This is a genomic window from Actinomadura rayongensis (genome assembly GCF_009831215.1).
GTDB lineage: Bacteria > Actinomycetota > Actinomycetes > Streptosporangiales > Streptosporangiaceae > Spirillospora > Spirillospora rayongensis.
This window is the reverse complement of record NZ_WUTW01000002.1, coordinates 1,266,397-1,323,011: the sequence shown is the minus strand read 5'-3', so window position 1 is coordinate 1,323,011 and position 56,615 is coordinate 1,266,397. Positions and strand designations below refer to the sequence as shown.

At 71.8% G+C, this 56,615-nt stretch carries 50 protein-coding genes, 1 tRNA gene and 2 pseudogenes (2 of these 53 only partly in view); 26 read left to right on the top strand and 27 right to left on the bottom strand.

Annotation, left to right across the window (positions count from 1 at the left end; all coding sequences use genetic code 11):
* Both GQ466_RS15515 and GQ466_RS15510 read left to right on the top strand, forming a co-directional pair.
* On the top strand, positions 1-754 hold the 3' portion of the coding sequence (locus tag GQ466_RS15515; RefSeq protein WP_161103538.1) for an HNH endonuclease signature motif containing protein. The gene continues 419 nt to the left of window position 1, outside the view; the window shows 754 of its 1,173 coding nt (coding positions 420-1,173); its start codon lies off the left edge, out of view; the stop codon is at positions 752-754.
* 121 nt (positions 755-875) lie between these two features.
* On the top strand, positions 876-1,664 hold the full coding sequence (locus GQ466_RS15510; RefSeq protein WP_161103537.1) for an alpha/beta fold hydrolase: 789 nt from the start codon (positions 876-878) through the stop codon (positions 1,662-1,664).
* A gap of 99 nt (positions 1,665-1,763) precedes the next feature.
* Here GQ466_RS15510 and GQ466_RS15505 read toward each other — a convergent pair.
* The 6 genes from GQ466_RS15505 to recF all read right to left on the bottom strand — a co-directional run bounded on the left by GQ466_RS15505 (position 1,764) and on the right by recF (position 9,939).
* A tRNA-Ile gene (locus GQ466_RS15505) sits at positions 1,764-1,840 on the bottom strand.
* 169 nt (positions 1,841-2,009) lie between these two features.
* A complete protein-coding gene (locus GQ466_RS32795; protein WP_337193481.1) occupies positions 2,010-3,014 on the bottom strand; it encodes a DUF3566 domain-containing protein in 1,005 nt (334 codons plus the stop codon).
* Positions 3,015-3,035: 21 nt separating this feature from the next.
* The gene (gene gyrA / locus GQ466_RS15495) at positions 3,036-5,546 is read right to left on the bottom strand and encodes a DNA gyrase subunit A (RefSeq protein WP_161103536.1); all 2,511 of its coding nucleotides are present in this window, start codon (positions 5,544-5,546) and stop codon (positions 3,036-3,038) included.
* A gap of 46 nt (positions 5,547-5,592) precedes the next feature.
* Positions 5,593-7,554 (bottom strand): DNA topoisomerase (ATP-hydrolyzing) subunit B, encoded by a 1,962-nt coding sequence (gyrB, locus tag GQ466_RS15490; RefSeq protein WP_446678601.1) that lies wholly within the window; start codon positions 7,552-7,554, stop codon positions 5,593-5,595.
* Between the two features lie 364 nt (positions 7,555-7,918).
* The gene (locus GQ466_RS15485; RefSeq protein WP_237417880.1) at positions 7,919-8,347 is read right to left on the bottom strand and encodes a DciA family protein; all 429 of its coding nucleotides are present in this window, start codon (positions 8,345-8,347) and stop codon (positions 7,919-7,921) included.
* Between the two features lie 467 nt (positions 8,348-8,814).
* The gene (gene recF / locus GQ466_RS15480) at positions 8,815-9,939 is read right to left on the bottom strand and encodes a DNA replication/repair protein RecF (protein ID WP_161103533.1); all 1,125 of its coding nucleotides are present in this window, start codon (positions 9,937-9,939) and stop codon (positions 8,815-8,817) included.
* Positions 9,940-10,048: 109 nt separating this feature from the next.
* On the opposite strand from recF, the gene GQ466_RS15475 reads away from it, so the two are divergent.
* Positions 10,049-10,573: a GlcG/HbpS family heme-binding protein gene (locus GQ466_RS15475; RefSeq protein ID WP_161103532.1), complete on the top strand. Its 525-nt coding sequence runs from the start codon at positions 10,049-10,051 to the stop codon at positions 10,571-10,573.
* A 40-nt stretch (positions 10,574-10,613) separates the two neighbouring features.
* Here GQ466_RS15475 and gnd read toward each other — a convergent pair whose 3' ends face one another.
* From gnd to GQ466_RS32785, 4 genes and pseudogenes are all read right to left on the bottom strand, one after another.
* The gene (gnd, locus tag GQ466_RS15470) at positions 10,614-11,585 is read right to left on the bottom strand and encodes a phosphogluconate dehydrogenase (NAD(+)-dependent, decarboxylating) (protein ID WP_161103531.1); all 972 of its coding nucleotides are present in this window, start codon (positions 11,583-11,585) and stop codon (positions 10,614-10,616) included.
* Positions 11,586-11,618: 33 nt separating this feature from the next.
* Positions 11,619-12,749, bottom strand: coding sequence for a DNA polymerase III subunit beta (gene dnaN / locus GQ466_RS15465; RefSeq protein ID WP_161103530.1), 1,131 nt, complete (start codon positions 12,747-12,749; stop codon positions 11,619-11,621).
* A 525-nt stretch (positions 12,750-13,274) separates the two neighbouring features.
* Positions 13,275-14,621: pseudogene (dnaA, locus tag GQ466_RS32790) on the bottom strand (chromosomal replication initiator protein DnaA); the annotation flags it as partial.
* A 1,200-nt stretch (positions 14,622-15,821) separates the two neighbouring features.
* A pseudogene (locus GQ466_RS32785) lies at positions 15,822-16,016 on the bottom strand (DnaA N-terminal domain-containing protein); the annotation flags it as partial.
* 2,472 nt (positions 16,017-18,488) lie between these two features.
* Here GQ466_RS32785 and rpmH point away from each other — a divergent pair.
* The 5 genes from rpmH to GQ466_RS15430 are packed head-to-tail and all read left to right on the top strand — an operon-like array spanning position 18,489 to position 20,817.
* Positions 18,489-18,626: a 50S ribosomal protein L34 gene (gene rpmH / locus GQ466_RS15450; RefSeq protein WP_103561264.1), complete on the top strand. Its 138-nt coding sequence runs from the start codon at positions 18,489-18,491 to the stop codon at positions 18,624-18,626.
* A 31-nt stretch (positions 18,627-18,657) separates the two neighbouring features.
* On the top strand, positions 18,658-19,032 hold the full coding sequence (rnpA, locus tag GQ466_RS15445; protein WP_161103529.1) for a ribonuclease P protein component: 375 nt from the start codon (positions 18,658-18,660) through the stop codon (positions 19,030-19,032).
* Entirely contained in the window at positions 19,029-19,355 is a 327-nt protein-coding gene (gene yidD, locus GQ466_RS15440; protein ID WP_161103528.1) for a membrane protein insertion efficiency factor YidD, read from the top strand. The genes rnpA and yidD overlap by 4 nt, the downstream gene beginning before the upstream one ends.
* Complete coding sequence (yidC, locus tag GQ466_RS15435) at positions 19,348-20,295, top strand: membrane protein insertase YidC (protein ID WP_161103527.1); 948 nt, start codon at positions 19,348-19,350, stop codon at positions 20,293-20,295. The genes yidD and yidC overlap by 8 nt, the downstream gene beginning before the upstream one ends.
* 36 nt (positions 20,296-20,331) lie before the next feature.
* Positions 20,332-20,817, top strand: a complete 486-nt coding sequence (locus tag GQ466_RS15430; protein ID WP_161103526.1) for a Jag family protein — start codon at positions 20,332-20,334, stop codon at positions 20,815-20,817.
* 82 nt (positions 20,818-20,899) lie between these two features.
* Here GQ466_RS15430 and GQ466_RS15425 read toward each other — a convergent pair whose 3' ends face one another.
* Positions 20,900-21,301, bottom strand: a complete 402-nt coding sequence (locus GQ466_RS15425; RefSeq protein ID WP_161103525.1) for a DUF6458 family protein — start codon at positions 21,299-21,301, stop codon at positions 20,900-20,902.
* Between the two features lie 129 nt (positions 21,302-21,430).
* Between GQ466_RS15425 and rsmG the strand changes: the two genes are divergently transcribed.
* From rsmG to GQ466_RS15400, 5 genes are all read left to right on the top strand, one after another.
* The gene (rsmG, locus tag GQ466_RS15420) at positions 21,431-22,081 is read left to right on the top strand and encodes a 16S rRNA (guanine(527)-N(7))-methyltransferase RsmG (protein ID WP_161103524.1); all 651 of its coding nucleotides are present in this window, start codon (positions 21,431-21,433) and stop codon (positions 22,079-22,081) included.
* Between the two features lie 236 nt (positions 22,082-22,317).
* Positions 22,318-23,202 carry a ParA family protein gene (locus GQ466_RS15415; protein WP_337193480.1) on the top strand — a complete coding sequence of 295 codons (885 nt, stop codon included), beginning with the start codon at positions 22,318-22,320 and terminating at the stop codon, positions 23,200-23,202.
* A complete protein-coding gene (locus GQ466_RS15410) occupies positions 23,199-24,164 on the top strand; it encodes a ParB/RepB/Spo0J family partition protein (protein ID WP_161103523.1) in 966 nt (321 codons plus the stop codon). The genes GQ466_RS15415 and GQ466_RS15410 overlap by 4 nt, the downstream gene beginning before the upstream one ends.
* Positions 24,161-25,093: a pentapeptide repeat-containing protein gene (locus tag GQ466_RS15405; protein WP_161103522.1), complete on the top strand. Its 933-nt coding sequence runs from the start codon at positions 24,161-24,163 to the stop codon at positions 25,091-25,093. The genes GQ466_RS15410 and GQ466_RS15405 overlap by 4 nt, the downstream gene beginning before the upstream one ends.
* Before the next feature lie 131 nt (positions 25,094-25,224).
* A complete protein-coding gene (locus tag GQ466_RS15400; RefSeq protein ID WP_161103521.1) occupies positions 25,225-25,764 on the top strand; it encodes an AAA family ATPase in 540 nt (179 codons plus the stop codon).
* Positions 25,765-25,779: 15 nt separating this feature from the next.
* Here the strand turns inward: GQ466_RS15400 and GQ466_RS15395 are convergent, their stop codons facing one another.
* Both GQ466_RS15395 and GQ466_RS15390 read right to left on the bottom strand, forming a co-directional pair.
* Positions 25,780-26,730, bottom strand: a complete 951-nt coding sequence (locus GQ466_RS15395) for a D-alanine--D-alanine ligase (RefSeq protein ID WP_161103520.1) — start codon at positions 26,728-26,730, stop codon at positions 25,780-25,782.
* Positions 26,731-26,801: 71 nt separating this feature from the next.
* Positions 26,802-28,037 (bottom strand): aminotransferase-like domain-containing protein, encoded by a 1,236-nt coding sequence (locus tag GQ466_RS15390; protein ID WP_202420661.1) that lies wholly within the window; start codon positions 28,035-28,037, stop codon positions 26,802-26,804.
* A 308-nt stretch (positions 28,038-28,345) separates the two neighbouring features.
* On the opposite strand from GQ466_RS15390, the gene GQ466_RS15385 reads away from it, so the two are divergent.
* On the top strand, positions 28,346-28,948 hold the full coding sequence (locus GQ466_RS15385) for a GNAT family N-acetyltransferase (protein ID WP_446678600.1): 603 nt from the start codon (positions 28,346-28,348) through the stop codon (positions 28,946-28,948).
* A gap of 583 nt (positions 28,949-29,531) precedes the next feature.
* Here GQ466_RS15385 and trxA read toward each other — a convergent pair.
* Both trxA and trxB read right to left on the bottom strand, forming a co-directional pair.
* Positions 29,532-29,849 carry a thioredoxin gene (gene trxA, locus GQ466_RS15380; RefSeq protein ID WP_161103517.1) on the bottom strand — a complete coding sequence of 106 codons (318 nt, stop codon included), beginning with the start codon at positions 29,847-29,849 and terminating at the stop codon, positions 29,532-29,534.
* A gap of 55 nt (positions 29,850-29,904) precedes the next feature.
* Entirely contained in the window at positions 29,905-30,888 is a 984-nt protein-coding gene (gene trxB, locus GQ466_RS15375) for a thioredoxin-disulfide reductase (RefSeq protein WP_161103516.1), read from the bottom strand.
* Between the two features lie 110 nt (positions 30,889-30,998).
* Here trxB and GQ466_RS15370 point away from each other — a divergent pair, with 110 nt between their 5' ends.
* Positions 30,999-31,568 (top strand): dienelactone hydrolase family protein, encoded by a 570-nt coding sequence (locus GQ466_RS15370; RefSeq protein ID WP_161103515.1) that lies wholly within the window; start codon positions 30,999-31,001, stop codon positions 31,566-31,568.
* A 33-nt stretch (positions 31,569-31,601) separates the two neighbouring features.
* Here GQ466_RS15370 and GQ466_RS15365 read toward each other — a convergent pair whose 3' ends face one another.
* From GQ466_RS15365 to GQ466_RS15345, 5 genes are all read right to left on the bottom strand, one after another.
* Entirely contained in the window at positions 31,602-32,345 is a 744-nt protein-coding gene (locus GQ466_RS15365) for an anti-sigma factor family protein (protein WP_161103514.1), read from the bottom strand.
* On the bottom strand, positions 32,342-32,965 hold the full coding sequence (gene sigM, locus GQ466_RS15360; RefSeq protein ID WP_161103513.1) for an RNA polymerase sigma factor SigM: 624 nt from the start codon (positions 32,963-32,965) through the stop codon (positions 32,342-32,344). The genes GQ466_RS15365 and sigM overlap by 4 nt, the downstream gene beginning before the upstream one ends.
* Positions 32,966-33,124: 159 nt before the next feature.
* Positions 33,125-34,645 carry a protein kinase family protein gene (locus tag GQ466_RS15355; RefSeq protein ID WP_161103512.1) on the bottom strand — a complete coding sequence of 507 codons (1,521 nt, stop codon included), beginning with the start codon at positions 34,643-34,645 and terminating at the stop codon, positions 33,125-33,127.
* 184 nt (positions 34,646-34,829) lie between these two features.
* A complete protein-coding gene (gene murJ, locus GQ466_RS15350) occupies positions 34,830-36,596 on the bottom strand; it encodes a murein biosynthesis integral membrane protein MurJ (RefSeq protein WP_161103511.1) in 1,767 nt (588 codons plus the stop codon).
* Complete coding sequence (locus GQ466_RS15345; protein ID WP_202420443.1) at positions 36,502-38,661, bottom strand: DUF6049 family protein; 2,160 nt, start codon at positions 38,659-38,661, stop codon at positions 36,502-36,504. The genes murJ and GQ466_RS15345 overlap by 95 nt, the downstream gene beginning before the upstream one ends.
* A 256-nt stretch (positions 38,662-38,917) precedes the next feature.
* Between GQ466_RS15345 and GQ466_RS15340 the strand changes: the two genes are divergently transcribed.
* Complete coding sequence (locus GQ466_RS15340; protein WP_161103510.1) at positions 38,918-40,351, top strand: CCA tRNA nucleotidyltransferase; 1,434 nt, start codon at positions 38,918-38,920, stop codon at positions 40,349-40,351.
* Positions 40,348-41,661 carry an adenosylmethionine--8-amino-7-oxononanoate transaminase gene (locus GQ466_RS15335; protein ID WP_161103509.1) on the top strand — a complete coding sequence of 438 codons (1,314 nt, stop codon included), beginning with the start codon at positions 40,348-40,350 and terminating at the stop codon, positions 41,659-41,661. Before GQ466_RS15340 ends, GQ466_RS15335 begins: the two co-directional genes overlap by 4 nt.
* Here GQ466_RS15335 and GQ466_RS15330 read toward each other — a convergent pair.
* On the bottom strand, positions 41,658-42,884 hold the full coding sequence (locus GQ466_RS15330; protein ID WP_161103508.1) for an FAD-dependent monooxygenase: 1,227 nt from the start codon (positions 42,882-42,884) through the stop codon (positions 41,658-41,660). The genes GQ466_RS15335 and GQ466_RS15330 overlap by 4 nt on opposite strands.
* 57 nt (positions 42,885-42,941) lie before the next feature.
* Positions 42,942-44,486: an MDR family MFS transporter gene (locus GQ466_RS15325; protein WP_161103507.1), complete on the bottom strand. Its 1,545-nt coding sequence runs from the start codon at positions 44,484-44,486 to the stop codon at positions 42,942-42,944.
* Between the two features lie 158 nt (positions 44,487-44,644).
* Here GQ466_RS15325 and GQ466_RS15320 point away from each other — a divergent pair, with 158 nt between their 5' ends.
* The 4 genes from GQ466_RS15320 (at position 44,645) to GQ466_RS15305 (ending at position 48,408) form a co-directional block, all read left to right on the top strand.
* Positions 44,645-45,241 carry a TetR/AcrR family transcriptional regulator gene (locus GQ466_RS15320; protein ID WP_161103506.1) on the top strand — a complete coding sequence of 199 codons (597 nt, stop codon included), beginning with the start codon at positions 44,645-44,647 and terminating at the stop codon, positions 45,239-45,241.
* A 433-nt stretch (positions 45,242-45,674) separates the two neighbouring features.
* Positions 45,675-46,304 (top strand): sigma-70 family RNA polymerase sigma factor, encoded by a 630-nt coding sequence (locus tag GQ466_RS15315; protein ID WP_161103505.1) that lies wholly within the window; start codon positions 45,675-45,677, stop codon positions 46,302-46,304.
* Entirely contained in the window at positions 46,301-47,164 is an 864-nt protein-coding gene (locus GQ466_RS15310) for a hypothetical protein (RefSeq protein ID WP_161103504.1), read from the top strand. Before GQ466_RS15315 ends, GQ466_RS15310 begins: the two co-directional genes overlap by 4 nt.
* 245 nt (positions 47,165-47,409) lie before the next feature.
* Positions 47,410-48,408, top strand: coding sequence for a trypsin-like serine peptidase (locus GQ466_RS15305; protein ID WP_161103503.1), 999 nt, complete (start codon positions 47,410-47,412; stop codon positions 48,406-48,408).
* Positions 48,409-48,534: 126 nt separating this feature from the next.
* Here the strand turns inward: GQ466_RS15305 and GQ466_RS15300 are convergent, their stop codons facing one another.
* Positions 48,535-49,650 carry an alpha/beta hydrolase-fold protein gene (locus GQ466_RS15300; RefSeq protein WP_161103502.1) on the bottom strand — a complete coding sequence of 372 codons (1,116 nt, stop codon included), beginning with the start codon at positions 49,648-49,650 and terminating at the stop codon, positions 48,535-48,537.
* 123 nt (positions 49,651-49,773) lie between these two features.
* On the opposite strand from GQ466_RS15300, the gene GQ466_RS15295 reads away from it, so the two are divergent.
* A complete protein-coding gene (locus tag GQ466_RS15295) occupies positions 49,774-50,379 on the top strand; it encodes a TetR family transcriptional regulator (protein WP_161103501.1) in 606 nt (201 codons plus the stop codon).
* On the opposite strand, the gene map is transcribed toward GQ466_RS15295, so the two are convergent.
* Positions 50,376-51,140: a type I methionyl aminopeptidase gene (map, locus tag GQ466_RS15290; RefSeq protein WP_161103500.1), complete on the bottom strand. Its 765-nt coding sequence runs from the start codon at positions 51,138-51,140 to the stop codon at positions 50,376-50,378. The genes GQ466_RS15295 and map overlap by 4 nt on opposite strands.
* An 85-nt stretch (positions 51,141-51,225) precedes the next feature.
* Between map and GQ466_RS15285 the strand changes: the two genes are divergently transcribed.
* Entirely contained in the window at positions 51,226-51,495 is a 270-nt protein-coding gene (locus tag GQ466_RS15285; protein ID WP_161103499.1) for a helix-turn-helix transcriptional regulator, read from the top strand.
* Here the strand turns inward: GQ466_RS15285 and GQ466_RS15280 are convergent.
* From GQ466_RS15280 to GQ466_RS15270, 3 genes are read right to left on the bottom strand one after another with little or no spacing between them, the layout of a single operon-like run.
* The gene (locus GQ466_RS15280; RefSeq protein WP_161103498.1) at positions 51,492-52,748 is read right to left on the bottom strand and encodes an MFS transporter; all 1,257 of its coding nucleotides are present in this window, start codon (positions 52,746-52,748) and stop codon (positions 51,492-51,494) included. The two genes, GQ466_RS15285 and GQ466_RS15280, sit on opposite strands and share 4 nt — an antisense overlap.
* A gap of 9 nt (positions 52,749-52,757) precedes the next feature.
* A complete protein-coding gene (locus tag GQ466_RS15275; protein WP_161103497.1) occupies positions 52,758-53,603 on the bottom strand; it encodes an MBL fold metallo-hydrolase in 846 nt (281 codons plus the stop codon).
* A 47-nt stretch (positions 53,604-53,650) separates the two neighbouring features.
* Positions 53,651-54,100, bottom strand: coding sequence for a winged helix-turn-helix transcriptional regulator (locus GQ466_RS15270; RefSeq protein ID WP_161103496.1), 450 nt, complete (start codon positions 54,098-54,100; stop codon positions 53,651-53,653).
* 69 nt (positions 54,101-54,169) lie between these two features.
* Here GQ466_RS15270 and GQ466_RS15265 point away from each other — a divergent pair, with 69 nt between their 5' ends.
* From GQ466_RS15265 to GQ466_RS15255, 3 genes are all read left to right on the top strand, one after another.
* Positions 54,170-54,697, top strand: a complete 528-nt coding sequence (locus GQ466_RS15265; protein ID WP_161103495.1) for a pyridoxamine 5'-phosphate oxidase family protein — start codon at positions 54,170-54,172, stop codon at positions 54,695-54,697.
* 155 nt (positions 54,698-54,852) lie between these two features.
* Positions 54,853-56,277, top strand: a complete 1,425-nt coding sequence (locus GQ466_RS15260) for a hypothetical protein (protein ID WP_161103494.1) — start codon at positions 54,853-54,855, stop codon at positions 56,275-56,277.
* An 82-nt stretch (positions 56,278-56,359) separates the two neighbouring features.
* A protein-coding gene (locus GQ466_RS15255) for an SAM-dependent methyltransferase (protein WP_161103493.1) crosses the window boundary here: on the top strand, positions 56,360-56,615 show its start. Its footprint extends 542 nt past the window's final position; 256 of the gene's 798 nt are visible here — the first part of the coding sequence; the start codon lies at positions 56,360-56,362; its stop codon lies off the right edge, out of view.

Here is a 56,615-nt window from a genome sequence, read left to right as displayed (position 1 = left end):
GCAGGAGGCGCGTCCCGAGCTGCGGGCGCTGCTCGGTGAGTACGGACGGCAGGCGTCGCGGGCACAGCCCGAATACCCGCTGCTCGCCCTCGCGCGGACGGACCTCTGGGAAATCACCGGCTATGAAGGCACCGTGCCCCCTGCACACGGAGAGCCGGGTCCGTGGATGGACGAGCAGAACCCGCTCAACGGGTTGGCCGTATGGGTTTACGAACTCGTCACGTCCTCGCCCGAGGCCCGTACGGCCGTCCTCGACGCGGTGGCCGACCGGTTCTTCGACGGTTCTCCGCCCGACGGCCTGCTGTACGACGTGGGGTTGCCGCGGGTATCCCTGCCGGGTCCACAGCAGGACGACGGCGCTGTGGAAAAGTACCTGCGGATGTGCCTGCGCATCGAGGACGCGGAGGCGCGCGGCGACCACGACCAGACGGTGCGGACGGCGCGTGAGCAGCCCGTCCGGTCGCGCAGTGCCCGGGACGCAGTCCTGCTCAGAAGCGGCGGACGATGCGAGAACCCCCGCTGCACCGGTCAGCCGCAGGATGTGACGGCCGCCGGTGAACCGCTCCTGGAGGTCGACCACGTCGAGGAGCGGGCGGGCGGCGGACGCGACCACCCCGTCCAGATGATCGCACTGTGCCCGAACTGCCATGCCGTCAAGACGCGCGGCCGGACGCGGGAGGTATTGCGGGTCGTCCTGGCGTACGAGGCGCGCGAGCGGCATCTGAGCTGGACGAACCGCGCCGCCAACACGTGATCGCAGACGTTTCGTGCCTGGTCAGGCGGGGGATCGGCGATTCTGTCAGGGGTGCGTGCCAGAGTGCGATCGCGGGGACCGCCCCCGGTCCGCGTTCGGCTATGACCGGAGGAGCAAGGCCATGAGCACGGTGACATCGGCGGACGGCACGCTGATCGACTACGACCGGCACGGCGACGGGCCGGCCGTCGTCTTCATCGGCGGCGCGACGCAGTTCCGCGCCATCGACCCGCGCACGGCGGAGGCGGTGAAGCGGCTCGGCGACGAGGGGTTCACGGCCGTCAACTACGACCGGCGGGGGCGCGGGGCGTCCGGGGACACGGCGCCCTGGTCGCTGGACCGCGAGGTCGAGGACGTCGCGGCGCTGATCGAGGCCGTCGGCGGCGCGGCGACGCTGTATTCCAGCTCGTCCGGCGCGACGGTGGCATTGGCGGCGGCGTCCGCCGGGGTCGGCGTGACCGCGCTCGCGCTCTACGAGCCGCCGTTCTTCGCCGGGGTCGACCACGCCCACCACATCGACGTCCTGCGCGGCCTGCTGGCCGAGGGCCGCAACGAGGACGCGATGCGCTACAACATGGGCACCGTGATCGGCGTCCCGGCCGAGGTCGTGGACGGCATGGCCGCCGAGCCGTGGTGGCCGACGATGATCTCGGTGGCGCCGACGCTGGTGTACGACCTGTCCGCCGTCCGCGAGATCAGCACCGACCCGGACTGGCGAACGCGCTGGGCCGACGTGACCGTCCCGACGATCGTGTACTCGGGCGACCAGACGTTCCCCGGCATGCCCGAGGCCGCCGACGCCGTGGCCGCCGCGCTCCCGAACGCCGCCCGCCGCGTCCTGCCCGGCCAGGACCACGGCCCGAGCCCGGACGCGCTGGTCCCCGTCCTGGTGGCGTTCCTGCGCGGATGACCAAAGGCCGACGGAAGGATCCGCCGGCCTGAAAGCAAAGAACCCGGGGGTGATCCCTCGGGTCAACGCTCTACGGGAAGCCGCCTTGAGCAGCGAACATGGTGGGCCTAGGTGGACTTGAACCACCGGCCTCATCCTTATCAGGGATGCGCTCTAACCGACTGAGCTATAGGCCCGGATGCCGCGCCGCTCTCCGGCGGCGCAACGAGAGATTACCCCATCCGGCGAGGTAACCGGTAATCCGTTACGGGGGGCGTTGGGCCTCGTCGCGGCGGAGGGAGGAGGGAGGTGGCGGGGGGCGGCGGCCGGGAGCGGGCCGCGCCGGTGATCAGGTGCGCCGGGGGGTTATTCGGCTTCCTTGAGGGTGACCTCGACGCCCCCGACGATGTCGGCGGCGAGGTTGTAGATGACCGAGCCGACCGTCGACAGGGCCGTGATGAGCAGGACGTTCAGCGCGCCGACGAGGACGGTGTAGCCGAAGATGCGGGAGAAGGAGAACCAGTTCCCCGCGTCCACGCCCCCGTTGTCACCGGGGTTCTTGGTGACGCTGTTGACGGTGTCGCCGATCGCGTCGAACACGCCGAGCCCGGCGAGGATCGCGTACAGGACGACCACCGCCACGATCAGCACCACGAAGCAGACCAGCGACATCATGAAGCTGAACTTCATGACCGACCACGGTTCGAGCCGCGCCAGCTGGAGCTGCGCCTTGCGCGCGGGCTTCCCGCCGGCCCCGGCGGACCCGCCGGACCCCGGCCGGGACGGGTCGGACGGACGCGACGGCGACCCCATGAACCGGTCCCGCAGCGACGCCCCGAACCCCGGCACCCGGTTCTGCCCGGACGTCCGCGGACCGGCGGACGCCCCGGACGGCGGCAGCGGCCCGCCGAACGCCGAGGGGGACGACGAGGGCGGCGGATCGTCCGCGCGCACCGCGGGCTGCGGCCCCGTCCGCGCCGCCGACACCGACCCGCCGGGCTCCTTGGGCTGCGCCCAGGCGGGCGCGTCCGTGCTCCGCGACGACGAGCCGACCGGCACCGGCTCGGGATCGGAGGCCGGGGCCGGGGGGTCGGAGCGAACGGGGAGGTCGGTCGCCGTCTCCTCGGCGGCGGGCGGCGGCGTGGGCTTCCCGCCGGGGCGCCCCCCGTTCCGGGACGCCCCCGACCCGTTGCGGGAGCGTCCCCCCGAGCCCGACGACCCCGAGCCGGAGCCAGAGCCAGAGCCGTTCCGCTTGGCCGAACCCGGCCGTCCACCGGACGGGTTCCCGCCCGTCTTGCGCGGCGTCCCGGACGGTTTCGGCCTACCGCCGGAGGGCTTGGCGGGTTCGTCGCCGCCAGGCTGGCTGGTCACATGTCCTCCTGCTCAGCGGACTCATTCACCTTCGGTCGCCTCGACCTCGGCATCGTCCGCGTCCACCTCGGACTCTACGTTCCTCGCGATGGCGACGATGCTGCCGCCTTCGCCGAGGCTCATGAGCCGAACGCCCATCGTCTGCCGCCCGGACTGCTTGATCTCGGCGGCCCGGGTGCGGATGACGCCGCCGCTCGCGGTCATCGCGAACACCTCGTCGTCCGGCCCGGCCATCAGGGCGCCCACCAGCCTCCCGCGGGTCTGGACGATCTTAGCGGTGAGCACGCCCTTGCCCCCGCGCCCCTGCCGCGGGTACTGGTCGATCGGGGTGCGCTTGGCGTAGCCGCCCTCGGTGGCGACGAGGACGTCCTGCCCGTTGTCCTGGACGACGAGCATGTTGAGCACCTCGTGCTCGGGGTCGAACCGCATCCCGATGACGCCGCTGGTGGCGCGGCCCATCGGACGCAGCTCGTCGTCGTCGGCCGGGAACCGGATGGCCTGCGCGCCGGTCGAGACCATGATCAGGTCGTCGGTGCCGGAGACGAGCCGGGCAGCGATGACCTCGTCGTCGTCCAGCAGGTTGATCGCGATGATGCCGCCGGTGCGCGGGGAGTCGAAGTCGCGCAGAGCGGTCTTCTTGACCCGGCCGCGCTTGGTCGCGAGGACGAGGTAGGGCGCGACGTCGTAGTCCCGCAGGTCCATGACCTGGGCGATGTGCTCGTCCGGCTGGAAGGCGAGCAGGTTCGCGACGTGCTGGCCCCGCGAGTCCCGCCCGGAGTCGGGCAGTTCGTATGCCTTCGCCCGGTACACCCGGCCTTTGTTGGTGAAGAACAGGATCCAGTGGTGCGTCGTGGTCACGAAGAAGTGGTCCACGATGTCGTCCTGCTTGAGCTGCGCCCCGCGCACGCCCTTCCCGCCGCGCCGCTGCGCGCGGTAGTGGTCGGTGCGGGTGCGCTTGGCGTAGCCGCCGCGGGTGATCGTGACGACGACGTCCTCTTCGGCGATGAGGTCCTCGTAGGACACGTCGCCGTCGAACGGGATGATCTCGGTGCGCCGCTCGTCGCCGAACTTCTCCACGATCGGGGTCAGCTCGTCGCCGATGATCGCCCGCTGCCGCTCCGGCGACGCGAGGATGTCGTTGTAGTCGGTGATCTCGGCCATGAGCCGGTCGTGCTCGTCGGTGATCGCCTGGCGCTCCAGGGCGGCGAGCTTGCGCAGCTGCATGTCCAGGATGGCCTGCGCCTGGATCTCGTCGATCTCCAGCAGCCCCATCAGACCCTGCTGCGCCTCCTGCGCGGACGGCGACCGGCGGATCAGCGCGATGACCTCGTCGATCCGGTCCAGCGCCTTGAGCAGCGCGCGCAGGATGTGGGCGCGCTCCTCGGCCTTGCGCAGCAGGTACCGGGTGCGCCGGACGATGACCTCGATCTGGTGGTCCACCCAGTGCCGGATGAACTGGTCGAGGCGCAGCGTGCGCGGCACGCCGTCCACCAGCGCGAGCATGTTCGCGCCGAACGTCTCCTGGAGCTGCGTGTGCTTGTAGAGGTTGTTGAGGACGACCTTGGCGACCGCGTCCCGCTTGAGGACGATCACCAGCCGCTGCCCGGTGCGCCCGGACGTCTCGTCGCGGACGTCGGCGACCCCGTCGAGCTTGCCCTCCTTGACCAGCTCGGCGATCTTCAGCGCGAGATTGTCCGGGTTGACCTGGTACGGCAGCTCGGTGACGACGAGGCACGTCCGGTTCTGGATCTCCTCGACCTCGACCACCGCGCGCATGGTGATCGAGCCGCGCCCGGTGCGGTACGCCTCCTCGATGCCCTTGCGGCCGACGATCAGCCCGGCGGTGGGGAAGTCCGGCCCCTTGATCCGCTCGATGAGCGCCTCGAGCAGCTCCTCGTCGGTCGCGCCGTAGTTCTCCAGGAACCACTGGACGCCCTCGGCGACCTCGCGCAGGTTGTGCGGCGGGATGTTCGTCGCCATCCCGACCGCGATGCCCGCCGACCCGTTGACCAGCAGGTTCGGGTACCGCGACGGCAGGACGTCCGGCTCGGCGGACCGCCCGTCGTAGTTGGGGGAGAAGTCGACGGTCTCCTTGTCGATGTCGCGCAGCAGCTCCATCGACAGCGGCGCCATGCGGCACTCGGTGTACCGCATCGCGGCGGCGGGGTCGTTGCCGCGCGAACCGAAGTTGCCGTTCCCGTCGACCAGCGGGTACCGCAGCGCCCACGGCTGCGCGAGCCGGACGAGCGCGTCGTAGATCGGGGAGTCGCCGTGGGGGTGGTAGTTCCCCATGACGTCGCCGACGACGCGGGCGCACTTGAAGTAGCCGCGGTCGGGGCGGTAGCCGCCGTCGTACATCGCGTACATGACGCGGCGGTGGACCGGCTTCAGGCCGTCCCGGACATCGGGGAGCGCACGCGACACGATGACCGACATCGCGTAGTCCAGGTAGCTCTTCTGCATCGAGACCTGGAGGTCGACCGGCTCGATCCGCTCGCCGGGCGCTCCGCCCTCGGTGGTCACGTCCGTCACTTGCAAGACCTCGTTCTACGTGGTGGGAAGAGAGTTCGGCGGGCGCTCAGATGTCCAGGAACCGGACGTCCTTGGCGTTGCGCTGGATGAAGTCGCGCCGGGGCTCGACCTCCTCGCCCATGAGGACGCTGAACAGTTCGTCGGCCTGCGCGGCGTCGTCGAGCTGGACCTGCAGCAGGACGCGCTTCTCCGGGTCCATCGTGGTGTCCCACAGCTCGTTGGCGTTCATCTCGCCGAGGCCCTTGAACCGCTGCACCTGGTCGCGGGGCCGGGGGTCGCGGCGGCCCGCCGCGATGCCGGCCTCGATGATCGCGTCGCGCTCGGCGTCGGAGTAGGCGTAGTCGGCGTCGGTGCCGCGCGAGTCCCACTTGATCTTGTAGAGCGGCGGCTGGGACAGGTAGACGTGCCCGGCCTCGATCAGCGGCTTCATGAAGCGGAACAGCAGCGTGAGCAGCAGGGTGTTGATGTGGTGGCCGTCCACGTCGGCGTCCGACATCAGGATGATCTTGTGGTAGCGGAGCTTCTCGATGTCGAACTCGTCGTGGATGCCGGTGCCGAGCGCCGTGATGATCGCCTGGACCTCGTTGTTCTTGAGGATCCGGTCGATCCGCGCCTTCTCCACGTTGAGGATCTTGCCGCGGATGGGCAGGATCGCCTGGAAGTGCGGGTTCCGGCCGCCCTTGGCCGAGCCGCCGGCCGAGTCGCCCTCGACGATGTACAGCTCGGACTCGGACGGGTCGGTGGACTGGCAGTCCGACAGCTTGCCGGGCAGCGACGTCGACTCCAGCAGGCTCTTGCGCCGGGTGAGGTCGCGCGCCTGCCGGGCCGCGACGCGGGCGCGCGCCGCCTGCGTCGCCTTGTTGATGATCTCCTTGGCCTCGCCCGGGTTCTCCTCGAACCAGTCGCGCAGGTGCTCGTTGCACGCCTTCTGGACGAACGACTTGGCCTCGGTGTTGCCGAGCTTGGTCTTGGTCTGGCCCTCGAACTGCGGGTCGGCCAGCTTGATCGAGATGATCGCGGTGAGGCCCTCGCGGACGTCCTCGCCGGTCAGGTTGTCGTCCTTGTCGCGCAGCAGGCCCTTGTCGCGCGCGTACCGGTTGACGATCGTGGTCAGCGCCGCGCGGAACCCCTCCTCGTGGGTGCCGCCCTCCGCCGTGTTGATCGTGTTCGCGAACGTGTGGACGGACTCGGAGTACGACGAGTTCCACTGCATCGCGATCTCGACGGACATGCCGTCGGTGTCGTCGTTGAAGTAGATGACCGACTCGTGGACGGCTTCCTTCCGGTTGTTGATGTACCGGACGAAGTCCTCGATGCCGCCGCTGTAGTGGTAGACGACCTCGCGCGCCTTCGGGGCCTCGCCGTCGGGCTCGGGGGCCGAGCCGTCCTCGACGTCGGCGGCGACGTGGTCGCGGCGCTCGTCCCGCAGCGTGATCGACAGGCCGCGGTTGAGGAACGCCATCTCCTGCATGCGGCGCGACAGCGTCTCGAAGTTCCATTCGAGCGTCTCGAAGATGTCACCGTCGGGCCAGAACGAGATGGTCGTGCCGGTCTCGTCGGTCGGCTCGCCCTGGGTGAGCGCGGTCTCCGGGCCCTGCCAGGTGTAGCTCTGCCGCCAGTGGTACCCGTCGACCTTGACGACGGCCTCCAGCCGCGTCGACAGGGCGTTCACGACGGCCGAGCCGACGCCGTGCAGACCGCCGGAGACGGCGTAGGACTTGCCGTCGAACTTGCCCCCGGCGTGCAGCGTCGTCAGCACCAGCTCGATGGCGGGCCGCTTCTCCACCGGGTGCTCGCCGACCGGGATCCCGCGGCCGTTGTCGGTGACGCGGACGCCGCCGTCGGCCAGCAGCACGACCTCGATCGTGTCGGCGTATCCGGCCAGCGCCTCGTCGACGGAGTTGTCCACGATCTCGTAGACCAGGTGGTGCAGTCCTCGTTCACCGGTCGAGCCGATGTACATGCCCGGTCGTTTCCGGACCGCTTCAAGTCCTTCGAGGACGGTGATCGAACTAGCGTCGTACGCCAAAGGAAGATCCTCCTGCCGGGGAAACCCGACCGCCCCGCGCCGGAGAACGCGGTGTGCCCCGTAACACGTCAGGGCGCCCGTGTCCCCTGCTCTGAACTGGCAGGGCTCCGGGCGACCCTGGGCGGCGCAGCATCCTGAACCCACCCGCCAGTCTACCGGGTGATGAGGGAAAAAGTGCCACTCGCGAGCGCTGTGCGCTCGTGTGGCGGCCGAGTGGGCGAGGAGGTACATCCCCCCATTCGGCCAGGGGGGTCCTCAAGCCTGTGGGGCGCTCGTTGCGGGAACCGCCGCCCAGACCCCCGAACAGATGTTCCCACCCGCCACTGACATCGGGACGCCCGTCTCAGCGCACCCGCCAGCCGCCCGTCCGGCGCGGACCCGTCGCCGGACCCACCACCTTGACCCGCTTCACCGTCCCCTGCCCCAGCTCCTGGTTCAGCCGCCGGACGAGCTGGGCCGCGAGCGACCGGACCTGCGTCGCCCACGTCGGCGAATCGGCCGCGATGACCAGTTCGCCGTCCTCGAACCGCTCCGGCCGCGTGTGCTCGGCGAGGACGGGCCCGACGATCCCCGGCCAGTTGCCGAACACCCCGCCGACCGCCGCACGCTGCTCCCACCCCCGATCGGCCAGCAGGTCGCGAATGGCCACCCCGAACCGCCGCGGATCCCCGCCGCGCCCCGGCATCCGCCCCACCGCCGGCACGCGCGCCTTCTTCTTCCCCTGCCCCGGCAACGTGCCGCGCTTCCGCGCGTCCGCCTTGGCCTGCGCCAACGCCTCCCGCGCCAAATCCGCCCCCGACTTCCCCACCCCCGCGCCACCGCCCGACGCACGACCCCGGTCCTCCGACGCAGCGTCCCCAGGATTCGCAGGCCCAGGCACCGCCGCCCGGCCCACACCCCCGGACACGGCAGATGCCGCAGGCGCGCCGGACCCGGCAGCCGCGCCGAGCGCCGCAGACGACGCGGCAGGCGCGGTGGGCGTGCCAGGCACCGTGGGCCTGCCAGGCGCCGTGGGCCTGCCAGGCGCGGTGGGCGTGCCAGGCGCCGTGGGCGGGGGGTTTTCGCTTGTGGGTGCTGGGACGCGCGGGGACGCGGTGTCGGCGGTCGGGCGCGGGCGGCCGGCGCGAGGGCGGCGGGCGGGCGGCGGTGCCGTTTTGTCCGCAGGTTGTGGGCGTGCGGGGGCCGGGACGGACGGGTTGTCCACAGGCTGGGGGTCGTCGGTCATGGTTCCTCCCGGCGTCAGGCGGGGACGATCTTGCCGTCCGCGACCGCGTACGACATTCCGGTCAGTTCGGTGGGGACGTCGGCGGGGACGGCCGCCGTGATCAGGACTTGTTCGGCGGGGGCGACCATCTCGGCGAGGCGGCTGCGGCGGCCCGCGTCCAGTTCGGCGAAGACGTCGTCCAGGATGAGGACGGGGTCGTCGCCGTCGGCGCGCAGCAGCTCGAACGCCGCCAGGCGCAGCGCGAGCGCGAACGACCAGGACTCGCCATGGCTGGCGTAGCCGCGCGCGGGCAGGTCGCCGAGGCCGAGCTGCAGTTCGTCGCGGTGCGGGCCGACCAGGCTGACGCCGCGTTCCAGTTCCTGTTTGCGCGCGTCCGCGACGGCCGTCAACAGGCGATCCGCGAGTTGTCCCCGGTCTGTGGACAACTCCTCGTCGCCGAGCGAGCTGCGGTAGCGCAGGGACGCGACGGCCGAGTGCGGGGCCAGCTCGGCGTACGCGGCGGCGGCGAGCGGACGCAGCGCCGCCGTCAGCTCCAGCCGCGCCGCGAGCAGTTCGGCGCCGGTGCGGGCCAGGTGGGCATCCCAGACCTCCAGCGTCGCGATGACCTCGGCGCCGGGCGCCCGGCGGTGCGCCGCCGCCGACTTCAGCAGCGCGTTCCGCTGCTTGAGCACGCGGTCGTAGTCGGAGCGGACGCCCGCGAACCTCGGCGCGCGCAGCGTCAGCAGCTCGTCCAGGAACCGGCGGCGCTCCCCCGGGTCGCCCTTGACGAGGGCGAGGTCCTCGGGGGCGAACAGGACGGTCCGCAGCATCCCCAGGATCTCGCGCGGCCGGGGGACGGGGGAGCGGTTCAGCCGCGCCCGGTTCGCCCTCCCCGGGTTGATCTCCAGCTCGACCAGCGCCTTGCGCCCGTCCTTCACCAGGCCCGCGCGGACGACGGCGCGCGGCGTCCCCTGCCGGACGAGCGGCGCGTCGGACGAGGCGCGATGGCTGCCGTGCGCCGCGACGTACCCGACGGCCTCGACCAGGTTCGTCTTGCCCTGCCCGTTCGGCCCCACGAACGCGGTCACGCCGGGCTCGAACGCGACCTCGGCGGTGGCGTAGGAGCGGAAGTCCTGCAGCGACAGGTGGGCGACGTACACGAGACACGAGCGTAGGCCCTGCGCCCGGTGTCCCGCCTACCTTCCCCCAGCCTGTGGATAACCGCGGCCCGTGATTACTTTCCGTGCCGCGAGGAGGGATACACCATTCATGATCAACAAGCATCTCGTCGGGACGGCCGCCGCGCTGGGCGCCCTCGTCGCCGGCGCGCTGACCACGGCGCAGCCCGCGTCCGCCGACACCGACCTCTTCGGTCACCACACGCGCCACCACGGGTACGTCGCATCGGAGGCGGTGCTGTCCAACGAGGCGCTGGCCCGCGCGTCCAGGGCGCTGGTGAGTTCGGCCCGCGCCCACGGGAACCAGCGGGTGACGATGGTCGTCATGGATCGGTCCGGCGTCATCCGGCTCGTGGTCCGGACGGTGCAGGCCGGGCCGCAGACCTACGAATCGGCCAAGCGGAAGGCGTACACGGCCGTCGCGTTCGGACGTCCCACCAGCGCGCTGGCGGGCAACGAGACCGTCAAGCAGATCCCGGGGACGCTCGTCCTGCCCGGCGGCGTACCCGTCCTTTACCAGGGCTTTCCGATCGCGGGCATCGGCGTCGGCGGCGCGCCCGACGGCCGGATCGACGAGGCCATCGCCGACGACGTCCTCGCGGCCGTCCGGGGCTGAACCGCGCGCCCCGAACGGCCCGCGCGACCGTCCGGGGCCGTCAGACGGGCGGCGGCGGCACGTCGGCGCCGGGGGAGTCGGCCCCCTTCGCGCCCTCGACCGCGTGCCCGCCGAACTGGTTGCGCAGGGCCGCGACGACCTTCATCGCGGGCGAGTCGTCCTGCCGCGAGGCGAACCGGGCGAACAGCGACGCGGTGATCGCGGGCAGCGGGACGGCGTGGTCCACGGCGGCCTGGACCGTCCACCGCCCCTCGCCGGAGTCGTTGGCGTATCCACGGATCTCGTCGAGCTGTGGATCGTCGGCCAGCGCCCGGTTCATCAGGTCCAGCAGCCAGGACCGGATGACCGTGCCCTCCTGCCAGCTCCGGAACGTCTCCGGCACGTTCGTGACGATGTCGGACGCCTCGATCAGCTCGTAGCCCTCGCCGAACGCCTGCATCATCGCGTACTCGATGCCGTTGTGGACCATCTTCACGAAGTGCCCGGCGCCGACCTTCCCGGAGTGGACGAACCCGTAGTCCCCCTCCGGCTTGAGCGTCTCGAAGATCGGCATCAGCCGGTCGACGTGCTCCTGCTCCCCGCCGACCATCAGCGCGTAGCCGTTCTGCAGGCCCCACACGCCGCCGCTGACGCCGCAGTCCACGAACCCGACGCCGAGGGCGCGCAGTTCGTCACCGTGCTTCTGGTCGTCCACATAGTGCGAGTTGCCGCCGTCCACGATGACGTCGCCGGGCTGCAAGAGCTTCCCCAGGCTGTGGACGGTGTCGCGGGTCGGCTGCCCGGACGGCACCATCACCCACACGGCGCGCGGCGGGGTGAGGCGCTCGACCAGCTCCTCCAGGGAGCCGACGTCGCTGACCTTCGGATCGCGGTCGAACCCGACGACCGTGTGACCCCCGCGGCGCAGGCGTTCGGCCATGTTGCCGCCCATCCTGCCCAGGCCGATCATGCCCAGCTCCATGCTCCGACTCCCCTTGTGGACGACTGTGGACGGCGTTTTCTCCGTCCACATCCGATGATCCCGCTATGCCCCCGATATTTCTCCTTACCCCGTCAGACGCACCGGCATGATCAGGTACCGGTAGTTCGGGTTCTCGCCGTCCTGCGGCGGCTTCCCGGTGAGGACGGCCGGCTTGGTCGGCGTGGTGAACGACAGCCGCGCGGTGTCCGAACCGATCGCCGACAGCCCGTCGAGCAGGAACCCGGGGTTGAAGGCGATGTCGATGTCCTCGCCCTCCAGCGTGGCCTCCAGCGCCTCGACGGCCTGCGCCTCGTCGCCCGTCCCGGCCTCCAGCACGACCTCGCCCTGGCGGAACGACAGCCGCACCGGCGTGTTGCGCTCGGCGACCAGCGAGACGCGCTTGACGGCCTCGATGAACGGCGCGGTCGTGACCTCGGCGAGGCCCGCGTACTCGCTCGGCAGCAGCGAGCGGTACTTGACGAAGTCGCCGTCGAGCAGCCGGGACGTCGTGCGCCGTCCGCCGCCCTCGAAGCCGATCATGCCCTCGCCCGCGCCGCCGCCGGTGGCCGCGAGCGCGATCGACACCTCGGCGCCGGCGGTCAGCGACTTGGCCGTGTCCGCGAGCGTCTTGGCGGGCACCAGCGCGACGGACGCGAAGTCCGGCCGCTCCGGCTTCCAGTGCAGCTCGCGGACGGCGAGGCGGTACCGGTCGGTCGAGGCGAGCGTGACGGTCTCGCCCTCGATCTCGACGCGGACGCCGGTCAGCATCGGGATCGTGTCGTCGCGTCCGGCGGCGATGGCGACCTGCGCGACGGCCGCCGCGAACTCGTCGCTGCCCACCGCGCCCGCCGCCGGGGGCATCTCCGGCAGCGTCGGGTAGTCCTCCACAGGCATCGTCAGGAGTGTGAACTTCGCGCTGCCGCAGCGGAGCATCACCTTGGCCCCGTCCGTGGTGACTTCCACAGGGTGGGGAGGAAGGCTGCGCGAGATCTCGGCGAGCAGCCGTCCGGAGACCAGGGCGGTGCCCGGCTCCTCGGTCTCGATGTCGGTGGCGACCTGTGCGGACACCTCGTAGTCGAACGCCGACAGCTTCAGCCGGTCGCCGGCCTCGATGTGCATCCCGGCGAGCACGGGGACCGGGGGGCGCACCGGGAGGGTGCGCGCCGTCCAGGCCACGGCGTCGGCCAGGGCGTCTCTGTCGATGCGGAACTTCACGGAACCCGCCTCCTGCAGGTGTCGGACAGCGTGCGGTGCGCAGGCCCCGGGACGCGCTCGGCGCGCGTTTTCCCCAGGCCCTGATTTGAGCTGTTCTTTTTCTTGGTTAGAGACAAGGGGTCGTACTCGTAGTAGGTGCTGTGGATACTGGGGACAACCGGTGTTTCCGCAGGTGAGACCGCGAATCGTCGTCCCCAGGCCCTGTGGGCGGGCGGTGGACGACGGAGGACGGCCTGGGGACGGCCGATTCTGTCCCCACAGGTCATCCCCACGTCATCCACCGGTTGTCCACGGGTTGTCCCCAGATCATTTACAGGTGCTCGGCCTCGCCGGATGCGGCGGTGCGGCGTCCACAGTTCGTCCCCAGGACTTCCACAGGTTGTCCACGGCTTCGTCCCCATGATGCCGGGCGGCCGTCCACAGGGGTCGGCAAACCGTCCACACGTCTTCCACACGTCTTCCTCAGGTTTTCCACGGGCGATCCCCAGGTTGTCCCCAAGGTTGTCCACAGGGTGTGCGCGACGGTCAGTGCTTACGGGCCTGGTGCTTGATCCGGCCGGTCAGCTCCGTCACCTGGTTGTAGATGGCCCGCCGTTCGGCCATCAAGCTGCGGATTTTACGTTCCGCATGCATGACGGTCGTGTGGTCGCGCCCCCCGAACTGGGCGCCGATTTTGGGCAGTGATAGGTCGGTTAGTTCCCGGCACAGGTACATCGCTATTTGCCTGGCGGTCACAAGCATCCTCGACCTGGACGGTCCACAGAGGTCTTCGATCGTCGTCCCGAAGTACTCCACAGTCTGCGCCATGATCATCATGGCCGTGATCTCGGGACCGGCGTCGTTGGGGATGAGGTCCTTCAGGACGATCCCCGCGAGCTTCATGTCGACCGACTGCCGGTTCAGGCTCGCGAACGCCGTCACCCGGATCAGCGCGCCCTCCAGCTCGCGGATGTTCGTCGCGATCTGCGAGGCGATGAACTCCAGGACGTCCGGCGGCGCCGCCAGGCCCTCCTGCCGCGCCTTCTTCTGCAGGATCGCGATGCGGGTCTCGAGCTCGGGCGGCTGGACGTCCGTCGTGAGGCCCCACTCGAACCGGTTGCGGAGGCGGTCTTCCAACGTCACCAGCTCCTTCGGGGGACGGTCGCTGGAGATCACGATCTGCTTGCTCGCGTTGTGGAGGGTGTTGAACGTGTGGAAGAACTCCTCCTGCGTCTGTTCCTTGCCCTCCAGAAACTGGATGTCGTCCACCAGCAGGATGTCCACGTCCCGGTAGCGGCGGCGGAACCCGTCCGCCTTGCCGTCGCGGATCGAGTTGATGAAGTCGTTCGTGAACTCCTCGGAGCTGACGTACCTTACGCGCGCCCCGTTGAACAGGCTCTGCGCGTAGTGGCCGATCGCGTGCAGCAGGTGCGTCTTGCCGAGACCGGAGTCGCCGTAGATGAACAGCGGGTTGTAGGCCTTGGCGGGCTGCTCGGCGACCGCCACGGCCGCCGCGTGCGCGAACCGGTTGGACGAGCCGATGACGAACGTCTCGAACGTGTACTTCGGGTTCAGCCGGTCGTGCTGCTGGGCCGCCGCGCCTGCCTTGCCCTTGCCCTTGGGGTCGTCGCCGGCGTCCGGGTCGGCGGGCTCGCGTCCGGTGCCCTGCGGCTCCTGCGGCCCGCCGCCGCCGGGGCGGGACGGGGCGCCGAGCGTGCGGTCGTTCAGGTGCGAGCCGCCCTGGAGCTGCGGGGGGACGGACGGGCCCTTCTCGTAGCCGCCCTGCCCGTCGTAGGGGTCGTCGAAGCCGTCGGTGCCGGGCAGGGGACGTCCGCCTCGTCCGCCCGGATAGCCGCCGGCGTTCTCGAACGGGCCGCGTCCGCCGTACGCCGGGGGACGGGCGCCCGCCGGGTAGCCGCGCTCGACGTCGAGCTGCTGGGCCTCCCGATCACGCGGATCCCGCAGCTCGTCCCGCGCCTCAAGCTCACGCGGATCGCGCGCGCCGCGCACGTCAAGCCCACGCGCATCCCGCGCACCGCGCGCTTCGAGGTCCTGCGTATCCCGCGCACCGCGCACGTCAAGGTCCCGCGGATCCCGCGCACCGCGCGCTTCGAGGTCGCGCGCATCCCGCGCACCGCGCACCTCAAGGTCACGGGGGTCACGCCCTTCGAGGTCACGCGGGTCCCGCGCACCACGAAGCTCAAGGTCGCGTGGATCGCGCGCTTCGACGTCGCGAGGGTCGCGCGCACCGCGCAGGTCGGGCTCGCGTGGATCCCGCGCATCACGTACTTCGGGATCGCGTGGATCCCGCGCATCGCGCGGCTCAAGGTCGCGCGGCTCGCGCGCATCGGGCAGCTCAGCGTCGCGCGGGCCACGCGCATCGCGCGCTTCGCCCGCACGCGGATCGCGGGCATCGCGCAGGTCCCGTGGTTCCCCCTCACGCGGACCCCGCGCGTCACGCGGGTCACGGAGTTCGAGGTCACGCTGATCCCGCGCGTCGCGCGGTTCGCCGTCGCGCGGGTCCCGTGGATCACGAGGTTCAAGGTCACGCGCGTCACGGGCCTCAAGGTCGCGCGGCTCACGCGAACCGCGAGCCTTGCGCGCGTCCCGGTCCCGCGGTTCCCGCGCATCGCGGTCACGCGGCTCGCGCGCGTCCCGGTCGCGGGGTTCGCGTGCGTCGCGATCGAGTGCGTCGCGCCCATCTCGATCACGGGATTTGCGGTCCCGCGTCGCGCGGGCGTCCCGCGGCTCACGGGCGTCCCGGTCGCGCGGCTCACGCGCGTCGCGCGGCGGCCAGTCGCGGTCGTCCTCATCCTGTGGATAACCGCCCGGCGCGGGCCCGGGGACGCCGGGCTGAGGACGCCCGCCGAACCCCTGGTCCTCATAAGACGGTTCGCCGTAGCCGCGATCGGCGTACTCGCGCTCATAGGAACGGTCCTCGGCGCCATACGGCTTATCGGGATAAGGCGCGGCGCCGTGGTCGCGGCGCCCGCCCGGAGCGCCCTGGTCGCGGTCGGCGGGCGGCGGAGGCGGCTCGGGCTGGACGGTCACCGCGACGCGGATCTCCCGGCCCAGCTCATGGGAAAGCGCCTGGGTGATGAGGTCGCGCAGGCGGGTTTCCAGCGCGTCCTTGGCGAACTCGTTGGGAGCGGCGAGCAGCGCGGTGCCCTCGATCAGGGCCAGTGGACGGACGAGCGGGAGCCACGCGCGGTAGCTCGGGGCCAGGTCGCGCTCGGCCAGGGAGGAGAGGGCGCGTACCCAGACCGACCCGAGATCCTGACCGTCCATGCGCAAGGTCCCTCCCCCACTGCTCCGCTCACCGGAGCGTCTACCGCCCGGCCGTCACGACGGTTGCGGATCGTCTCTGCGAGCACGGTGCCGCCGCGGAAGACCTAACTCTCTCATGAGTTGTCCACAGAGTTGTCCACATGCTGTGCATGACGGTGGAGTCCCCTGTGTAAAACCCCACAGCAGGGAACGAGCGACTTCTGGGACGTGGTGAGGCGATGGCCGCCGCGAAGCGCGGGGCAGGGGGAACAAGACCGTTCGGACGTCGCCGGTACGACGAGGAGCACGACACTAACGCCGCAAGAACCCCGCCCGCAACACGAACGCCCACCTGTGGAGAACCCACTCGAACCTTGTCCACAGCCTTGAACACCGTCCAGCCCCGACCATCCACAACCCGTGATCACCCGGCCCCCGGCCGACCGCCCCTTGGACAGTGATCTATGAGCCCCACAGCCACGAAGAACAAGGCGCGCCGCCCACCACCGAACCACCGAAGCCCCACACCGCCCCCCAAGTTATCCACAGCTCCACACCCAACCGCCCCAACAAACCCGAAGCACACCCACTCACCTCCACACCACCCAAGCCCGCCACACCCCCAGCCCCACAGCAATAACAGCACCCACCACCCACCCACCAAACACCCAGCCGACCGCCGCAAAGCCGCGCACACCCCCGACCCGACCACCACCCCATCCCAGGCCGCCCCGCGTCCCCCGCCCCTGCGCTCCGCGCCCGCGCTCCGCCCCCGCGCCTAACGTCCCGCGTCCCCGCCCCGCGCCGGGCGCCTGCGCCCCGCGCCGCGCGCCGGGCGCCTGCGCTCTGAGCCCTGCGCCTGCGCCCGCCCGCGCTGCGCGCCCTGCGCCCGCTTCCCGCGCCCACCTCCTGAGCCCCACCTCCCACCTCCCGCGCGCCGCGCCCACGTCTCGTCACCGCGCCCCTCGCTTCTCGGCGAGCGTCGGAGCGTCCACCTCCGCCCCGCCGAAGCGGGCCGGTGCGTGGAGCGTGAGTGACATGACGTCTGGACGGCGAAAAGCTCTACAGCACGGGCGCGCTCTTCGCGGACTGGCTCGTCGTGCGCGCCGTCCTCGCTGACGCACCACCCCCGCCCTGCGGCGGGGCCGCGCTGGCGCTTGCCTACATTCCGCGCTCTGCGCTTCCATCCGCGCGCTCCGCGCGCTCCGCGCGCTCTGCGCTCCGCGCGCTCTGCGCTCCGCGCGCTCCGCGCTCCGCGCGCTCTGCGCCCAGCTAGCCTCCGCTCCCATGCCTTGCCCTCGCGCTTCCGCGAGCCGCTCCGTGCCGCGCCCCGCTCGGTTCCGCGCCCTGCCCCGCTCGGCGCCTTCCGCCCGCGCCCCACGGCGCGCAGGGAGGCCTGCGGGGGTCGCGTGCTGCAGCCTCTAGTGCGCGCGCACTGTTGAACCCGCGTCCGCGCCGGGCCGAGGCCGGGGAATGTGTAAACCGGCCCACGTTCTGAGCTAGCCCCCGCTTCTGCGCTGCGCGTCTTGGGTCGCGCGCTGTCGGCCGCGGACTTTGGGCGGCGCGAAGGGCGGACGACGTGTGAGCTAGCGCACGACCTGACGTCGCGGGCGGTCTCAGCCCCGCTCTGCGAGCGGGCCGTTCGCGAGCTACCCGCCGCCCGCGTCCGCCTGCGTCCGCTCGTGCTCGCCCGCGTCCGCGTCTGCTGCTGTCCGCGTCTGCTGCTGTCCGCCCGCGCTCACCCGCCCGGCCTGACGTCGCGGCGGTCTCAGTCCCCCGCTCTGCGAGCGCGCCGTTCGCGAGCTACCTGCCGCCCGTGTCCGCCCGTGTCCGCCCGTGTCCACTCGTGTCCGCCCAGGTCCGTGTCCTCTCGTGTCCCCTCGTATCCGTCCGGGTCCGCGTCCGCTCGCCGCCTGTGTCCGTCCGCCCGCGTGCGGTGCCCATGCGTGCGCCGTTCCCCGTGCGGCGGTTCGTCCATGGCTGTGCTGTTTGGCTGTGCGCTGTCTATTGCCTGGTCGCGCGTCGTCCGCCCGCGACGTCCCGTGTGCTGCCCGTCCGTGCGGGGAATGGTGCGGCGCGGCGGGCTGGGGCGTTGGGGTGGGATGTAGACGGGCGGCGTTGTGTGAGGCATGCGTTAGGGGCCCTGGGTGTCTGGGCTGGAGTCGTCGTGAGGTGGCTCACTTCTGTTGTGCTCTGTGGTTGCGGATGTGAGTGAGGCACGCTCGTTGGGGGCGTGGGTGTTTGTTGGTGGTGGAGGTTGGGTGGGTGCGGGAGGCGGGTGGGTGGTTTGGGGGGAATGTGGGAGTGGTGGGGTGGCTCGGTTTGACCGGAGGGCGAATCGGCCCGTAACGTGCTGAGGTCGAGACGCATCGACGGAGATGACGCGTGCCCGCCGCCTGGCAGGCCCCCGCTGCGGGGGACCGGACGCGGACCCGTGATGCGAGTTATCGCGCCCTGGCAGACCGTATCGACCGCAGCATCTGGAGCCTTGAAGTGAGCAAGCGTACTTTCCAGCCGAACAACCGCCGTCGCCACAAGAAGCACGGCTTCCGGCTCCGGATGCGCACCCGCGCCGGCCGCGCCGTCCTGGCCGCGCGTCGCGGCAAGGGCCGCGCCCGCATCGCGGTCTGACCGGACCGACCCCGACCGCACCGAACCAGCCATGCTGCCGTCGGCGAACCGGATGCGGCGGCGGGACGAGTTCGGCGTGGCCGTCCGGCGCGGGCAGCGCGCCGGACGGCCCACGCTCGTCCTGCACCTGCTGACCCGTCCGGACGCGCCGGACGACGAGCCGCTCGTCGGCTTCGTCGTGGCACGGTCCGTGGGGAACGCCGTCGTCCGCAACCGGGTACGACGGCGGCTGCGTCACCTGATGCGCGATCACGTGCATCGCCTGCCGCGCGGTAGCCTGCTCGTAGTGCGCGCGAACCCCGCCGCGGCGGAGGCGCGCGCCGACGACCTGGCAGCGGACCTGGACTCGGCGCTGGAGCGCGTCCGTCGACGTCCGGCACGGCCCACGTCCAAGGGGCGGAGATGACGAGTGCCACCGACGACCCGAGCCTCGCGGCCCGGGCGCTGATCCTGCTCGTCCACGGCTACCGCCGCTTCCTCAGCCCGCTCCTCGGCGGGCAGTGCCGCTTCCACCCGACGTGCAGCGCGTACGGTCTCGAAGCGCTCCAGGTGCACGGCGCCCTGCGCGGCACCTGGCTGACGGCCCGGCGGATCGGCCGGTGCCATCCCTTCAACCGCGGCGGCTACGATCCCGTCCCGCCGCGCGGGGACGCGCCCGCGCCCGAGGCGCCCTCCGGCCGCTCCGGCGGCCCCGCCCTAGCAGAGCCCAAGGAGCTGCCCGGTGCTTGACTGGCTATACGAGATCGTCTCCCAGCTCATCGTGTGGATCCACGCCGCGCTGAGCCTGGTCTTCCCCGAGGACAGCGGGTGGGCCTGGGGCGGCTCGATCATCCTGCTCACCGTGCTGCTGCGGCTGCTGATGGTGCCGCTGTTCGTCAAGCAGATCCACGCGTCGCGGAAGATGCAGGAGCTGAACCCCAAGGTCCAGGCGCTGCGCAAGAAGTACAAGAACGACAAGCAGCGCATGAACCAGGAGGTCATGAAGCTCTACCAGGAGAACGGCGCGAACCCGCTGTCGGGCTGCCTGCCGCTCCTGGTGCAGATGCCGGTGTTCATCGGCCTGTTCCAGACGCTGAAGCGCATCTCCGACGCCAAGGAGGGCCACAGCGTCTTCGCGATGAGCTGGGACCTCGTCCACAGCGCGCAGCGCGCGAACATCTTCAGCGCCCACATCCCGGACACGTTCCTCAACGCGTGGAGCGACAAGACGTGGAGCGCGATCATCGTCACCGGCCTCGCCGTGGTGATCAGCTCGTGCACGACGTTCTTCAGCGTCCGGTCCAGCATGAAGCGCCAGCCCGCCGCCACCGGCGACGCCAACCCGATGGCGCAGGCGCAGAAGATGATGGTGTTCCTCGCGCCGCTGTTCGGCCTGTTCGGCCTCGGGTTCCCGCTGGGCGTCCTGATGTACTGGGTGACGTCGAACAGCTGGACGCTCGCCCAGCAGAACTACATCTTCGCCAAGTTCCCGCCGCCCGGATCCGAGGCGGAGAAGGCCAAGGAGGCGAAGGCCGCGAAGAACGGCCAGGCGCCGGGCGGGCTGAAGACGAAGCTGACCAAGGCCGCGCAGGACGAGCCGGCGCCGGTGGAGGACGACAAGCCGAAGGTCGTCCGGAACCAGCCGACGCGCAAGTCGCGGAGCAAGCGCAGCGGCACCCCGAAGCGTTAGTTTGACTGTCCGGACTCGTCCACGAAGGAGTTCCCGTTGAGCCAGACCGACACCACCGAGGTCGACGTCCAGGCGCTCGAGCAGGAGGGCGAGATCGCCGCCGACTACATCGAGGGCCTGCTGGACATCGGCGACTTCGACGGCGACATCGACATGGACGTCGAGGGCGAGCGCGCCGTCGTCGCCGTGGTCGGGGCGTCCCTGGACGAGCTGGTCGGCAAGCGCGGCGAGGTGCTGGAGGCGCTGCAGGAGCTGACGCGGCTCGCCGTCCACCGGCAGACCGGGAACCGCACCCGGCTCATGCTCGACATCGGCGGCTACCGGGAGCGCCGCCGCGCCGAGCTGGCCGCGCTGGGCGCGGACGTGTCCGCCGAGGTGCAGAAGAGCGGGCAGCCGAAGCCGCTGGCGCCGATGACGCCGTTCGAGCGCAAGATCGTCCACGACGCGGTCGCGGCGGCGGGGCTGCGCAGCGAGTCCGAGGGCGAGGAGCCCGAGCGTTTCGTGGTGGTCTACCCGAGTTGATCCGCACGTCGAACGGCCCCGGCACCAGGGATGGTGCCGGGGCCGTCGTGTTTCCGCGGGCTCCCCGTCGCCCGTGCCGGGGTCAGCGGCGACGACCCGGCGGGTTGTTCTGCCGGGCGGGGTCCTGCTGGTACGCCGGGTCGTTGGCGTAGGCGGGATCGTTGGCGATCGCGGGATCGTCGGGTTCCATGGGCCGCTGCGCGACGGGACGTTCCACGACGCGCTCGGTCGGCGTCACGGGACGCTCCACGACGCGCTCCTCGCGGAAGACGGTGTCGCCGTCGGGGGACGGCGGCGTCTCCACGAGCTGCGCGGCGCGGCGGCGCGGACGGGTGTAGGCGTAGGTGAACACCAGGCTGGCGATTCCCACGAGGATCAGGATCGCGCCGACGAGGTGAATGTCGATTCCACTGAGGTCGAACCGGACGGCGAACGCGAGGATCGCCCCGATGGCGATGAACGCCAGACTGACTCCGATTCCCATCGGCCGGAGCCTCCTTCCATGACGAGCGGGCAGCACCGGAGGGCTCTCTACCCCGTCTGCCGCGAATATGCCTGCGGCACCGGGCCCGCGTGTCTTCGCCGTCCCCGGTTTTGTGGAACGATTCGTTCGGTGGGGATCGCGAGTGAGGTTTTCGGCGACGCGCTGCCGGTCGCGGAGCGGTACGCGGAGTTTCTCGCCGGTGCCGGGGTCGAGCGCGGTCTGATCGGGCCGCGCGAGGCGGACCGGCTGTGGGAGCGCCATCTGATCAACTGCGCCGTCGCGGCCGAGGCGATCCCCGTGGGGGCGACGGTCGTGGACATCGGATCGGGGGCGGGGCTGCCCGGTCTGGTGCTGGCGATCGTCCGGCCCGATCTGGCGGTGACGCTGCTGGAACCGCTGCTGCGCCGGACGACGTTCCTGCACGAGGCCGTCGAGCTGCTCGGGCTGACGAACGTCGAGGTGCGGCGCGGACGCGCGGAGGAGTCGGCGCGGGACCTGTCCGCCGACGTCGCGACGGCCCGGGCGGTGGCGCCGCTGGAACGGCTCGTGACCTGGGCGCTTCCGCTGCTGCGTCCGGGCGGGGAGCTGCTGGCGCTGAAGGGCGAGCGGGCGGCGGTGGAACTGGACGAGGCGCGTCCGGTTCTCCAGCGTTTCGGTGTGCGGACGGCCGAACTGCTCCAAGTCGGGCAGGGTAAGGTCGAGCCGCCGACAACGCTTGTCCGAGTGGTCGCGGATCGCACCCCCCGGCGCGCTCCACGGTCGAGGAAGAGGTCTTCATGAGCACGGGACCAGGACTGGGCCGGCCCGACCGCGCCGGCGAACCCACCGACGACGAGCCGACCGAGGCGTCCGGCGAACCGGGGGAGTCCGAGCCGGGTGAGCCCCGGTCCGGACATGCGATGTGGGGAAGTACGACGTCCGGTACGGCGGAGAACGTCGGCTATGTACCGACGGGACGGAGCGCCACGGTGCCCGCTCCGCGCCAGGGACGCTCATCTCAGGGGGAGTCAGAACTCGTGCGCGAGGCGCTCAAGGACGCCAAGGTTTCACGGGAAACCGGAACGGCGACCAGCACGGCCGCGGGCCGCAGCGGGGACCGGGAATGGCCCCGTCCGCCGCGCTGCCGGGTCATCACGATCGCGAACCAGAAGGGCGGCGTCGGGAAGACCACCAGCTCGGTGAACCTGGCGGCGTCGCTGGCGATGCACGGCGCGCAGGTGCTCGTCGTCGACCTCGACCCGCAGGGCAACGCGTCCACGGCGCTCGGCATCGACCACCACGCCGAGGTGCCGTCGATCTACGACGTGCTGATCGAGGACATGCCGCTGGCGGAGATCGTCGTCCCGGCGCCCGAGATCCCCAACCTGTTCTGCGCTCCGGCGACGCTGAACCTGGCCGGCGCGGAGATCGAGCTGGTCTCCAAGGTGGCGCGCGAGTCGCGGTTGCAGCGCGCGCTGGAGGCGTACAACAAGGAGAAGTTCGACTACGTCCTCATCGACTGCCCGCCGTCGCTCGGCCTGCTGACGGTGAACGCGCTGGTCGGCGGGGACGAGCTGCTCATCCCGATCCAGTGCGAGTACTACGCGCTGGAAGGCCTGGGCCAGCTCATCCGGACCGTGGACCTCGTGAAGGCGCACCTCAACCCGACGCTGAGCGTGTCCACGATCCTGCTGACGATGTACGACGCGCGGACGCGGTTGGCGGCGCAGGTCGCCGAGGACGTCCGCAACCATTTCGGGGACGTCGTCCTCAGCACGGTGATCCCCCGGAGCGTCCGCGTCTCCGAGGCGCCGAGCTACGGACAGTCCGTCATGACCTACGACCCGGGGTCCAGCGGGGCGCTCGCCTACAGTGAGGCGGCGTCCGAGATGGCCCACCGTGGAGCGGGAGCCGTGCAGTGAGCCAGCCACGCCGCGGTCTCGGCAAGGGACTCGACGCGCTCATTCCGACCGGGCCGCCGCCTCCGGTGCCCGCGCCGGCGGGTGCGGCGGAGCCCATGCCGTCCGGGCCGCCGACGGGCGCGCCGGTCGCCGGAGCGTACTTCGCCGAGCTGGCGCCGAAGACGATTCGTCCGAACTCCCGGCAGCCGCGCACGCATTTCGACGAGGAAGCGCTGGCAGAGCTGGCGGAATCCATCTCGATCGTCGGTCTGCTGCAGCCGATCGTCGTGCGGCGGATCGACGATCCGGAGCACGAGTACGAGCTGATCATGGGCGAGCGGCGCTGGCGGGCGTCGCAGGTGGCCGGGCTGGCCGCGGTCCCGGCGATCGTCCGGGCGACGTCGGACGACGACATGCTCCGCGACGCGCTCATGGAGAACCTGCACCGCCAGCAGCTCAACGCGCTGGAGGAGGCGGCGGCCTACCAGCAGCTCCTGGACGACTTCGGCGTCACCCACGAGCAGCTCGCCCGGCGCATCGGACGGTCGCGTCCGCACATCAGCAACACGCTGCGGCTGCTGAACCTGCCGCCCGCCGTCCAGGTGCGGCTGGCCGCCGGGGTGATCTCGGCCGGGCACGCCCGCGCGCTGCTGTCGCTGGACAGCGTCGAGGCGCAGGAACTGCTGGCCAAGCGGATCGTCGCCGAGGGCCTGTCGGTGCGGGCCGTCGAGGAGATCATCGCGGTGCGCGAGGTCGAGGACGGGCCGCTGGCGCCGCGCCAGGGCCGCCGCAAGAAGCCGGTCGCGCCGGAGCTGAAGCGGCTCGCGGACCGCCTGTCGGACCGGTACGAGACGAAGGTCCGCGTCGATCTCGGCCGGAACAAGGGCAAGATCGTGGTGGAGTTCGCGTCGCTGGAGGACCTGGAGCGCATCATCGCGTCGATGGCGCCGGAGGAGGCGGGCGTCGCGACGGAGGGTCCGTGACGTTCGCCGGGCTGCGCGGCGACTGCGGTCAGTGCTTCGGGCTGTGCTGCGTCGCGCTGCCGTTCGCCGCGTCGTCGGACTTCGCGGTGGACAAGGCGGCGGGCGAGCCGTGCCGCAACCTGCTCGCCGACTCCCGGTGCTCCATCCACGACCGTCTTCCGGCCGCCGGGTTCCGGGGCTGCACGGTGTTCGACTGCTTCGGCGCGGGACAGCGGGTGTCGCAGGAGACGTTCGGCGGCCGGGACTGGCGGTCGTCCCCGGCGGCGTCGGCAATGTTCCGGACGTTCCCGGTCGTGCGGGCGCTCCACGAGCTGCTCTGGTACGTGACCGAGGCGCTGGAGCGGACGGACGCGGCCGACGTCCACGACGAACTTCGCACCGCCCGCAAGGAGATCGACGCGGTGGCGTCCGGGACGCCGGACGAACTGGCCGCCGTGGACGTGAACGCCCTGCGCGGCGCGGTGAACGCCCTGCTGCTGCGCACGAGCGAGGCCGTCCGCGCACCCGACGCCCCCACCGCCCCGCGAGGCGACGACGCTGCTGCCGCGCCACGGCGCCGCGCGCAGTCGCGACGAGCCGATCTGCGCGGCGCAAAGCGGCGGGGTGTGGACTCGGGTGGTGGCGCGTCGCGGGGCGCTGATTTGCGTGGGGTGAATCGGCGGGGTGCGGATCTGGTCGGTGCGTCGCTGCGAGGGGCCGATCTGCGTGGGGCGAACCTGCGGGGCGCCTGTTTGATCGCGGCGGATCTCCGGGGCGCCGACCTGCGGCGTGCGGATCTCATCGGCGCGGACCTTCGGGACGCAGATCTGCGCGGTGCGGATCTGACGGATGCGCTGTTTCTGACCGTCCCGCAGCTTGCTGCGGCTCGCGGTGATGCGACGACGCGACTCCCCCGGCATCTCGACGCGCCTGCGCAGTGGAGTTTCTAGGCGCGGTGTTTCACGGGAAACTACGAGGGGTGGTTTCACGGGAAACCTGGTTTCACGGGAAACCGCCGCGTGCCGTTCGCCGGTGATAGGCCGGGACTCGGGCGGGGAAGGGGTTGGCCGGGGAGGTGCGGATGTCGGACGGACGGGTCGTCATCGTCAGCGGACCGCCGGGCGCGGGCAAGAGCACGGTCGCGCGGGTGCTCGCCGAACGCGTCGCGCCCAGCGTCCATGTCCACGGCGACGACTTCTGGGGCTTCATCCGGCGGGGGCGCATCGCGCCGTACCTGCCGGAGTCGGCGGCGCAGAACGCCGTCGTCATCGGCATCGCCGCACGGGCCGCCTGTGGGTATGCCGCCGCCGGGTACGAGGTGTTCTACGACGGCATCGTCGGGCCGTGGTTCCTGGACGCCTTCCGGGCGGCGAGCGCCGAGCGCGGCGTCGAACTCCACTACGTCGTGCTGTACCCGGACGTCGACACCGTGCTGCGCCGCGCCGCCGGGCGCGGCCCCGAGATGCTGCGCGCGCCCGAGCCGATCCGGTCGCTGCACGAGCAGTTCCGCGACCTCGGCGAGCTGCGCGCCCACGCGCTGGACTCGGCCGTCCTCACGATCCAGGAGACCGCCGACGCCATCGAACGCCGGCTCGCCGCGGGCGCGCTCCGCCTGCCGTAGTTTCCCGTGAAACCGTCAGCGGGTCTCGTCCAGACGGCGCACCAGGAGGTCCCGGCAGACCGTCCCGAGGTCGAGGCCCGCCGCCGCGACGGCGCGCGGCAGCAGGCTCGTCTCGGTCATCCCCGGCGCCACGTTGACTTCGAGGAAGTGGACCTCGCCCGACGCGTCCACGATGAGGTCCGTCCGGGACAGGTCGCGCAGCCCGAGCGCCCGGTGCGCGGTCACGGCGGCGGCGGTGGCGGCCTCGGCGGCGGCGGACGACAACCGCGCGGGCGTCACGAACGCCGTGTCCCCCGCGTCGTACCGGGCCGTGTAGTCGTACAGCCCGTGCGGCGCGACGATCTCCACGGCGGGCAGCGCGACCGGACCGGACGGCCGTTCGATCACGCTCACCGCCACCTCCGTCCCCGAGATGTACTGCTCGATGAGCGCCGCGTCCCCGTAGGCGAAGCACCCGACCATCGCCGCCGACAGCTCCGCCGCCTCCCGCACTACCGAGGCGCCCAGCGCGGACCCGCCGCGTGTCGGTTTCACGAACAACGGCAGCCCGAGCCGCGACACGATCCGGTCCAGCACGGCCGCCGCGCCGAGGTCGTAGAAGATCTCCTTCGGCAGCGCGACGGAACGCGGCGTGGCCACGCCCGCGCGCCGCACGACGGCCTTGGCGGCCGGCTTGTCCCACGCGACGCGGCACGCGTCCGGTCGCGCCCCGATGTACGGCAGCTCCAGCAGTTCGAGGACCCCGCGCACCGACCCGTCCTCCCCGGCGGTGCCGTGCAGGACGGGGAACACCGCGTCCGGACGGTCCCGCGCCAGGGCGTCCAGCAGCGTCGCGTCGGCGTCGCGCAGTTCGACGGGGACGTCCAGGGCGCGCAGCGCGTCCGCCACGCGCCGCCCCGAGCGCAGCGAGACCTCCCGCTCGTACGACAGGCCCCCGGCGAGGACGACGACGTGCCCCAGTTCCACTCCTGCTCCCTCACACGAGAAAGGGTCGGCTCCCCCGGCGGAGGAGCCGACCCTGACGAAACGATCGCGGGTCAGACGATGCCCGGCCCCGGGGTGTGCACCCCGCCGGTCGCGGCGCCCGGCCGGACTCCTCCGAAAGTGTCCCGCATCCGGATCTCCGATTCGATCACGCCGGCGAGCCGCCGTACGCCCTCGCGGATCCGGTCCGGTTCGGGGAAGCAGTAGGACAGGCGCATGTTGCGCCGTCCGCCGCCGTCCGCGAAGAACCCGGTGCCGGGGACGTACGCGACGCGCTCGGCGATGGCGCGGGGGGCCATCGCCTTGGCGTCCAGGCCCTCCGGCAGCGTGAGCCAGACGAAGAAGCCGCCGCCGGGACGCGTCCACGTGCAACCGTCCGGCATGAGCGCGTCGAGGGCGTCCAGCATCGCGTCGCGCCGCGCCCGGTACAGCTCGCGGAACGACTTGATCTGCTCGCGCCACGGCTGCGTCGTCAGGTACTCGCGGACGGCCACCTGCGACAGCGCCGGATGGCACAGCACGGCGGACTCGGCGGCGAGGACGAGCTTGGCCCGGACGGCGTGCGGCGCCAGCGCCCACCCGACCCGCAGCCCGGACGCGATCGTCTTGGAGAACGAGCCGAGGTAGATGACGCGCTCGGAGTCGTCGGCGCGCATGGCCCGGGTGGGCTCGCCGTCGAAGCCGAGCAGCCCGTACGGATTGTCCTCGATGACCAGAACGTCGTAGGCGGCGCAAATCTCCAGGATCTGCGCACGCCGGGCGGTCGTGAGCGTCACGCCGGACGGGTTCTGGAAGTTCGGCACCGTGTACAGGAACTTGACGCGGCGGCCCTCGCGGACGAGCCGGTCGAGCGTCTCGCGGAGCGCGGCGGGGATGAGGCCGCCCTCGTCCAGCGGGACGTGGACGACGTCGGCCTGGTAGGAGGCGAACGTGCCGAGCGCCCCCACGTAGGACGGCGCCTCGGCGAGGACCACGTCGCCCGGGTCCACGAAGATCTTGGTGACGAGGTCGAGGGCCTGCTGCGCGCCGACCGTCACGACGACGTCGTCGGCGGACGCGGTGATGCCCTCCAGGGCCATGACGTCGCAGATCCGCTCGCGGAGCCCGATGTCGCCCTGCGCGGACCCGTACTGGAGCGCCTCGGCGCCCCGGTTGGCCACGAGGTCGCCGATCATGTCGCCGACGACGTCCAGCGGCAGCGCGGACACGAACGGCGCCCCGCCGGCCAGCGAGACGACCTCGGGACGGGCGACCATCGCGAACAGTGCGCGGATCTCCGACGGCACCATGCCTGCTGCACGGGCCGCGTAACGATCGGAGTAGGCATCTGTTCGCGCGTGCTGTTCCACGAGGCACCTCCGAGGGGTGATCGGAATCTCTTTCAACCTACGGCATCGCGGCCGACCGGCTGGACGGCGGGGGCGGTGTTCCGACCGTCGTCCGATACGATGCCCGAGGACCCCGGCCGGTTGGCGGGACTTTCGGGGAAGTGGCCGTCCGCCGCACCGGCCCGGCGCGGTCCGATTCCGCTCCGCCGCTCGCCCCCGCGACCGGCGGGCGAACTCAGGGGGTGGCCCGTCCGGTGTCGCGTCGGCTCGTGAACATCACGCTCGACAACCTCGACGACCTGCCGCACCGCTGTCGCCGGTGCGTGTTCTGGGAGCTGGACGCCGTCGCGCATGACCGGGCGGTCACGAGCGGGGGCGGCGCACTGGAGAAGGAGGCGTGGGTCTCCTCGACGCTCCTGGAATGGGGCTCCTGCGGCAAGCTGCTCTACGTGGACGACGTCCCGGCCGGGTTCGTCCTGTTCGCGCCCCCGCTGTACGTGCCGCGCTCGGTGGCGTTCCCGACGAGCCCGGTGAGCGCCGACGCCGTCCTGCTGATGACCGCGCACATCCTGCCCGAGTACACCGGCGGCGGGCTCGGCCGGATGCTCGTCCAGGGCGTCGCGAAGGACCTGACGCGGCGCGGCGTGAAGGCGATCGAGGCGTTCGGCGACCTGAAGGGCGCGGACGGCGGCTGCATGGTCGCGGCGGACTACCTGCTGTCGGTCGGATTCAAGACCGTCCGGCCGCACCACCGCTTCCCCCGCCTGCGGCTGGAGCTGAAGTCGGCCCTGTCGTGGCGTGAGGACGTCGAGGTGGCCCTGGAACGCCTCCTGGGCTCCATGACCCCAGAGGGCATCCTCCGCCCCGCCTGAGCCCCGCTCAGCCCCCGCACGGCGCAAACACTTGCGCCCGCCGCGCGAAGAACCCGCCTCCCGCACGTCCCCGACACCCCCGCCGCCGAGCGGCGCACCAGCGCGGCGTGCTCGCCTGGCGGCTCGCCCGCCGCGCGAAGAACTCGCCTCGCGCGCGCTGCCAGGCACTCTCGCCGCGAGGGAGTCCGTGCTCGCGCGCGTTCGTCGGAGAATCCCGCGCCTGGGGCACGCGGCTCGCTCGCCCTGTGGCGCGGCGTGCTCGCCCGGCGGCTCGCTCGCCGCGCCAAGAATCCGCCTCCCGCACGTTCTCAGACACCCCAGCGCGGCGCTCTGCGCGCATCAGCGCGGCGCTCTGCGCGCATCAGCGCGGCGCTCTGCGCGCATCAGCGCGGCGCTCTGCGCGCATCAGCGCGGCGCTCTGCGCGCATCAGCGCGGCGGGCTCGCCTGGCGGCTCGACCGCCGCGCGAGTAGCGCGCTCGCGCGGGGACGCGGGTCTGCGTGTGAGGCGTGCGGGTGGGCGAATGGTGAGGCCCCGCGGCGACTGTGGGTCGGGGCGGGGCCTCGTGGGGTCGTGGGACGCGGTCAGGCGATGAACTCCTGGAGGTCGCGCAGGAGGGCGGCCTTGGGCTTGGCGCCGAGGATCTGCTTGACGACCTCGCCGTCCTTGAAGACGAGCAGGTTCGGGATCTGCATGATCCCGTACTTGCCGGCGGTGCCGACGTTCTCGTCGGTGTTCAGCTTGACGATCTCCAGCTTGTCGCCGTGCTCCTTGGAGATCTCCTCCAGGACGGGGGCGATCATCCGGCAGGGGCCGCACCACTCGGCCCAGAAGTCGACCAGCACGGGCTTGTCGCTCTTCAGCACCGCGGTCTCGAAGTCGGCGTCGGTCACGGCCTTCATGGCGTCTCTCCTTCGTTCATGCCTCCGGCGGCGGGCAGCCCCGCCCCGGGTCGTCTCAGCCCTTGACGGACAGTTCCGCCGGGTCTTGCTGCGGGACGAGGTCGGCCGCGCCCCGGTCGGCGAGCCAGCGCTCGGCGTCGATCGCGGCGGCGCACCCGCTGCCGGCGGCGGTGATCGCCTGCCGGTAGACGTGGTCGACGACGTCGCCGCAGGCGAACACGCCGGGGATCTTGGTGCGGGTGGTGGGCGACTCGACGGTCAGGTAGCCCTCGGCGTCGGTGTCGAGCTGCCCGGTGAACAGTTCGCTGCGCGGCTCGTGCCCGATCGCGATGAACAGGCCGGTGACGTCGAGCCGCGACTCCTCGCCGGTGTCGCGGTCGCGCAGCAGGAGCCCGCTGACGCGGTCCTCGCCGAGGACGTCCGCGACCTCGGTGTTCCACACGAAGCGGATCTTGTCGTTGGCCCGCGCGCGGTCCTGCATGATCTTGCTGGCGCGCAGCGAGTCGCGGCGGTGGATCACGGTGACGGTGCGGGCGAACTTCGTCAGGAACGTCGCCTCCTCCATCGCGGTGTCGCCGCCGCCGACGACGGCGATGTCCTGCTCGCGGAAGAAGAACCCGTCGCACGTCGCGCACCAGGACACGCCGCGTCCCGACAGCCGCTTCTCGTTCTCCAGGCCCAGCTCGCGGTACCCCGAGCCGGTCGCGACGATGACGGCGTGCGCGCGGTACACGTCGTCCCCGACCTTGACGATCTTGGGCGAGGCGGTGAGGTCGACCTCGGTGACGTCGTCGGTGATCAGCTCGGCGCCGAACCGCTCGGCCTGCTTGCGGAGGCCGTCCATGAGGTCCGGGCCCATGACGCCGTCGGGGAAGCCGGGGTAGTTCTCGACGTCGGTGGTGTTCATCAGCGCGCCGCCCGCGGTGACGGACCCCTCGAACAGCAGCGGCTTCAGGTCGCCGCGCGCCGCGTAGATCGCCGCCGTGTACCCGGCGGGACCCGACCCGATGATGATGACGTTCCTGACGTCGTCGCTCACTGTGCCAGCCTCTCCTCGTTCGCCGCGCGTGCAGTCGCGTCAACCGATCCTAGGGCCGGGTGATTCCCCGGCGGCCGGTGACTGTCACCACCCGCTCGTATGCTGACCGGATGGCGTCGATCCTGCTGTTCCACTCGATGTACGGGCTGCGTCCGGCCGTGACCGCCGCAGCCGACCGCCTGCGCGCGGCGGGCCACACAGTCCATGTACCCGATCTGTACGAAGGACGCATCGCGGACACCCCCGAAGACGGCGAGGCCCTCCGCGACGAGATCGGACGGGACGAGCTGCTGCGCCGCGCGGTGGCCGCCGCGGCGCCGCACGCGGGCGACGGCCTGGTCTACGCGGGGTTCTCGCTCGGCGCGGCCGTCGCGCAGACGCTCGCGCTGGCGGACGAGAAGGCGCGCGGCCTCCTGCTGCTGCACGGCACGTCCGACCTGGCCGACGACGCGCGCACCGAGATCCCGGTGCAGCTCCACGTCGCCGACCCCGACACCTACGAGCCGGTGGACTGGCAGAACGCCTGGTATCTGCGGATGCGCAACGCGGGCGCCGACGTGGAGGTCTTCCGCTACCCGGGCGCCGGCCACCTGTTCACCGACCCCGACCTGCCCGACTACGACGCCGAGTCCGCCGAGCGCGTCTGGCCGATCGCCCTGGACTTCCTCAAGGGACTGTGAAACGCGGGGCCCCGATGCAAGGAGCCCCGCGCGTCAGCCGCTGTGCGCGAGGACGTCCGGGTTCCGCGACGAGCAGCCCGGCCCGACGACCCAGACGTCGGGCCGTCCGTCCGCGCCCCGGACCGCGATGATCGTGGCGGGCCGGCCGTCGTAGGTGGCGACGTCCACCAGCGCGGGCGCGCGCCCCTGCGCCACGCCCGCCACGCAGTCGCTCGTGCGCGCGTCCGGGATGGCGGCGGCAGCGGCCACCCGGGAGAGCTGCCCGGTGACCTGGCGATCCAGCGTCGCCGCACGGTACGCGGTGCCGCTGTGCACGACCCGCCACCCGGCCCCGAAGGACTGCACCCGGGGATGACGCGGGTCGGTCATCGGCTGCGGCGGCACGGACGCGGTCAGGTGCTTGCCGTCGTCGGCTCCGTCCAGCACGGCCCGGCCGACGAGTCCGCCCCCGCCGAGCACCACGATCGCCGCCGCGGCGGCCGACAGGGCCCGCCACGGGTTCCGTCGCGCGCGCCGCCGGTTCAGGTCGGTGACGCCCGGCGGCTCGGCGCGGGACTCGGCGGCGAGGGCCGAGTCGATCCGGGCCGTGAGGTCGGGCGGCAGCGCCGGGACGGGCGCGGCGGCGAGGATCCGGGAGACGTCCGCAAGCTCGGCGGAGCGGTCCCGGCACTCGGCGCAGGCGGCGAGGTGCTCGTCGACGGAGGCGGCCCGGTCGTCGTCCAGCAGGCCCTCGGCCAGGTCGGCCAGGGTGTCGTAGTCGAGATGCGCGGGGTTCATGTGGGCACGCCACCTCCTTCCACACCTCCGACGTTTCTGGGGTCCCGTCGGTTCCTGTGGTGGTGGAGAAGGGGGAGCAGACGGGCGCGGCCACGGGCGCAGCGGCTCTTGATCGTCCCGGGCGGCACCTCCAGGATGGCGGCGGCGTCGTCCACCGAATAGCCCATCATGTCGACGAGGACGAGCGCGGCGCGCTGCTCGAACGGCAGCGTGGCCAGGGCCTCCTGGACGTCGAGGGACACGCCGTGCGCGTCCGTCGGGTCCGGCAGCTTGGGCGCGACGGCGTCGAACGTGGCGTCGTCGCCCATCGGCGTGGCGGGACGCACCGAACGCCGCCGGATGCGGTCCAGGCAGGCGTTGACGACGATCCGGTGCAGCCACGTGGTGACGGCGGCGTCACCACGGAACCGTCCGGCGGCGCGGAAGGCCGACAGGCAGGCGTCCTGGAGCGCGTCGGCGGCCTCCTCGGGGTCGCCGAGCGTGCGGACGGCGACCGCCCACATCCGGTCGCGGTGCCGCCGGACGAGTTCGGCGAACGCGTGCGGCTCACCCTCGGCGTGCCGGGCCAGCAGTTCCTTGTCGGGCACCTCGTCGAGGGCGGTGACGCTCATCGCACCCATCGGACGATCCGTCCCCGAGGAGCTTCCGGACGACGGACGGACCGGATCGGTCCTCCTGCTGGGTTCGACACCGCTGATCCTGAAGGTAAGGGGACATTCTGCTCAGGCGAACGATACCGACTGACCCGGTTCGGGGCACAGCCCGCGAAAAGCGTCCTTTTACCTGGTTCCGTAGACGGTGATCTCGCCGATGCGGCCCTTGCGGCTCGGCGGCAGCTCGGTGAACCAGACGAGGACGCGGGTGCCGGTCTTCCCGCCGGTCTGGATCGTGGTCGTCCCGGCCTGCGCGGTGACCTTCCCGGCGGCGCGCAGCTCACCGAGCGAGGAACCGTCGCCGACGCGGACGGCGAGCGTCCCGCCGCCCTCCAGACCGGCGATCTTCACGCTGGTCACCTTGACGGACCCGCCCATGTCGAGGACGACGCCGAGCCCGTTGACGAGGTTGCCGAACCCGGTGTCGTTGTAAGTCTGGGTCTCCCAGGTCGTCCCGGGACGCCCGTCGATGACCGCGCCGGGGTTGCGGCCGATCTGGTCGTCGGGGTGCTCGCCCGCCGGGTCCTGGAACGGGGTGGCGTCGACGGGCCGCAGCGCGCTCGTACTGGGCGTGGCCTTGCCGGACGTCTTGGCGGACGGCCGTCCGCTCGCGCCGGTGCCGTCTCCGTCGCCCCCGCCGCCCGCGAGCGCCCACGCGCCGAGCCCGACGATGACGGTGAGCGCGGCGGCGGCGACGCCGAGCAGCGCCCGGTTGCCGGGCCGCCGCGCGGGAGGCCGCGGCACGGGCGCGGTGGCCGGGACGGACGGCGGCGGGGTCGGCCGGCGCGGCGGCGCCTCGGTCCGGTGCGCGGCCGGTTCCGGCCGGGCCGGACGGCGCGCGGGCGGCCGGGGCGGCGGCGCGGCGCCGAGCCCGGCGAACAGCGGCAGCGGGGTGCGCGGGACGCCGCGCAGCGCGGCGGCGACGTCGGCGGGCGAGGTCAGCGGCCGGCCGGCGGCCTCGACGCCGAGGCAGCGGCAGACGATCGCGTCGACGGGCTGCGGGATGCCCGCCTGGACGAGCCGGGGCGCCTGGACGACGTCCCCGGACCGCGGCGCGGCGGGCAGCGCGGACTGCTCGGGGTCGCCGGGCCAGTGCGCGGTGAGCGCGGCGTACAGCATCGCGCCGAGCCCGCGGGCGTCCTGCGCGCCGGGGTCGTCGGCGTACCGGTCGCCGAGGACGGCGTCGGTCGCGACGCCGAGGATCTTGACGGTGCCGCCGGTCGTCCACACGAGGTCGCGGGGGGTGAGGCACAGGTGGGCGAGCCCGGCGGCGTGCGCGGCGGCGACCGCCTCGGCGGCCTCGTAGAGCAGGGTCGCGGCGCGGCCGGGCTCCAGCGGCGCCTTGAGCAGCATCTGCTCCAGCGTCTCGCCCGCGACCCACTCGCTGACGACGTAGGCGTTCTCGCCGCTGTCGTCGGCGTCGAAGACCTGGGTGAGGCGGGGGTCGGTGAGGCGGCTGGCGGCGCGGGCGGAGGTGACGACCTCGCGGACGCGGGGGAACTCGTCGTCGAAGGTGCGGACGGCGACGGCGCGGGCCAGGATCTCGTCCTTGGCCTTCCAGAGGGTGGAGCCGCCCGCCGCGATGCGCTCCTCAAGCCGGTAGCGGCCGGCGAGGCGGGCACCGGGCTCGATGACTGACGTGCTCACGGCAACGTCCTGCGCAGGTGGTCAGATCCCATGTTCGTGGCGTGGCAGCTTACGCCTCCGACCCTCCTCTTTGCGTTCCCCAGGGTGTCGCCCCGCAAGCCGTAGTCTCCCTCATGGTAGTAGGTATGCCGTCGGGTGGCTTCCTTATCCACGCGCGTCCCGCGCACTTTGCCGCACTTGACGGTCAGCGGCGGCCCGGCAGCCGGGCCGAAACGGTCCCGATCATCGTCTGCACCTCGCCCACCCGCAGCAGCCGCGCGAACAGCAGATAGAGCAGTCCGCCGCCCGCGCTGCCGGCCGTGAGGGCGAGCAGTCCGGGCACCAGGCCGGTGCCGAGTCCGGCGCGCAGGACGGCGTGGACGGCGTAGGCGAGGCCGAGCAGCGGCCAGAGCGCGACGATCAGGCGGAGGTCGGTGGCGATGATACGTCGTCCGTCCATGCCGCCGAGCCGCCGCCGCAGCACGGCCCAGCCGACGAGCGCGCCGGTCGTCTGGGCGAGCGCGAACCCGCCGGCGATCCCGACGATGATCTTGTCGGTGGGCAGCAGCCGGGACGCCGCGACGGCGCAGGCGATGTTCACCGCGACGACCGCGACGGCGATCAGCGCGGGCGTCCGGGTGTCCTGGAGGGCGTAGAAGACGCGCAGCGTGAGCTGGTAGGCGGCGAACGGCACGAGCGCGACCGCGAACATCCGCAGCACCTGGGCGATGACCTCGGCGTTGGCGACGCTCGTCTGGCCGTGCGCGAACAGGACGGTCGCGATCTCCGGCCCGAGCACGCCCATCAGCCCGGCCGCCGGGAAGATGATCACCGCGCAGAGCCGCATCCCGGTGGAGAAGTCGTCGCGGACGTCGCCGAACCGTCCGGCGGCGGCGTGCTCGCTCATCCGGGGCAGCAGCGCCGTGATCACCGAGACGCCGATGATCGCGTAGGGCAGCTGGAAGAGCTGGTAGGCGTTGAAGTACGGCGTGTACCCGACGTCGCCGAGATGCTTCGCGCGTCCGGCCACGCCCGCCGAGTTGGCCAGCCGCGTCGTGATCGCGAACCCGATCTGGGTGATGACGACGTAGGCGAGCGTCCAGACGGCCATCCGGCCCATCTCGCCGAGTTCGCCGCGCCGGAAGTCCAGCCGGGGCCGCCACCGGAACCCGCTGCCGCGCAGCGACGGCCACAGCGCGAGCGTCTGGAGCGCCATGCCGCCGATGGTGCCCGCCGCGAGCAGGCCGACCTCGCCCGTCCCGATGGTGGACGGGTCCACGCCGCCCGACGCGACCAGCAGGAACGCGCCCGCCGTGCAGCAGATGACGATGTTGTTCAGCACCGGCGCCCACATCGGCGCCCCGAACCGCTTGCGCGTGTTGAGGATCGCGCCGGAGAACGCGCTGACGCCGAGGAAGAAGATCTGCACCGCGAACAGCCGCGCGAACAGGACGGCCAGGTCGCGCTGGTCGCCGTGCATCGAGCCGCCGTAGATCGAGATGAACACCGGCCCGAGCGCCACCGCGACCGCCGTGATCAGCGCGAGGCCGAGGACGGCGAGCGTGAACAGCCGCTGCTCGTAGCGGGCGCCGTGCGCGGGGTCCCGTTCGCGCGCCCGGACGATCAGCGGGACGACCACCGCCGTCAGCACGCCGCCGAGCAGCAGGTCGTAGACGATGAACGGGACGGTGTTCGCCGTGTTGTAGGCGTCGCCGAGCGCCCCGGTGCCGAGCGCGGCGACGAGCATGGCCGTCCGCAGGAAGCCGGTGACGCGGGACGCGAGCGTCCCCACCGCCATGATCGCGCCGGACCGCAGGATGCCGCCCGCGCCGCGTTCGGGCTCCGGCTCGGGCTCCGGCTCGCGCAGTGCGGGAAGGTCAGTCGCCGTTTCCTCGGCCGGGGAGCGCGGTGGGGGGAAGGGCGTAGCCGGGGGGCTCCAGTCCTTGTTCCGGTCCTCCGGCTGTGTGGTCACCGGCTGCCTCCGCCTTCCGTCGCCGCCTCGCGCGCATGGCCCGCACCCCGACGCCGGCGACGAGCACGGCGAGCCCGCCGCCGGTGATCAGGAGCGCGGCGCGGCCGTATCCGGTGGTGCGGACCGTGATGTCCTTACCCTTGTCGAACTTACGGCCCGACACCGACCGCAGTTGCAGGTGGATCGAGAAGTTGCCGTTGCCGTTGGCCTCGACGGGGATCGGACGCGACGTCTTCTGCCCCGGCCCGAGCTCGATCACGCGGTCGTTGTCGTCGATGCGGCCGATCTGGAGCTTGGCCCGGTTGAGGGACGAGACGTCCATCACCACGCGGACCCGCTGGTCGGGCAGCTCGTTGACCACGGTGATGAGGATGTGCCCGGACCGTCCGGCGAGCGACACCCGGTCGTTCAGGACGCGCACCTTGGTCAGCGTGCGGTCCAGTTCGCCGGACAGCGCGTCGCGGGCGCGCTTGGCGCGGGCCTGCCGGCCGCGCCACGCCGCCGACTCCGCGCGCAGGACCGACCGGTCGTAGCTCAGCTTGATCGGCGGGATCATCATGGCGGTGAAGGCGTCCGCCCGCCGCTCGATCCCGCGCACCGCGCCGAGGTAGCCGGGGCCCAGCTCGTAGCGCTGGAAGTCGTCGGGGTAGCCGGTGGACGCGCGCTGCTGCGGCGCGACCGAGGCGATCTTGTCGAGCGGCTGGGCGCGCAGCCAGGGCGCGGTCGAGGTGGCGGTCAGGAGCATCCGCGCGTAGGACGGCGACGGGTTCCAGTGCCGGTTCGGCGCGACGACGAGCGTGCGCGGCGTGTTCGGCGCCTCCGCGGTGATCATCGCGGTCTCGGCGAGGAACCGCTGCTCGGCGAGGACTTCGGCGCCGGGCTTGGACGTGTCGGTGCTGACGATCTGGCTCAGCTTCTCGTCGTAGGCGATGACGCCCTTGGTCCCGGCGCCGGTCGGGATCGTGGTGGTGGCGCGCGGCGTCCCGCCCGGCGGCGGCGCGAACATCGCGTCGGTGAGCAGGAACGACCCGTCGCCGGGCGCGCCGAGCTTGGACAGCTTGGCGAGCTGCGTCAGCGTGGACGGCCCGGCCATCCCGGCGGGCGGCCACGCGATCTTGGCGGTGGGCTGGCGGCCGAGGACCTGCGCGGCGACCGTCCGCTGGTCGTAGGCGGTGGCGAGGTTCTTGGTCATGCGGTACCGGACGAGCGCGACGGCGTCCGGGTCGGCGTACGGGACGGCGAAGTAGGGGTCGCCCGCCGACGCCGCCTTGAGCGCGCGGATCCACTCGGCGGCGGCCTTGCTCGCGCCCTTCTTCTGCTTCTTGTCCCCGGCGCCGACCGTGTACGGACGGGTCATGGCGGTGACGTCGTCCAGCAGCGCGGGGTCGATCGCCCAGGTCACGGGCGTCTTGGTCTGCGCGGCGGCGGCCACGAGCCCGTGCAGCCGTCCGCTGGGGGTCAGCTCGCCGGCGAGGCGGTCGTCGAGGAAGGTGTCGTCGTCGGCGCGGTGCATCCGGTCCATCAGCGGCCAGACCCAGCCGATGTTGACGGGCTTGTAGCCGGGGCTCGCCCCGGTGAACGTCACGAACGAGGTGACGCCCGCGACGGCCTGCTGCTGGGCGTTCACCACCTCCACACCGACCGGGTACACACCGAACGCGCGCATACCGACGGCCTTGGTGTTGAGCTTGAGCGCGAAGTCCTGCGCGCCGCCGGACGGGACGGCCTGCGGCAGCGGCACCGCCTGGCCCGTCCCGACGAGCCGCTGGCCCGGCTCGGCCTGGGCGAGCTGGTCGAGCTGGCCGCGGCTGCCGACCGGGCTGCCGTTGTAGCGCAGCCGTACCGACAGGCCGGGGACGGTGTGGCCGGTGTGGTTCTCGATGCGTCCGCGCACCTGCACGATCGAGCGCTTGCCGGACGGATCGGCGCGCGGCGACATCGCGGTCAGCGCGATCGTCACCTCGGCGCGCTCGCGCGGCTGGGCCTGCGCCTGCGCCACGAGCGGGACGCAGGTCAAAAAGGGGACGACCGAAAGCAGCGCCGCCGCGCGTCTGACCGCCCTCACGCCGGAGCCGTCCGCGCGCGGGGGCTGACCGCCGTGAGTCGACTCACGGCGCCCTCGGCGGCCGGGACCGTCCGCGCGGGGGCGGCCGAGTCGTCGTGTTCCCGCACCACGGGTCGATGTTAGCCGCGCCGCGGGACCCGTCCGACCGATGGCCCGGGGCGTCGGCGGCGCCCGCTACCGTTGGTCGGAGGCGCTCCTGGTGCGGGCCGTCCCGCCGAAAGTCCTTTGCCCTTCATTGACCGAGGAAATACGTTACATGGCCGTGCCCGAACAGAACGTCACCCGGCGGACCGCGATCGCCGACCTGCTGCGCGGCGCCGCGCCCGTCGCCGAGGCGCTCGGCGAGCGCTTCGCCGCGGCGGGCCACGAGCTGGCCCTGGTCGGCGGGCCGGTCCGGGACGCGTTGCTGCGACGGCCGACCAAGGACGTGGACCTCACCACCGACGCGCCGCCCGAGCGGATCCTCGCGCTCATCGACGGCTGGGCCGACGCGGTGTGGACGGTCGGGATCGAGTTCGGGACCGTCGGGCTCCGCAAGGACGGCCACGAGCTGGAGATCACGACCTACCGCAGCGAGTCCTACGACCCGAAGTCCCGCAAACCGGACGTCGTCTACGGGACGTCCCTGGTCGAGGACCTGCGCCGCCGCGACTTCGCCGTGAACGCGATGGCCGCGCGGCTGCCCGACTACGAGTTCGTGGACCCGTTCGGCGGCCTCACCGACCTGAAGGACGGGCTGCTGCGCACGCCGGGCCGTCCGGAGGACTCGTTCGGCGACGACCCGCTGCGGATGCTGCGCGCGGCGCGGTTCGCGTCCCAGCTCGGCTTCTCCGTCGCGCCGGACGTCGTCGCGGCGATGAAGGAGATGGCCGGGCGCATCGAGATCGTGTCGGCCGAGCGGGTGCGGGACGAACTCTCCAAGCTGGTCTGCGGCGCGCACCCGCGCGAGGGCCTGGCGCTGCTGGTGGACACCGGGCTGGCTTCCTTCGTGCTGCCCGAGCTGCCGAAGCTGCGGCTGGAGATCGACGAGCACCACCGGCACAAGGACGTCTACGAGCACTCGCTGATCGTCCTGGAGCAGGCCATCGCGCAGGAAGAGGACGGGCCGGACCTCGTCCTGCGGCTCGCCGCGCTGCTGCACGACATCGGCAAGCCGCGCACGCGCCGGTTCGAGGACGGCGGCCGGGTGTCGTTCCACCACCACGAGGTGGTCGGGGCGAAGATGACGCGCAAGCGGCTCACGGCTTTGCGGTACCCGAAGGACGTCATTTCCGACGTGTCGCGGCTGGTCGAGCTGCACCTGCGGTTCCACGGGTACGGGAACGGGGAGTGGACGGACTCGGCCGTCCGGCGGTACGTCCGCGACGCGGGGCCGCTGCTGTCGCGGCTGCACAAGCTGACCCGCGCGGACTGCACGACGCGCAACCGCCGCAAGGCCGAACGCCTCCGCCGGACCTACGACGACCTGGAGGTGCGCATCGCCCGGCTCGCCGAGGAGGAGGAGCTGGCGGCGATGCGGCCGGAGCTGGACGGCAACGAGATCCAGTCCGTTTTGGGCATCGGCCCTGGGCCTTTGGTCGGGCAGGCGTACAAGTTCCTGCTGGACCTGCGGCTGGACCAGGGCCTGGTCGGCAAGGAGAAGGCGACCGAGGAGCTGCGGCGGTGGGCGTCCGAGCAGGGGATCGCATGATCGACCTGCAGCTGGGCCGGATGAGCCCCGCCGAGGCGGCGCGCCTGACCGAGTTCGACCGCTCCCACGTCTGGCACCCCTACGCCCCCATGCCCTCGGCTGTGTCGCCGGAGCTGGTGGTGGCGGCGTCCGGGGTGCGGCTGACGCTGGCGGACGGAACCGAGCTGATCGACGGCATGTCGTCCTGGTGGGCCGCGATCCACGGCTACCGGCACCCGGCGTTGGACGCGGCGGTGCAGCGTCAGCTGAACAAGATGTCCCACGTCATGTTCGGCGGCCTGACCCATCCCACGGCGATCGGCCTGGCCGAGCGGTTGGTGACGCTGACTCCCGCGCCGCTGACCAAGGTGTTCTTCACCGACTCCGGCTCGGTGGCGGTCGAGGTGGCGATCAAGATGGCGCTCCAGTACTGGCGGGCGCGCGGCGTCTCCGGCCGGCACCGGCTGCTGACCGTCCGGGGCGGTTACCACGGCGACACGTTCGCGGACATGGCCGTGTGCGACCCGGTGAACGGGATGCACCACCTGTTCACGGACGTCCTGACGAAGCACGTCTTCGCGCCGCCGCCCCCGCTCGGCTACGACGAACCGCCCTCGGCGTCGTATCTGGACGAGCTGTCGCGCCTGGCGGCGACCCACGCCGACGAGCTGGCCGGAATCATCGTGGAGCCGATCGTTCAGGGCGCCGGCGGGATGCGCTTCTACGCGCCGGAGTACCTGCGCGCCCTGCGCGACCTGGCGGACGAGCACGATCTGCCGCTGATCCTGGACGAGATCGCCACTGGCTTCGGGCGCACCGGCCAGCTCTGGGGGTGCGACCACGCGGAGGTCGTTCCCGACATCATGTGCGTCGGCAAAGCGATGACCGGCGGCTACATGACGATGGCGGCCACCCTGTGCACCGACGAGATCGCGACGACCATCTCGTCCGGCGAGGGCGGCGCCCTGATGCACGGCCCCACCTTCATGGGCAACCCGCTGGCGGCGGCCGTGGCCTCAGCCTCGATCGACCTCCTGCTCTCCCGCGACTGGCAGGACGAGGTGGACCGCATCGAGGCCACCCTGACCGCCGGCCTCACCGGCGCCGACGAGCTGCCCGGAGTGGCCGACGTCCGCGTCCTGGGCGCGATAGGCGTCGTGGAGGCGAAGGAGCCCGTGGACGTCCCGGCCGTCCAGGAGATCGCGATGGAGCACGGCGTCTGGCTGCGTCCGTTCGGCAAGCTCGTCTACACGATGCCTCCGTACATCTGCACCGACGACGAGACGGCCCACATCGCCGACGCCCTCTACGCGATCGCCGAGTCCCTCTAGTCGTCTTTCCCTTCTCGGCGTGCCGTCACGGCGGCCAGGTAGGCGGTGAGGGCGGCTGTGTCCTGGGTGCGCAGTCCGACGTGTCCGTCCGGGCGGACCAGGACGAGTTCGTCGTCGTGCGCTTGGTAGGCCGTCCGTGCCGTGGCGTGCGGGTCGAGCAGGTCGGAGCCGATCGAGTAGGCGTTGACCCCGGCGACGTCGGGCAGCGGGCCGACGCCGAACCGGTAGAGCGTCCAGTCGCCGCCGCGCTGCAGCTCGAACAGGCGCACCGGGCGTCCGTCGGGCCGGGAGCAGAGCGCGTCGGGGCTGCGGTCGCCCGGGTGCGGACCGGCGCCGTCCCAGGGCGGGCTGAGCGGGCCGCCGCGGTAGGTGATGCCCAGGCCGGACATCGCGTCGAGGTCGGAGTCCTCGAACCACGCGAAGCGCGTCAGCAGTTCCTTGGAGAGGCCCAGCACGGCTGCGGCCATCGGCAGCCGTTCTTGCTCGTAGGTGTCCAGCAGCGGCTCGGGTGCGCCGTCGAGGACCGCGGCCAGTTTCCATCCGAGGTTGATCCCGTCGTGGACGCCGGTGTTCATGCCCTGGGCGCCCGCGGGCGCGTGGACGTGGGCGGCGTCTCCGGCGAGCAGGACGCGTCCGGTCCGGAAGCGGTCGACCATCCGCTCGTTGTAGCGCCAGCGCGAGGTCCACAGGGCTTCGCGGAGCGTGACGACGCCGCGGCCGTAGGCGTCGTCGACGAGAGCCTGGTAGGTGGCGAGGGTCGGCTCGACGTCGCCGTCGCTCTCGTCGATCTCGGCCTGGAGCACGAACGAGTCGGTGGCGGGCAGCGGCACCAGCGACAGGCGCTGACCACCGGACCGGCGCCGGGCGTGCCACCAGTCGCGGTCGACGCCGTCGAGGCGGAAGTCCCCGAGCAGCATCTGCCGTTCTTCGCGGGTCACGCCGAGGAACGACACGCCCGCGAGCTTGCGGACGGTGCTGGACCCGCCGTCCGCGCCGACCAGCCATCCGGCGCTTACGTGCTCGCCTGAGGAGAGTTCGACGGCGACGTCGTCCTCGCCGGGCCGCATTCCGGCCAGCCGCGTGCCGAACTCGGCCCGGACGCCGTACCCCGCGAGCAGGTCGCGCAGGACTTGTTCGAGCCGCCACTGCGGCAGGACCATCGAGCGGGCGAACGGTGTGGTCGGTGTCGGCTCGACGCCCTTGGTCATGTCGTGCTCGTGCACGCCGCACAGCGGAGTCAACGAAGCCGCCGAACTAGCCGCCCCCGAGGGCGCACACGGTCAAGGGGTCGGTGCCGGTGCCTTGCCCGTCACGGCGGGGGTGCCGGTCGGCGGTGCCTTGCGGAGCGGTGTTTCGATGACGCACAGCGCCGCGATGAACGCGACCGCGCACAGGATCGCCCCGGTGAGGAAGATCTGGTGGGTGCCGCTGGTGACCGCATGCAGGTACGCGTCCTTGGCCCCGGCGGACAGGTGATCCAGGGTGTGCGCGTCCGTCCGGACACCGCCGCCGGTACCGGGCAGGTGCGACTGGACGGCGCGGGTGAACAGTGAGCCGAAGACCGCGACGCCGAGGGATCCGCCCAGGGTGCGGAAGAGAGTGACCGCGCTCATGGCGGCGCCCATGTCGCGCATGTCGACGCTGTTCTGGGCGATGGTGCCGGCCATCTGCTGGGTGAGGCCGAGCCCGATGCCGACGAGGACCATGTAGGTGCAGGTCAGAATGCGGGACGTGTCGGTCCCCATGGTGGCGAGCAGCCCGAGACCGACGGCGAGGAAGGCGGCGCCCAGGATCGGGAAGACCTTGTATCTGCCGGTGGCGGACATGATCTTGCCCGCGATGGTGGAGACGATCACCACGGGGATCATCAGGGGCAGCATGAGCAGGCCGGAGTTGGTGGCCGAGGCGTCCTGGACCGTCTGCTGGAACAGCGGCAGGTACAGGCCCGCGCCGAACATGACGACACCGGCGGCCAGGAGCAGGACGATGGCCAGCGGGAAGTTCCGGTGGCCGGTGAAGATCCCCGGCGGGAGCACGGGCTCTGCGGCCCGCCGCTCAGTGCGGACGAACCCGCCGAGCCCGAGCACGGCGACAACGCCCAGGCCGAGGATCTGCCAGGAGCCCCAGGCATACGTCGTGCCCGCCCACGTCGCGGCCAGCACGGTCGCGCTGATCGTGACGGTCAGCAGGGCGATGCCCAACCAGTCGATCCCGGCCTTGATGAGCCGGGTGGGCACGTGCAGCGCCCGCCACAGCCACACCAGGGCGAACAGCCCGAGCGGCACGTTGACGTAGAAGGCCCAGCGCCAGCCCCAGTGTCCGGTGATGAAGCCGCCGAGCAGCGGGCCGCCGATGGTGCCGATCGCCATGATGGACGCCGTCATGCCCTGGTACCGGCCGCGTTCGCGCGGCGGCACGAGAGCGGCGATGAGGGCGAACGCGCCGGCGCCGATGCCGCCCGCGCCGATGCCCTGCAGCGCGCGGAAGGCGATCAGCGCGGGCATGGACTGGGCGGCGCCGCAGAGCGCGGAGCCGGCGAGGAACACCGCGACCGAGGCCAGGTACACGGGCTTGCGGCCGAACAGGTCCCCGCACTTGCCCCAGATCGGGGTGGTGACGGCCGTGACCAGGGTGTAGGCGGTCACCACCCAGGAGATGTGCTCCAGACCGCCGAGATCACCGACGATCGTGGGCATCGCGGTGCCGACGACCATGTTGTCGAGCATCGCCAGCAGCATGGCGAGCATGACGCCGAGCAGCACCCAGCGGACGTTCCTGGGCACGCTTCCCGGAGCCGCCGGAAGGGCGACGGAAGATGCGGACATGACGAATCACTCCCTCAGGGAGGCGTGGCGAACGAGAAGGGGGGCCGCCGACCGGATGGGGGCGCACCACAGCGACCACTCCAGAGAACCACAACGAATCTAAAGATGCAACAGCTCTACTTTTCAATCCGACTCACACTCTGCGATAGAGTGCGCGCATGGAAGTGATCCAGGAGCCGCAGACGCCGGGACGCCGCGAGCGCAAGAAGGCGGCCACCCGCAAGGCCATCGCCGACGCCGCCCTACGCCTGTTCCTGGAACGGGGCTACGACGACGTGGGAATCCGCGAGATCGCCGACGCCGCCGACGTCTCGACCGCCACGCTCTTCAAGCACTTCCCGAGCAAGGAGGCGCTCGTCTTCGACCTGGACGCCGACCGCGAGGCCAGCCTCCTCGACGCCGTCCACCAGCGCCCCGAAGACCAGTCGATCCTGGCCGCACTCCGCGACTACATGCTGGCCAGAGCGAACATCACCCAGGACGCCGAAATGGCACAGTTCCTCAACCTCATCCGCTCGACCCAGGCCCTGAGCGACTACGCCCACCGCATGTGGATGCGACACGAGGGCGCACTCACCCAAGCCATCGCCGAGGCGAGCGGAGCCCCACACGACGACCCCACCTGCGCGGCCCTGGCCCACTTCGCCCTGGAAACCGCCGCCCTGGCCCGCGCAAGCACCGACCCCACCACAGCCGTCAAAAGCGCCTTCGCCCTCCTGGAACACGGCTGGAACACCACCCGCCCAGCCACCTGAAACCAACAGCACACCCACACAACGGGCGAAGGCCGCGTCCGTGGTTCGCCGCGCCGCCGACGCGGCGCGCAGGTGCAGTACGCCCGTCACGACCACACCGGCCAGAGCGCCCGTCACGGCGACGATGCTGGTCCACATGTCAGACCGTCCCGCCTTGTTCAACGCCGCCGCCGCGGACCGCCAGTGCGCCTCGTCAAAAGAATCTCGGCTCAGATTCCTGTTGATCTTGCGTCGAGGTCTCTTACGGGCGGACGGCCCGCCGTCGCGGAGCACATTACGGCGATGTTCCGGGCGGGGGCTGAGACGGGAGCGGACTAGATGACGGCTGTCTTGCCGGTGGTGGCGGCGGTGGCGCCGGTGCTCGCCGCGGTGATCGTTGTGGTGGACGGCCGATTGCGCGGTCGGCGGGACACGGCTTCACCGGGCCGGTGTGATGAGTGATGGCCAGGATCGCGAGGCCGCGCGCCGCCGCGGGCCCGACCGGGCCGGCGGCGGCGCAGGCGTGGACGCCAGGATGGCGGCGATGCGGCAGGACTTCCTGGACTTCTTCGACGCCGAGTTCCACCTGGTGGTGCGGTTCGTGATGCGCGATGGCGCGGGCCTGCACGATGCCCAGGACTGTGCTCAGCACGCGTTCGTGCAGGGCTGGCGGACGGTGCAGAACGGCCGGTGGGAGCAGATCACCCAGCCACGCGCCTGGATCCGCACGGTGGCGCTGCGACATCATCGGACCTTTGATCGGAGGCAGGTCCCGGTCCTGCAGCTCCCCGAGGCGCCCGCACCCGGCCCGGGTCACGCCGAGATCACCGGCCAGGCCCGCGACCTGGTGGCCGCGCTGCGGCTACTGGATCAAGACGCGCGGACGGCACTGGCCTTCACCCTGGATGACATCCCCACTCCCGTGATCGCTGCGCACTTGGACGTTTCCGAGCAGCGGGTCTGGGACCTGCTCAAAAAGGCCCGCCGTACCCTCAAGAAGCACCTGCCTGCTCCGCCGGAACGACCAGCGGCCCTCGCAGACGGCACCGACACGACCGGCTACGAAGGGAGGCAAGGGCGATGACCAACTCCAACGGCCCGTCCCCACCGGACAACGAGCCCACCGACACCGACCTCACCGACACCGAGTTGGACGCCGCCCTCGCCGCCGGCGATGCCCAGTTGCTCGACCATGTGCGCACACATGCTGACCCGGCCGCCGCACTGACCGCCCTGCTCGACGACACCCCCGCCAGCGCCCCGGCGGACCCGGCCCAGCCCACCTCCGGTGACGCCGACACCTCTGCACTCCGTGCAGCAAAGGCCGCCGACCAAATCCGCAACCGCGACCACGCTCTTACCCTCGGCCGCGAACTCGACAGCGCCCTCGACCGCGCCCGCGCCCTCGACCGCGCCCTCGTCAGCACCCTTGGCAGGGCCCTCGCCCTCGGCAGCGTCCTCACCCTTGAAAATGCCCTCGACCTCGCCCGCGACCTCGCCAGCGCTCTCGACCGCACCCTCGACTACGACCGCGCCCGCGCCCGCGCCCTCGACCGCGCCCGCGGCCAAGCCAGCGACCTCGCCCTCGCACTCGCCAGCGCCCTCGACCGCGCTCGCGCCCGCGACTTCACCAGCGTCCTCGACAGCGCCCGCGCCCGCACCCTCGCCCGCACCCTCGCCAACTCTCTTATCCGCGCCCGCGACCACGCCCGCGGGCGCGCACGCGACCTGATGGCGCTGCCGGTGAACGCCTCCGGCGCCGACCTGACCGGCATCCGATTGACCGACCTGGCGGCCCTGGACGGGGTGATGTGGGATGAGCACACCCGCTGGCCGCCCGACCTGCGCGAGCTGATCGCCGGCCGCTCGCAGGAGGTGACGCCCGGCGTCTACCAGGTGCGAGGCGGGACCGAACACGACCCGCACACAGCCCCGAGCCGATAGCACTTCGGGCCATGCCGATCAGCAAATCTCCAGGCCGTTGGGGATTCCGAATACGACACAGCCGAATACGACACGGCACCGGTCCCGGTCAGCCGGTCGGTGCGGGGAGTTCGAGGAGGGGGAGGCCGACCCGGGTTCGGCGACTTGGTCGGAGCACGAAGCGGGCCGGGTGTTGTTGCTGAGTGTGGTCGGGTGGTCACCAGCGCTTAAGTTGCTCTTATCCGGGGTTCCTAGCGTTGCGCCCCATGACAAAGATCAACTGGTTGCGGAGACCGGTCCGGGTGTTGGGGGCGGCGGTCATGGCGGGGGTGCTCGCTGCGGCGGTGGCGCCCGGCGCGGAGGCGGGGGCGGCGCCGGGCGGCGCGGCACGGACCGTGACGAGCACGGCCCGGCTCTCGGACGGGAGGCCGGTGAACAGCGCCGCCGCCGTGAAGAAGGTCAGGGCCTACTGGACGGCCGCGCGGATGAAGGCCGCCCGTCCCGTCCCCGTCGCGAAGGCACCGGCCGGGAGGCTGTTGGCCGGCACGGCGCCGACCGGGAAGCCGGGCTTCTCACCGCCCGCCAAGCCCACGGGGAACGGCGATGTCAAGGCGTCCCTCCTGGAGTCGCCCGTCGTCGGCAAGGTGTTCTTCCTCAATTCGAAAAGTGAGAAGCGCGTCTGCTCGGCGAGCGCCGTCAACAGCCCGTCCAAACAGCTCGTCGTCACCGCCGCCCACTGCATCCATGAGGGAGCGGGCGGCACCTGGGTGAGAAACTGGATGTTCAAGCCGAAGTACTACTACGGGTCGGAGCCGTACGGCACTTTTGTCGCGAAGTCGTTCGCCACGTTCAGCTCGTGGATCACCAGCAGCGACAAGATGCGGGACATCGGCTTCGTGACCACCGCGCCGAACGCCGACGGCAGGAAGCTCGTCGACGCGGTCGGCGGTAACGGTCTGGCGTGGAACCAGCCGAAGGAGGTCAAGGTGACCGTTTTCGGTTATCCGGTGGACTTCCACGGCGGCGAGATCCAGCGGTGGTGCGAGGGCACCACGTCCGACGGCGGGAACTACACGATCACGATCGGCTGCAAGTTCAACGCCGGAGCCAGCGGCGGCCCGTGGATGATGAACTTCGACGCCGGCACGGGACTCGGCGTACTCGACGGCGTGACGAGTACCGTCGATTTCCTCGGCTACGACAACGCGTCGTATTTCGACACCGCGGTCCAGTCGGCGTACAACGCGCAGGGCACCGTGACCTGATTCTCCGGCCCGCCGGGGTCCGGCCGCGTGGCCCGGACTTCCCGGCGGGCCGTCCGCCCGCCACGGCCGGAAGGTGAAGGACGCGGGAGCCCTTCCGGCCGTGGCGGGCGGCGATCGTCCGCAGGGCTAGGGCTTGGGGGCGCCCCAGCCGTTCGGGCAGGTGGCGGGGGTGGTGCCGTAGCGGTAGTTCAGGAAGTCCTTCAGGTCCGCTCGCCAGTACTCCCAGTGGTGGGTGCCGGTTCCCTGGCAGTAGCGGTGGGCGAAGCCCTCGTTGTTGAGCGCGCCGTGGAAGGTGTCCGACTGGCCTTTCACGGCTGCTTCGAGAAGGTCCAGGCCGTGCGCGGCGTCGAGGCCGCTGCCGGAGTAGAGCGCGAGCTTGATGTTCTGGGCCTTGTAGACAGAGACGAGGTCCAAGGGGTTGAGCCTCGTCCAGGTGGTCTCCGGGTCGCCGAAGACGTCCTTGATGTCGGCGGCCAGGTAGCTGCCGTCGCCGCCGTTCACCGGCTGCTCGGCGGCGGTGATCGCCGAGCCGGAGATCAGCGTGAGGTTGTTCGCTACGACGACCTCGCGTGCTCCTATGTCGGTGCGGATATTGGACGGCGGCGAGAACGCTCCGACGGCCGAGAACAGGTCCGGGTGGCGGGCCGCGTAGCTGAGTGCGCCGAATCCGCCCATGGAGAGGCCGGCGACGGTGCGGTGCATGCGGTCGGCGGACGTCCGGAAGTTGTCGTCGATCCACGGAATAAGCTGCTGAATGTGGAATGTCTCCCACAGCGGACGGCGTCCGCCCTTGTCGCCCTTCGTCCAGTCCGTGTAGAAGCCGGACTTGCCGCCGTCCGGCATCACCACGATCCCGTTGAACGGGCTGCCGCTGGTCGCCAGCGTCGTCGCGATCTGCCCGGAGTCGGGGGAGGTGTCCGCCCAGGGCAGCGCGCCGTCCAGCGGGTCGTTCGCGCCGTGCAGCAGGTACAGGGAGTCGTAGCGGGTCGTGTCGCCGGTGTTGTTGTACGTGGACGGCAAGTAGATGCGCACATGGACGGGCTCGAAGATCGCCGCCGTGCTGACGACGGCGTCCAGCATCCGCGGATCGCCGTTCACCTCGGTGAGGCTGTCCAGCGTGATGCCGTGCGAGTTCGGGTGCGGAAGGACCGGGGTGGCGCGGGCGGACGGTGCGGCGAGGGCCAGCAGCAGAACCGCCGCGAAGAAGACCGAGAGCGAGCGCGCTGGGCGCGGAACGTGCACGTGAGCCTCCGGAGGCGGGGGGCGAAACTTGCTAAACGTTCGCTTAGTAAGCGTGATCCACAACGTCCGCCCCGTCAAGCGCGATAAGTTCACCGGCACGGTTCCCCGAGCGGAGGAGAGCAGGTGCCCAGCCAGGCGGAGCGGTCGGCGGCGTCCCGCCGGGAGCTCATGGACGCGGCCATCGCCCTGTTCGCCGAGCGCGGCTACCACGCCACCTCCGTCGCTGACATCGGCGCCCACGCCGGCCAGAGCCGCGCGGCGGTCAACTTCCACTTCGGCTCCAAAGAGGCCCTGCTCCTGGCGATCGTCCGGCACGTGGTGGAGGAGTGGGAAGAGCACATGCTGCTGCCCGAGCTGGAACGCGCCGCGACGTCGCCGGAGGCCCTGACCGACGCCGGTTTCGGCGCGCACCGCCGCCTGCTGGCCGAGCAGCCGATGATGTTCGCGCTCCACCACCACCTGATGGCCGAGGCGATCGGGCCGAACCCGGCCGTCCGGGACGCGTTCGCCGCGCTGAACCGGCGGGTGCGCGGACGCATCGCCGAGCTGGTCGGCCTCGCCAAGGCCGCGGGCACCGTCCCGGACGACGTGGACCCGGACGGCCTGGCCGGCTGGCTGCTCGGCGCGCTGCGCGGCATCGCCCAGCAGCACCTCGTCGACCCGGACCTCGACCTGGACGCCGCCTACGGGGAGCTGCGGCGGGCCGTCCTCGCCCGGGTCCGGCGCTAGCGGGCGGTGAGGACGAGCGGGCCGTCCTCGGTGATCGCGACGGTGTGCTCGGAGTGGGCGGTGCGGGAGCCGTCGGCGGAGCGGATCGTCCAGCCGTCCGGGTCGTAGACGATGCGGTCGGTGGTGCGGGCGAACCACGGTTCCAGCGCCAGGGTCAGGCCGGGGCGGAGTTTCAGGCCCCGTCCGGCGCGGCCCATGTTGGGGACGTGCGGGTCCTCGTGCATCGTCCGGCCCAGCCCGTGCCCGCCGAACTCGGTGTTGACCGGGTATCCGTACGCGTGGGCCACCGCACCGATCGCGGCGGAAATGTCGCCTAGGCGATTGCCCGGGCGGGCCGCGTCGATCGCCGCCGCCAGCGCGTCCTCCGTGGCGCGGACGATCCGCTGGTCCTCCGGGTCGGGCGTGCCGACGATGACCGTGCGCGCCGAGTCGGCGACCCAGCCGTCGATGCCGACGGCGAAGTCCGCGCTGAGGACGTCCCCGTCGCGCAGCGTGTAGTCGTGCGGCAGCCCGTGCAGGACGGCGTCGTTCACCGACAGGCAGATGACGTTGCGGAACGGACCGCGCCCGAACGACGGCGAGTAGTCCCAGTAACAGGACTCCGCCCCGCGCTGTTTGATCATGCCGCGCACGTGGTGTTCCAGGTCCAGCAGGTTCACGCCGACGTCGGCGAGCCGTCCGACCTCCGACAGCACGTCGGCGACGAACCGCCCGGTGACGTGCATATGCTCGATTTCGGCGGGCGTCTTCAGTTCGATCACGATGACCCTCGGCTACACGGAATGGGTGGTATTTCTATACCGTACCGCTTGACGGTATAGAAATACCAGCTGTACGCTGAGCGCCATGGTCCGCCACCCGCTCACGCCCGAACAGATCGAAGCCGGCCGTCGGCTCGGCGCCCTGCTGCGCCTCGCCCGGGCGGGCCGCGACCTCGCGGACGTCGCGGACGCGGCCGGCATCTCCCCCGAGACCCTGCGCAAGATCGAGACGGGTCGGCTGCCCTCCCCGGGCTTCGGCACGATCGTCCGCCTCGGCGAGGCGCTCGACGTGCCGCTGCAGGAGCTGGCGGACGTCTGGCGCGGTAGCGGCCTGCCGCTGGAGGCCGTCTCCTAGACGGGCGCGGGCGCGCGAGAACCGAGCCGGAAGACGGCGGCCGAGGCCAGATAAGCCGCGACGACGCCCGTCAGGACGGGCAAAGACGCCCCGTCCCCGTGCAGGCAGGCGGCGGTCACGGCGGCCGAGGCGGCGAAGACCGCGTTGAAGAGCATGTCGTAAAGGGTGAAGACCCGTCCCCGGTAGGCGTCCTCGATCGACTCCTGCAACGTCGTGTCCGTGCACAGCTTCACGCCCTGCGACACCACGCCCAGCAGGAACGCGCCCACCGCCCACGGGACGGAGGCGAACGGCGGCCCGAGAACGGCGAGCGCTACCCCGCCGGCGGACAGCAGCAGTGCGGTCCACACCGGCTTGCTTATTCGCCGGACGATCGGTGGCGTGATGACCGCCGCGACGAAGTAGCCCGCGCCGGAGACGGCCAGCATTGTTGCGAAGACCGTTAGTCCCGCGTCCGCGTCGCCGTTGGCGAAACGCTCCCGGCACAGCAGCAACGTCATCATCAGGACCACGCCGTACAACAGGCGATGCACCGAGATGGCGGCCAGCGCCAGCACGGCCGGACGACGATCCGCGACGTGCCGCGCGCCGTCCGCCAGGCCCCGCAGGACGTTCGCGAGCGCCGCGCCGTCCGCCCGGCCGAGCGGGCCGCGCGGCAGCCGGGACGCGACCAGCCCGGCCAGCGCGAACAGCCCCGCGGCGGCCACGAGCAGCAAAGCCGTGCCGCGCGCGCCGCCGCCCGCGAGCCCCCGCAGCCCGTAGCCGACCCCGGCCCCGGCGAACGCGACGACCGTCCCGGACGTCACCGCGAACGCGTTCGCCGTCACCAGGTGCGGACGCGCCACGACCTGCGGCAACGCCGCCGACAGCGCCGCCAGGAAGAACCGGTTCACCCCGAGCACGACCAGGACGAGCAGGAAGAACAACGGACCGTCGTGGCCCGTCCCGACGAGCGCCGCCACGAGCAGCAGGAGCGCGGCGCGCACCACCGGCGCCCAGATCAGGATGCGGCGCCGCCGCCACCGGTCGATGAACACCCCGACGAACGGGCCGAGCACTGAGTAAGGCAACAGCGTCACGGCGAACGCGGCGGCGGCCTCGCCGGGCGACGCCTGCCGCTCGGGCGAGAAGAAGACGTATCCGGCGAGCGCGACCTGGAAGACGCCGTCGGTGAGCTGGGACGTCAGCCGCGTCGCGTAGAGGCGGCGGAAGTCGCGTCCCCGCAGGATCGCCCCAAGATCACCGGCCCGCACCGCCTCACTCTATGCGGCCGTCAGCGCGCCGAACGCCCGCCGGGCGACCGGGGGCAGGACGCGCCCGAACACCGTCCCGGCGAAGTGGCCGCCCGCGACGAGCGTCCGCTCGTCCTCCAGCTCGCGCAGCAGGCGCTCCCGGGTGGCGGCGGCCTGCTCCGGATCGTCGTCGAACCGGAAGGCCCAGGCGGATTCGGACACCTGGACCTGGCAGTGCATCACGTCGCCCAGGATGATCAGCCGCCGGTCGCCGCCGGTGACGACGAGGCTGAGGTGCCCCGGCGTGTGGCCCGGCGTGGCGAGGACGCGCAGGCCGGGCGCGATGTCCTCGCCGTCGGCCACGAAGGCGATCCGGTCGGCGAGCGGGGCCTGCACGGCGTCCGGATCGGGGCCGATCGCCTCGGACGTCCCGTGCCACCGCTTCCACTCGTCCGCCGCGACGAGATGCCGCGCGTTCTCGAACGTCAGCCGCCCGTCGCGGCTCGTCCAGCCGACGTGGTCGTGGTGCAGGTGCGTGTAGACGACGGTGTCGATCTCGTCCGGACGCAGCCCCTCGGCGGCGAGCGCGTCCAGCAGCGCGCCGCCCCGGAACGACGCCAGCCCGGGGACGGCGAAGTCCACCGCGCCGAGGCCGAGGTCCACGAGGATCGCGCGGCCGGGCGTACGGACGAGGAACGAACCGATGCTGATCGGTAGCCGCCCGTCCGGATCGAGGTAGGCGGCGTGGCGCGCCCAGCCGTCCGGCCCGCTCGCGGGGAACGCGGCGGCCGGGACGACACGGGCATGACCATCGGGCAGAAACGTGACGGTGGTGTCGCCGAGCCGGACGGCGGCTCGGGCGGCGGGCTGGACCATGGGGGCACTCTCCTTCGCTTCGTCACTCACTATCGGAGAGTGAGGAGCTAGGAGGAAGAACGCACTTGCAAGTGCGTCCGGTCGTACTCCAGCCGGGCCGACTCCACCGCGTTGATATGCCGCTCGGCCCAGTCCCGGACGGCGGCGAGCGGTTCCTCCAGCGTCAGGCCCAGCTCGGTCAGCCGGTACTCGACGCGCGGCGGGACGGTCGGGTGCGTCCGCCGGGCCACCAGCCCGTCCCGTTCCAGGCTCCGCAGCGTCTGCGTGAGCATCTTGTCGCTGATGCCGTCGATCACCGCGCGCAGCTCGGAGAACCGCAGCGTGCCGGGGGCGAGCGCGCCGACGATCAGCGCGGTCCACTTGTCGGCGATGCGGTCGAGCGCGGCGCGGGACGGGCAGGGGGCGCTGTAGACGTCGGCGGGCCGTCCGTCCGGGAGCCGGGACAGCGGGGACCGGCCGGGCGTGCCGGGACGGGGCCGGCGCGTGCGCGGAGCCATGCGCGCCAGGCTAGGCGACGAGTTTCGGTAACCGCGCGGGTCGGTACATGCGAGATGGAAGGAGATCCCATGGCCGAGATCGAGCCGGTCGCCGAGTTGAACGAGGGCTTCAGCGAGCCGGGCGTCGCGCCGCGCCCCTGGTCGGACGTGGTGGACGTGCTCACGCGGCCGGAAATGTTCTGGCTGTCGACCGTGCGCCGCGACGGCCGCCCGCACGTCACGCCGCTCCCGGCGATCTGGCTGCACGGCAGCCTGCACTTCTGCGTCGGCCCTGACGAGCAGAAGGCGAAGAACCTGGAGCACGACGCCCGCTGCGTCCTCACGACCGGCACGAACCGGTTGCGCTCCGGGCTGGACGTCGTCGTCGAGGGCTTGGCCGCGCGCGTGACGGGCAGGGAGCGCATCCGCGAGCTGGCGGCGCTGTGGGACGAGCGGCTGGACTGGCCCTTCGAGCCCACCGAGGACGGCTTCCGGGGCGCCGACGGACGGTTCGCGCTGGTCTTCGGCGTCGCCCCGACCAAGATCCTCGCGTTCGGCAAAGCGCCGTACAGCCAGACCCGCTACCGCTTCCCGATCGTGACATCAGGGACGAAATAACAAATCCGGATCGCGCTGGGCGGCGAACTGAATCCGGGACGGCATTTGGCGTTCCCTTCGCGTCCGGTCACGAAAGAATCCGTGACCGGATTGCTACTCTTCGTGGCCGACCGGGCGTGGAACCCCGCGCCAATCCGACCCCGAGGGACCTGCCCGTGCCCAGGATTCCAGTACGACGCGGCCTGCCGTTCCTCGCGGCCGGGCTGATCACGGTGGCCGCGTTCGCCGCCGGGAACGCCACCCGCGCGGACGGCCCCGTCGCGGGCGCCACCAAGCCGTCCACAGCGAAAGTGGACAAGAACCTCTATCCATTCGGGATGCCACAGGGCCGGCCCGTCATCCCCCCGCCGCCGCCCGGCGAGCCCACGCTGGCGCCCGCCTACGCGACCAAGACCACGACGCGGCTGTGGGGCGCGGACCCGTTCCAGAAGGCGGTGTCCGTCACGCAGCACGTGTGGCCCGCCGAGCGCCCGCTGAACCGGCGGGGGGAGAACGACAACGTCCCGGACCGTCCGTGGGGCGTCACGCTCGTCACCCCGGACGACCCGCTCACCGCCATCAGCGCCACCCCGCTCATCCACTTCCCGAACGACGCACCGATCCTCTACGTGACGCGGCACGGCGTCCCGCGCGTCACGCTCAACGAGATCAAGCGACTCGGCGACACCGGCATCGAACGGCACGGCGACGTGGACGCGTTCCTCGTCGGCGCGGCGGCGAACCCGGAGGTGAAGCGGCAGCTGGCGGCGATCGGCGTGAAGTTCACCAGCGTCACCGGGCGGGACGTCTACAGCCTCGCCGACAACATCGACAAGTTGTACGGAAGCATCGAGAACCCGGACACGGGCGTCCCGCAGATGGGCACCAGCGCCAGCAGCGGCGGCAACGGGATGCAGAACGTGATGATCGGCGCGACGAACGCGTGGCAGTACGTCCTGCCCGCGACGCACTGGGTGTCGCACATGCCCACCGGCCTGCTGTGGGTGGACAAGAACCGCCTCCCGGACGCCACGATCGACGCGCTCAAGCGCCGGGGCATGCACGGGACGATCTACGTCTTCGGCGGCCCCGACCAGGTCTCGCCCGCCGTGGTGAAGCAGCTCGCCGAGTACGGCGCGGTGTCGCGGGTGACGTCCGACGACGGCGTCCTGTTCAACGCGCCGCCGAAGAACACGCCGGTCAACACGGCCGTCTCGTTCGCCAAGATGTACGACCCGATGGGCATGGTCGGCTGGGGGATCACCGGGCCGGGCCACGGGTTCACGCTGGTCAACCGGCACGACTGGCAGAGCGCGGTGGCGTCCGCGCCGCTGTCGCACCTCGGGTTCCACGCGCCGCTGCTGTTGACCGACAGCCCGTCCAAGCTGCCGAAGGAGGTCGACCGCTACTTCCGGTCGGTGGCGCCGCGCTTCCTCAACTCGCCCGCCGAGGGTCCGTACAACATGACGTTCGTGATGGGGAGCTGGACGGACATCACCTGGCGGATCCAGACCGACATCGACTTCGTCTCCGAAATGATCAACGGACGGGCCTGGAACAGCAGCGACGGCGGCCGGTACAGCGACTCCGGCCAGCCCTGAGCCGCGCGGGAACGTTCCAGCACCGCAGGACGTCCGAAGTGTCTAGGCTGAGGCGGATCGGCCGAGACGACGGAGGTGCCCGATGGCGGACGAGCGGCCCCAGGTGGACCTGCGGACGGACCGCCCGCACCCGGCCCGCGTCTACGACGCCCTGCTCGGCGGCAAGGACAACTTCGCCGCCGACCGCGCCGCCGCCGCGGCGGGCATCGAGCGGTCGCCCGAGGTCCGCGACATCGCGCTGGCCAACCGCGCGTTCCTGCGCCGGGTCGTCACCGAGGCGGCGCGGGCCGGGGTCCGGCAGTTCGTGGACCTCGGGACGGGCATCCCGACCAGCCCGA

What these genes read in the sequence shown, in the direction of transcription:
- GQ466_RS15510 (WP_161103537.1), top strand. Translation starts at nt 876, where the DNA reads ATGAGCACGGTGACATCGGCGGACGGCACGCTGATCGACTACGACCGG.
- GQ466_RS15475 (WP_161103532.1), top strand. Translation starts at nt 10,049, where the DNA reads ATGATCAACAAGCATCTCGTCGGGACGGCCGCCGCGCTGGGCGCCCTC.
- gnd (WP_161103531.1), bottom strand. Translation starts at nt 11,585, where the DNA reads ATGTGGACGGAGAAAACGCCGTCCACAGTCGTCCACAAGGGGAGTCGG.
- rnpA (WP_161103529.1), top strand. Translation starts at nt 18,658, where the DNA reads ATGCTGCCGTCGGCGAACCGGATGCGGCGGCGGGACGAGTTCGGCGTG.
- yidD (WP_161103528.1), top strand. Translation starts at nt 19,029, where the DNA reads ATGACGAGTGCCACCGACGACCCGAGCCTCGCGGCCCGGGCGCTGATC.
- GQ466_RS15425 (WP_161103525.1), bottom strand. Translation starts at nt 21,301, where the DNA reads ATGGGAATCGGAGTCAGTCTGGCGTTCATCGCCATCGGGGCGATCCTC.
- GQ466_RS15400 (WP_161103521.1), top strand. Translation starts at nt 25,225, where the DNA reads ATGTCGGACGGACGGGTCGTCATCGTCAGCGGACCGCCGGGCGCGGGC.
- GQ466_RS15390 (WP_202420661.1), bottom strand. Translation starts at nt 28,037, where the DNA reads ATGGTGCCGTCGGAGATCCGCGCACTGTTCGCGATGGTCGCCCGTCCC.
- trxA (WP_161103517.1), bottom strand. Translation starts at nt 29,849, where the DNA reads ATGAAGGCCGTGACCGACGCCGACTTCGAGACCGCGGTGCTGAAGAGC.
- GQ466_RS15370 (WP_161103515.1), top strand. Translation starts at nt 30,999, where the DNA reads ATGGCGTCGATCCTGCTGTTCCACTCGATGTACGGGCTGCGTCCGGCC.
- GQ466_RS15365 (WP_161103514.1), bottom strand. Translation starts at nt 32,345, where the DNA reads ATGAACCCCGCGCATCTCGACTACGACACCCTGGCCGACCTGGCCGAG.
- sigM (WP_161103513.1), bottom strand. Translation starts at nt 32,965, where the DNA reads ATGGGTGCGATGAGCGTCACCGCCCTCGACGAGGTGCCCGACAAGGAA.
- GQ466_RS15340 (WP_161103510.1), top strand. Translation starts at nt 38,918, where the DNA reads ATGGCCGTGCCCGAACAGAACGTCACCCGGCGGACCGCGATCGCCGAC.
- GQ466_RS15335 (WP_161103509.1), top strand. Translation starts at nt 40,348, where the DNA reads ATGATCGACCTGCAGCTGGGCCGGATGAGCCCCGCCGAGGCGGCGCGC.
- GQ466_RS15325 (WP_161103507.1), bottom strand. Translation starts at nt 44,486, where the DNA reads ATGTCCGCATCTTCCGTCGCCCTTCCGGCGGCTCCGGGAAGCGTGCCC.
- GQ466_RS15320 (WP_161103506.1), top strand. Translation starts at nt 44,645, where the DNA reads ATGGAAGTGATCCAGGAGCCGCAGACGCCGGGACGCCGCGAGCGCAAG.
- GQ466_RS15315 (WP_161103505.1), top strand. Translation starts at nt 45,675, where the DNA reads ATGAGTGATGGCCAGGATCGCGAGGCCGCGCGCCGCCGCGGGCCCGAC.
- GQ466_RS15310 (WP_161103504.1), top strand. Translation starts at nt 46,301, where the DNA reads ATGACCAACTCCAACGGCCCGTCCCCACCGGACAACGAGCCCACCGAC.
- GQ466_RS15305 (WP_161103503.1), top strand. Translation starts at nt 47,410, where the DNA reads ATGACAAAGATCAACTGGTTGCGGAGACCGGTCCGGGTGTTGGGGGCG.
- GQ466_RS15285 (WP_161103499.1), top strand. Translation starts at nt 51,226, where the DNA reads ATGGTCCGCCACCCGCTCACGCCCGAACAGATCGAAGCCGGCCGTCGG.
- GQ466_RS15275 (WP_161103497.1), bottom strand. Translation starts at nt 53,603, where the DNA reads ATGGTCCAGCCCGCCGCCCGAGCCGCCGTCCGGCTCGGCGACACCACC.
- GQ466_RS15270 (WP_161103496.1), bottom strand. Translation starts at nt 54,100, where the DNA reads ATGGCTCCGCGCACGCGCCGGCCCCGTCCCGGCACGCCCGGCCGGTCC.
- GQ466_RS15265 (WP_161103495.1), top strand. Translation starts at nt 54,170, where the DNA reads ATGGCCGAGATCGAGCCGGTCGCCGAGTTGAACGAGGGCTTCAGCGAG.